Below are 53681 nucleotides of genomic sequence, written 5' to 3' on the forward strand. Positions count from 1 at the left end.
GGTCCTTGGCCTTCTTGACCCTCCGCCACAGCTCGTTCAGGGTCAGGTGGTCGGCCACGGTCATGGACGAAGAATACAACAAGAAAGGGTATCACGCGGCATAGAGCACCCGGCCTTCCCTCAGGACCTTGGGGTAAAGGGAGGTCCAGGCGTCCCGGTACTTTTCCAGGTCCTCTTCGGTGGCCAGAAGGAGGTCCGGGCTGAAGCCCCGTTTGGCCTTGCTCACCGCCAGGTGGAGGTCCTTCCCCACCCGCATGGTCTTGTACTCGGGAGGCACCACCACGAGGAGGTCGTGGTCGCTTTCTGGGGGGCTTCCCCCCGCGCCCGGCTGCCGAAGAGGATGACCTTTTGCGCCGGGACGGTCTTGAGGATGGCCTCGAGGACCGGGGCAAGCTCCGGGTACTCCACTCCCTCAGTCTACAAAGAGGAGCCGGAAATCGTTGAGGTTGGTCCCCGTGGGGCCGGTCCTAAGAAGGGTTCCCGCCTCTTGGAAGAAGCCGAGGCTGTCGTTTTCCTCCAGGAAGGGCCTGGGGTCCAGCCCCTTTTCCCACACCGCCGGGGTGAGGAGGGCCCCGGCGGCGCCGCTAGGGCCGTCCAGGCCGTCGGAGTCGGCGGCGAGGGCGTGGAGGGGGGTTTTGAGGTGGGCGTAGAGGGCGAGGAGAAACTCCAGGTTCCGCCCGCCCCTTCCCCTCCCCACCACCCGCACCTGGGCCTCTCCCCCGGAGAGGAGGAAGAGGGGCTTCCTGAAGGGCACCCCGTGGGCGCGGATGGTCTCCACGAGCTCGGCGTGGAAGCGGGCGAGGGCCCTCGCCTCCCCCCCGAAGCGGTCGGAAAGGATCGCCGCCCGGAAGCCCCGGGCCCGCAAGAACCTCTGCGCCGCCCGGAGGAGGTGGAGGTTCGTCCCCACGAGGCGCCAGGTGAGGCGCCTCAGGGCGGGGTCTTGGGGCTTTAGGGTCTCGGGGAGGCGCCCTTCCGCCCCCTGACGGAGGACGGCCCGGGCCCCGGGGAAGGCGAGGCCGTAGCGGTCCAAGAGGGCCAGGGCCTCGGCGTAGGTGGTGGGGTCCGGGTGGAAGGGCCCGGAGGCGATGACCGAGGGGTCGTCCCCGGGCACGTCGGAGAGGAGGAGGGCGTGGACCTTGGCCCTGGTGGCGAGGAGGGCCCTTCCCCCTTTGATGCGGGAGAGGTGCTTGCGAAGGGCGTTTATCTCGTGGATGCTCGCCCCGCTTTTGAGGAGGGCCTCGGTGAGGGCCCGCTTCTCCTCCAAGGGGATCCCCAGGGGGGCGCACCACAGGGCGCTTCCCCCGCCCGAGAGGAGGGCTAGGACCCGCGCCCTCGAGGAAAGCCCCTGGAGGAGGCCGAGGACCTCCTCGGCCGCCCGGACGCTCTCCTCGTCGGGGACGGGGTGGCGGGCGAAGACCGCCTTGAGCCCGGGGGCCTCTTGCCCCTTGGGCAGGGTGAGGTGGTAGGGGACCTCCCCGTAGCGGTCCAGGGCGGCCCGGAGCATGGGGGCCGCCGCCTTCCCCACCGCCAGGACGAGGTCCGGCCGCCAAGGGGGGAGGTGCCTCGCCGTGAGGCGGTAGGGGTCCGTGGCCTTCAGGGCCTCGAGGAAGGCTTCCTTCAGGAGGGCTTCCACGCCAGGTCCGTCCGGTCAAAGTCCTGGCCCTTGTAGAGGAGGGGTTCCCCTTCGGCTCGGGCCAGGGCGTAGCTTAAGCAGTCCCCGAGGTTTAGGCGGGCGGGGTGGCGGCCTTTTCCATAACGGGCGTAGGCCCTCACGGCTTCCCGGTAGTGGGCCTCGGTGAAGGGGACTACCTCTAGGCCGAGTTCTTTGACGAGGGCCTCCACCATGTGGACCTTGTCGAAACCCAGGTGTCGTCCCAGGGCCACCGCCGTTTCTACCAGGGTGGGAGCGCCCACCTTGGCCCTAGAGGCTTGGCGGATGGCTTTCAGGTAGAGCCTGTGGTCGGGCTCCCGTAGAAGAAGGGCCAGGAGGGCCGAGGAATCCACCACCATCTACTCCTCCCAGAGGGCGTCCATCTCTTCCTTGGGGATCCCCTTCCCCAGAAGCTCCGGGGGGATCTGGGGCCAGACCTCCTCTTCTAGGAAGCAGATCACCCGGTCAAAGTTCCGCTCCCTTTGGAGCTCCCTAAGGCGCATCTCCAGGGCCTTCCTCACGGCCTCCGTCTTGGTCTCCCCGGCGAGGCGGGCCACCTCCTCCGCCAGGCGCTCCACCTCCTTGTTGCGGATGGTGAGGGCCATGCTTTAAGCATGGCTGCAAGAGAGTATGCGGGTCAAGCCAGAGGGTCCTTCCCCTCGTAGAGGAGGGCCAAAAGCTCGGCGGTGTGGAGCACGGGGAGGTCCAGGTAGGCCTGGATCTGGGTGAGGCAGCCGATGTTCCCCGTGGCCACGAGGTCCGCCCCCGTGGCCTTGAGGTTTTCCGCCTTCCTCCTCCCCAGGGCCTCGGCGATCTCCGGCTGGAAGAGGTTGTAGGTGCCCGCGCTCCCGCAGCAGAGCTCCCACTCCTTGGGCTCCAGCACCTCGAGGCCCGCCGCCTTGAGAAGCCTTCTCGGGGCCTCCCTGATCCCTTGGGCGTGGGCCAGGTGGCAGGCGTCGTGGTAGGCCACCCGCAAGGGGCGGCTGGGGGGTGGGGGCGGGATGAAGCCCAGCTCGTCCAGGAGGACGCTCAGGTCCTTCACCTTGGCGGCGAGGGCCCGGGCCTCCTCCTCCTCGGGCTCCCCCAGGAAGAGGAGGGGGTATTCCTTCATCCCCGAGCCGCACCCCGCGGCGTTGGTGACCACGTAGTCCACGTCCCGGAAGGCCTTCAGGTTCTTCCGGGCGAGGGCCCTCGCCCCCTCCTTGTCCCCGGCGTGGAGGTTTAGGGCGCCGCAGCAGGCCTGCTCCGGCACCGCCACCACCTCCACCCCGTTTTCCTGGAGGACCCGGATGGTGGCCTGGTTGATGGAGGGCCTCAAGACCCTCTGGGCGCACCCCAAAAGGATCCCCACCCGGGCCTTCCTCTCCCCCTTGGCGGGGTAGACCTCCCGGTAAGGGGCCTCCTCGGGAAGGCGGTCCGGGAGGAGGGCGAGGGGGGCCTTCAGGGGCTTGGGGAGGGGGAGGGGCTTGAGGAGGGGTTTCAGGCGGGCGCCGAGCTTCGCCAGGGGCCGGAAGCGCTCCGGGTAGGGGAGGGTGCGGAGGAGGCCCAGGCGGAAGGTCCTCTCCAAGGGGAAGCGGTGCCGCTTTTCCTCGCTCCACAGGCGGAAGGTGGCGATGAGCTCGCCGTAGGGGACGCCGCTTGGGCAGGCGGTGACGCAGGCCTGGCAGGCGAGGCAGCGGTCCAGGTAGGGGAGGGCTTCTTCCAGCTTGAGGTTCCCCTCCAGGACCTCCTTCATGAGGAAGATGCGCCCCCTGGGGGAGTCCATCTCCTCCTGGAGCACCACGTAGGTGGGGCAGGTGGGGAGGCAGAAGCCGCAGTGCACGCAGGCCTCAATGGCGTGGGCCATCACCTCCCCCTCCTTGCCCAGCTTTTGTATGGGGATTTGGTGCTGCATGCTCTCACCCTAAGGGAAAGCGGCCCTTGGGGTCCAGGGCCTTCTTGACCCCGGCGAAGAAGGCCCCTTGGGGCTCGGGGAAGAGGGGCGTTTCCGCCCCCCTTAGCACCAGGTGGGGAAGCCCCGCCTCCTTTAGCGCTTTTAGGCCCTCCTCCGTGGCCCCGGCGTAGAGCACCTCCCCGCCGTCCAGGTAGCGCCTTGGGCCCAAGGGGAGGGCCTCGAGGCGGGGGATGAGGTGGGGCTTGGCGGGCACCTTGACCCAGATGGGGCTTGCCTCCAGGAAGCCGAGGTCCCGCACCCCTTCCCAGTGGGCCCCGTCCTCCGCCAGGACCTCTCCCTCCCCGAGGAGGTCTTGGAGGCGCTTGAGGCGGGCCTCCACGCTCCTTTCAAACCCCCCCAGGCGAAGCTCCAAGGTGGCCGGGGGGACGAGGTCCAGGGCGAGGAGGTCTAGGGGGAGAAGCCTGAGCCTTTCTAGATCGGCGAGGGCCTCCTCCAAGTTTTCCCGCCGCACCCTGAGGGTGCGGGTGGTCCGGGGCCTGGGGAAGACCTTGAAGGAAAGCTCCACCATGACCCCGAAGGCCCCCAGGGAGCCCACCATGAGGCGGTGGAAGGGGAAGCCCGCGGCGTTTTTCACCACCTTGCCCCCGCCCCGCACCATCCTCCCCTCCCCGTCCACGAAGCGCACCCCGAGGAGGAAGTCCCTCAGGCCCCCAAAGCGGTGGCGCAAGGGGCCGGATAGCCCCGCGGCCACCGTCCCCCCCAGGGTGGCCCCCTTCCCCGCGAGGGGCGGGTGGAAGGGCAGGTACTGGCCGTGGGCCCTTAGGGCCTCCTCCACCTCGGCGACGGGCGTCCCGGCGAAGGCGGTGAAGACGAACTCCTCGGGCTCGTACGCCAAAAGGCCCCGGAGGCGGGAGAGGTCCAAAAGGGCCTCCCCCTCCCTTGGGGTGGAGAGGGCGGGCTTCGTCCCCCCGCCCCGCGCCCGGAGCCGGGGGTAGGCCCGCACCGCCTCCTGGACCTCTTCCGGGCTTTCCGGCCTAAGCGCCGGCACGGACCACCTCCGGCAGGACCTTGCCCCGGTTGGCGAGGCCCTGGGAGTCCAGGGCCCGCTTCACCTCCTCCATGGCCAGGAGGTCTTCCGGGGCGAACATCTCCGGCATGTAGCCCTTCTTCTCCACCCCGATGCCGTGCTCCCCCGTGAGGGACCCTCCTAAGCGCACGCAAAGCCTCAGGATCTCCCCGGCCAAGGCCTCGGCCCGTTCCAGCTCCCCGGGCTTCTTCCCGTCGTAGAGGACCAGGGGGTGGAGGTTCCCGTCCCCGGCGTGGAAGACGTTGGCCACCCTTAGGCCGTACTCCCGGGAGAGGCGCTGGATCTCCCTCAAGGCCTCCCCGAGCCGGGAGCGGGGCACCACCCCGTCTTGGACCAGGTAGTCGGGGGAGAGCCTTCCCACGGCGCTGAAGGCCGCCTTGCGCCCTTTCCAGATGGCCTGGCGCTCGGCCTCGTCCCGCGCCACCCTTAGCTCCAAGGCGCCGCTTTCCCTTAAGACCCCTTCCAGGACCAGGGCCTCCTCGGCCACCTCCTCCTTAGGGCCCTCAAGCTCCACGATGAGGAGGCCCTCCACCGGGGGGTAGCCTGCTCTCACCGCCTTCTCCGCCGCCTCTATGCTCAGGCGGTCCATGATTTCCATGGCCCCGGGGAGAAGCCCTGCCCGGATCACCCGGCTCACCGCCTCCCCTGCCGCCTCGAGGCTCGGGTAGGCGGCGAGGACGGTGTGGTAGGCCTCGGGCTTAGGGAGAAGCCTTAGGGTGATCTCCACCGCCACCCCCAAAAGCCCTTCCGTCCCCACGAAGAAGCCGTGGAGGTCCGGGCCCACGCCCTCTAGGCTTTCCCCCCCAAGGCGCACCACCTCCCCCGTGGGGGTGACGACCTCGAGGCCCAGGACGTGGTTCGCCGTCATCCCGTACTTCAGGCAGTGGGCCCCCCCGGAGTTGAAGGCCACGTTCCCCCCGAGGGTGCTTATGGGCTGGCTGGAGGGGTCCGGGGCGTAGTAGAGGCCGAAGGGAGCGGCCTCCTGGGAGACCTTGAGGTTCACCACCCCGGGCTCCACCACGGCGATCCGGGCCTTGGGGTCCAGCCTCAGGATCCGGTTCATCCGGTTCAGGGCGATCACCACCCCGCCCTCCACGGGGAGGGAGCCCCCGGAGAGGCTCGTGCCGCTTCCCCGGGCCACGAAGGGGACGCCGTATTGGTGGCAAAGCCGCACCGCCCCGAGGACCTCCTCCTTCCTCTCCGGCAGGGCCACCGCCAAGGGCCTTTTGCGGTAGGCGGTGAGGGCGTCCGACTCGTAAGGGGCAAGCTCCGCCTCCCCCGTGAGGACCCGACCGGGAAGCAGGGCCTTGAGTTCCTCCAAGAAGCCCACCCTTGACCTCCTTTCCCCTCCACTTTAGGGCAAAAGGGAGGAGTTCTCCCCCTCCCTTTGGGGCCCCCATGCTGGCGCAAGCCAGCATGGGGTTAGTCAATGTACTCGTAGGCCACCAGGGTCAGGAACTCCACGAACTCCTCCGAGAGGACGAGCTTGTCCAGGATCTCCTCGGCCTCCCGGTAGCGCTCCTTGTCCCGGCCCCCGAGCTTGGCGAGCTCCTCCTCCTTAATCTTCTGGTAAAGCTCCGGGGTAACGGTGCGGCCGTCTTCCAGCTGGGCCTCCCGGTGCACCCACTGCCAAAGCTGGGCCCGGCTGATCTCGGCGGTGGCGGCGTCCTCCATGAGGTTGAAGATGGCCGCGGCCCCGTTGCCCAAAAGCCACTGGTTCAGGTACTGGAGGGCCACGGAGACGTTGTTGCGAAGCCCCGCCTCCGTCACCTTCCCCTCGGGGACGTGGAAGTTCAGGAGGTCCGCCGCGGTCACCCGGACGTCCTCCCGCTTCACGTGCTTCTGGTGGGGCTTCTCCCCCAGATAGCGGTCAAAGACCTCCATGGCCACGGGCACCAGGTCGGGGTGGGCCACCCAGGTGCCGTCAAAGCCCTGGGAAGCCTCCCGCTCCTTGTCGGCCCGCACCTGCTGGAAGGCGCGCTCGTTCACCTGGGGGTCCTTGCGGCTCGGGATGAAGGCCGCCATCCCGCCGATGGCGTGGGCCTCGTGGATGTGGCAGGACTTGACCAAAAGCTCGGTGTAGGCCTTCATGAAGGGCACGGTCATGGTCACCTGGGCCCGGTCGGGGAAGATGGGGGCGGTGGCGGCGAACTTCTTGATGCAGCTGAAGATGTAGTCCCACCTCCCGGCGTTGAGCCCGGCGGCGTGCTCCTTGAGCTCGTAGAGGATCTCCTCCATCTCAAAGGCCGCCAGGATGGTCTCAATGAGGACCGTGGCCCGGATGGTGCCCCGGGGGAGGCCCAGGTAGTCCTGGGCGAAGTTAAAGACCTCGTTCCAGAGGCGGGCCTCGAGGTGGCTTTCCAGCTTGGGCAGGTAGAAGTAGGGCCCGCTTCCCCGCCTTAGGAGCTCGTGGGCGTTGTGGAAGAAGTAGAGGCCGAAGTCAAAGAGGCTCGCCGAGATGGGCTCCCCGTCCACGTGGACGTGCTTTTCCACGAGGTGCCAGCCCCTGGGGCGCACCAGGAGGGTGGCCGTCTTCTCCTTGAGCTTATACTCCTTGCCCTCAGGGGAGACGAAGTCAATCTGGCGGCGGACGGCGTCATAGAGGTTCTTCTGGCCCCGGATGACGTTGTCCCAGGTGGGGGAGAGGGCGTCCTCAAAGTCCGCCATGAAGACCTTGGCCCCCGAGTTCAGGGCGTTCACGATCATCTTCCGGTCCACGGGGCCGGTGATCTCCACCCGGCGGTCCTGGAGGTCAGGGGGGGCCTCGGCCACCTGCCAGGGCCCGCCCCGGACGAAGGCGGTCTCCTGGAGGAAGTCCGGCTTCTCCCCGGCCTTGTACCGCTCCCAAAGCGCTTGACGCCGCTCCAGGAGGGCCTTGCGCACCGGGTTGAACTCTCGGTGCAGCGCCACCACGAACCCCAGGGCCTCCTCCGTCAGGACCTCCTTCAGGAGGGGGTGGTCTTTCCGGATCTCCACGCCCTTCATGGTGGTCCGAGCTTACGGGAGGCGGGGCGGGATTGTCAAGAAGCAAAAAGATTTTTTGCATCTTGAAAAACAAGGCCGCCCCCGTTACCCTAAGCGGCATGGCGCGTCCGCGGGAGAAGCCGCCCCAGGCGGTGAAGACCCTGGAGAGGGGGCTTCGGGTCCTCGAGGCCCTGGCGGCCTTGGAGGCGGCGGGCTTGGGGGAGCTCGCCGGGCGCACGGGGCTTTCCAAGAGCACCCTCTACCGCCTCCTCAGGGCCCTGGCCCAGGCGGGCTTCGTGGAGGAGGAGGGCGGGGTCTACCGGGTGGGGCCCAAGGCCTTCGCCGTGGGCCAGGCCTACCCCAAGCGTTCGCTTTCCCAGGCGGTCCGCCCCGAGATGGAGGCCCTGGCGAGGGAGACGGGGGAGAGCGTGAACCTGGCGGTGCCCCTGGGGCGGGAGGCGTTGTACCTGGACCAGGTGGAGGGGACGAAGCTCGTCCGCCTCTTCACCGCCCCCGGCTCCCGGGCCCCCCTCCACGCCACCGGGGTGGGGAAGGTCTTCCTGGCCTATCTGGGGGTGCCCGAGGGGCTTAGCCTCACGCCCTACACCCCCCACACCCTCACCCGGCTTCCCGACCTCCTTCGGGAGCTTGAGGCGGTGCGCGGGCGGGGCTACGCCCTGGACAACGAGGAGAAGGAGCTCGGGGTGCGGTGCGTGGCCGCCCCTGTCTTCGGGCCTAAGGGCGAGGTGGTGGCGGCCCTCTCCCTCTCCGCCCCCGCAAGCCGCCTCTCCCTGGAGGAGGCCCACCGCCTCGCCCCCCGGGTGGTGGAGGCGGCCCAAAGAGCTTCCCTGCGCCTCGGGTACACAGGCGAGGTATAATGTTTGGGGATAGAGGGGCTTAGCGGGAGGAGCTAAGGGCTTATGGACAAGGTGGTGGACAAGGACCGCCCCGTGTACGTGATCTCGGTGGCGGCGGAGCTTGTGGAGATGCACCCGCAGACGCTTCGGCTTTACGAGCGGAAGGGTTTGATCAAGCCGAAGCGGTCCAGCGGGAAGACGCGGCTTTACTCGGAGCGGGACATTGAGAAGCTTCGGGAGATCCGCCGCCTGACGCAGGAGCTGGGGGTGAACCTGGCGGGGGTGGAGGAGATCATGCGGCTTCGGGCGGAGCTCGAGGCCCTGCAGGCCCGGTTTGAGGCCGAGGTGGCCAGGCTCAAGGCGGAGATCGGCCACCGCTTCCAAGAGTTGGAGCGCCCCGCCCTCCCCGCCCCCGGGGAGACGGAGAAGCCCTCCCCCAAGGACCGCCCCGTGTACGTGATCTCGGTGGCGGCGGAGCTTGTGGAGATGCACCCGCAGACGCTAAGGCTTTACGAGCGGAAGGGTTTGATCAAGCCGAAGCGGTCCAGCGGGAAGACGCGGCTTTACTCGGAGCGGGACATTGAGAAGCTTCGGGAGATCCGCCGCCTGACGCAGGAGCTGGGGGTGAACCTGGCGGGGGTGGAGGAGATCATGCGGCTTCGGGCGGAGCTCGAGGCCCTGCAGGCCCGGTTTGAGGCCGAGGTGGCCAGGCTCAAGCTCCTCCTCCTGGAGGAGGGCAGGGGGCTTCTCCAAGAAGGTAACATGGGCGCGTGAAGGACCTAGCGCCCCTTTTGGAGTTCCTCTCCATCCCCTCCGTCTCCACCGACCCGGCCCGCAAGGAGGACGTGCGTAGGGCGGCCCTTTGGCTTGCGGAGCGGCTTAAGGCCCTGGGCTTCCGCGCCGAGCTCCACGAGACCCCCCTCCACCCCATCCTCTACGCCGAGCGCCTCGTGGACGAGAAGGCCCCCACGGTCCTGGTCTACGGCCACTACGACGTCCAGCCCCCCGACCCCCTGGAGCTTTGGGAAAGCCCCCCCTTCTCCCCCGTGGTGCGGGAGGGCCGGATCTACGCCCGGGGGGCCTCCGACGACAAGGGGCAGCTCTTCGCCCACGTCCTCGCCGCGGAGGAGGCCCCGGTCAACCTGAAGTTCCTGGTGGAGGGGGAGGAGGAGATCGGAAGCCCCCACCTCCCCCCTTTCGTGCGGGCGAACCGGGAGAAGCTCCGGGCGGACGCCGTCCTCATCTCCGACGGGGCCATGTTCGCCCCCCACACCCCGACCCTCACCTACGGCCTCCGGGGGCTTTGCTACCTGGAGGTGCGCCTTAGGGGGGCGAGGCGGGACCTCCACTCGGGGGCCTTCGGGGGCGTGGCCCCGAACCCCATCCAGGCCCTGGGGTGGCTCCTCGCCCGGCTGAAGGACGAGAGGACGGGGAGGGTCCTGATCCCGGGCTTCTACGAGAGGGTGCGCCCCGTCCCCGAGGAGGAAAAGGCCCTCTGGCCCGCCCTGGACGAGGAGGCCCTGAAGCGGGAGCTCGGGGTGGAGGTCCTCCCGGGGGAGGAGGGCTACGCCCCCCTGGAAAGGCTTTGGGCCCGGCCCACCCTGGACCCGAACGGCATCTGGGGCGGCTACCAGGGGGAGGGCTCCAAGACGGTGATCCCCGCCGAGGCGGGAATGAAGCTCTCCATGCGCCTGGTGCCCGACCAGGACCCGGAGGAGGTGGCGGAGCGGGCCGAGGCCCACCTGAAGGCGGTCTGCCCCCCGGGCTACGCCCTGGAGGTGCGGAGGCTCCACGGGGGCAGGCCCGTCCTCACCGACCCCTTTAGCCCCCCCATGCGCCTCATGGCCCGGGCCCTGGAGGAGGTCTGGGGCCGCCCACCCGTCTACGCCCGGGAAGGGGGGACGATCCCCGTGGTGGCCGAGCTCCAGGAGGCCCTGGGGGCGCCCATCGTCCTTTTGGGCCTCGGGCTTCCCGACGACAACCTCCACGCCCCCAACGAGAAGCTGGACCTCGTGAACCTGGAAAAGGGCGTGGCCGCCCTCCGCCGCTTCCACCGCCTCCTGGCGGAGGAGGGGCTTAGCCCTGGCCCGGCAAGCTCCCCTTGAAGATGAGGGCCTCCCCCACCCGCCCGGAGAGGACGGGGACCAGGGGGCTTTTGGCCACCTGGGCGGCGAAGGGGACGTCGGCCTCGAGGCCCACCCCCTTGAGGGCCTGGGCCGCGGCGGAGAGGCTTAGGGCCTCCAGGGGGTCCTGGTAGGCCCGCCTGAGGGCCAAGGCGATGCGGGCCCCGTCCTCGGGCTCCATCTCCCCCAAAAGCCCCAGGTACTCCGCCAAGACTCCCGCGGTATAGAGGTCGTCCAGCCCCACCCGCCCCTCCTTCCCGGCGCAGAGGATGGCCACCTCCTCCGTGGCCAGCTCCAGGGCCTTGCGGGCGGCGGCGTGGGCGTTGTAGAGGGAGGCCAGGAGGACGTGCTTGGCCGTTTTCGCGGCGGCGTGGGCGGCCTTGGTGCCGTTGGTGGTGCTCATCACCACCACCTTTCCCCCCACCGGGGCCTCCAGGGCCTCCCTGGGGGAGTTCCCCAGGTCAAAGCCCGGGGGCTTCACCCCCCCCGCCTCCCCCGCCAGGAGGACGTCCGCGTCCTTGAAGGCCTTGGCGGCCTCGAGGCCCGCCACCCAGTAAAGGGCCTCGGCCCCCGCCTCCAGGAGGGCCACCGCGGTGGTGGTGGAGCGGATCACGTCCACCACCAGGACCACGTCGGGGTACACCAGGGTTTCCGTGGGCAAAGGGTCCACCCGTAGGCGCATGCTTCCTCCCTACACCAGCCCGAAGGCCAGCTCCTCCAGAAGGCCCGGGCTCACCACCTCCACCACCCCGGGGGCCAGGCGCACCGCCCCCTGCTCCTGGAGGGCGTGGAGGACCCGGGTGACCGTCTCCCGGCTCGCCCCCGCCAGGTGGGCCAGGTCCTGGTGGCGCAGGTGAAGCGTTGGGCCGTAGCCCTGCCTCAGGAGCTTCAAAAGGGCGTAGGCCACCCGGCTTCCCGCCTCCTCAAAGGCCAAAAGGTCCAGCTCCAGGTCCGCCTCCCGCAGGCGGTGGGCCAGGAGGCGGGCCAGGTTGTGGCCGAAGAGGGGGAGGCGGCGGAGGAGGCCGAAGTAGGCCTCCCGGTGGAGGACGAGCAGGGAGGCCTCCTCCTCCACCACGGCGCTCGCGCTCCGCTCGCCCCCGTCCAGGAGGCTCATCTCCCCGAAAACCCCCCCCGGCCCCACCACCCCCAGGGTCTTCTCCTGCCCCCCCAGGTGGGTGCGGAAGAGCCGCACCCGCCCCGCCTCCACCAGGTAGAGGCTCTGGCCCAGGTCCCCCTGGTGGAAGAGGACCTTCCCCTTGGGGTAGGCCAGGCGGACGAAGTAGCTCAGGGCCAGGGCCACCTCCTCCGGGCCGAGGTCCTGGAAAAGGGGGCTAGGGCTCATCGGCCCCACTCTAACCGAAGCTTCATCCTTTGCCTAGAGGATGAGAGGGTGCGCCCGGTGCTGGAGGTGCGGGAGCTGGGCTTCGCCTATGGGAACGGGGCCCTCTTCCGGGGGGTGTCCTTCGCCTTGGCCCCGGGGGAGGCTTTGGCCGTGCTCGGCCCCTCGGGAAGCGGCAAGACCACCCTTTTGCACCTCCTGGCCGGGCTTCTTCCCCTGCAGGAAGGCGAGGTCCTCTGGGAGGGGGAGGCCATCCGCCACCTTCCCGAGGCCCGCCTCGCCCCCAGGCGGCTTCGCTTCCTGGGCCTCGTCTTCCAGCACCACTTCCTCTTCCCCGAGCTCACGGCCCTGGAAAACGTCCTGGCCCCGGGCTATTTGGCGGGCCGGGTGGACCGGGCCTGGGCTTGGGAGCTTCTGGCGAGGCTTGGCCTCGAGGGGCGGGCCCACTTCTTCCCCCAGCGGCTCTCCGGGGGGGAGAGGCAGCGGGTGGCCGTGGCCCGGGCCCTTTACCTGAGGCCGCGCCTCCTCCTTGCGGACGAGCCCACGGCGAGCCTGGACCGCCGCCAGGCCCGGGAGGTCCTTAAGCTCATGCGGGGGCTCGCCTCGGAGGTGGGGGCGGCCTTGGTCCTGGCCACCCACGACGAGGCCCTGGTGGAGGGCCTTCCCGCCTTGCGCCTGGTGTATCCTTAGGCGGTATGAGCCCCATCCACGTGCGGGGTGAGCGGGGACAGGTGGCGGAAAGGGTGCTCCTCCCGGGGGACCCGGGCCGGGCGGAGTGGATCGCCAAGACCTTCCTGGAAGACCCCGTGCTCTACACCTCCTACCGGGGGCTTCTCGGCTTCACCGGGCGCTACAAGGGCCGGCCCGTCTCCGTGCAGACCACGGGGATGGGGGCCCCTTCCGCCAGCATCGTGGCCGAGGAGCTGATCCAGCTCGGGGCCAGGGTCCTCCTGCGGGTGGGCACCTGCGGGGCGGTGGACGGGGCCCTGGCCCCCGGGGACCTGGTGGTGGCCCAGGGGGCGGTGCCCCTGGACGGGGCCACCCGCCAGTACCTGGAGGGCCGCCCCTACGCCCCCGTGCCCAATCCCGCCCTCTTCCGGGCCCTTTGGGCCCAGGCGGAGGCCAAGGGGTACCCCCACCACGTGGGGTTGGTGGCCACGGAGGACGCCTTCTACGCCACCACCCCCGAGGCCGCCCGGGCCTGGGCCAGGTACGGGGTCCTCGCCTTTGAGATGGAGGCCAGCGCCCTCTTCCTCCTGGGGAGGATGCGGGGGGTGCGGGCGGGGGCCCTCCTCGTGGTCTCCAACCGCATCGGCGACCCCGAGCTCGCCCCGCCGGAGGTTTTGCAGGAGGGGGTGCGGCGGATGGTGGAGGTGGCCCTCGAGGCCCTTTTGGAGGTGTGAAGATGGCCCACGAGCACGAACACGAGCACGAGTTCATCCTGGAGATCCCCGAGTTTGACCACCTCGCCTACGAGGTGGAGGAGGGCATCGCCCTGGTGACCCTGAAGCGGCCTGAGGCCCTGAACGCCCTTTCCCAGGACCTCCTGCGGGAGCTGGCGGAGGTGGCGGAGGTCATCGCCCAGGACCCCGAGGCCCGGGCCGTCATCTTCACCGGGGAGGGGAAGGCTTTCGCCGCGGGGGCGGACCTCAAGGAGATCGCCGGCCTCAAGGACCCCTTCATGGCCCGGGAGTACGCCCTTTTGGGCCAGCAGGTCTTCGCCGAGATCGCCGCCTTGCCCGTGCCCACCATCGCCGCCATCAACGGCTACGCCCTTGGGGGCGGCCTGGAGCTTGCCCTGGCCTGCGACCTCAGGGTGGCCGCGAAGGGCGCCAAGCTCGGCCTTCCCGAGGTGGGCCTGGGCCTCATCCCGGGCTTCGGCGGCACCCAGCGGCTTCCCCGGCTCATCGGGCGGGGCCGGGCCTTGGACCTCATCTTCACCGGGCGGCACGTGGACGCGGAAGAGGCCCTCTTTTTGGGGCTCGTGAACCGGGTGGGGGAAGACGCCTTGGAGGAGGCCAAGAAGCTCGCCCAAAAGATTCTGAAAAACGCCCCCGTGGCCCTGGCCCTGGCCAAGGAGAGCGTGGTGCGGGGGGAGGGGCTGGACCTGGCCGAGGCCCTGGAGATTGAGGCCGACCTCTTCGGCTACGCCGCCGCCACCGAGGACATGAAGGAGGGGGTGCGGGCCTTTTTGGAGAAGCGCCCCCCCAACTTCAAGGGGGAGTGAGGCCGGTCCTGGGCCTCTTGGGCCCAGCCGGTGTAGGGTGAGGGGTGCCCATGACGGAAGGACGCATCGTCCACGTGGCCAGCCCCAAGGCCAAGCTCTACGCGGAGGCCGACCAGGCCATAAGGGAGCGGCTAAAGCCCTTCCCCAAGGCCCTTAAGGCCTACGAGCTCCTCATCCAAGACCCCGAGGCCCGCGCCGGGTGGAACATGGCCAACTACCTCACCATGCGCAAGCTGGGCTACAACGACCACGGCCGGGTCCACGCCCTCCTCACCGGGGCGGCGGGCGTGGCCATCCTGGGCCTTTTGGCCGAGGCCGGGGTGCGTTTGGACACCGTGGAGTCGGGGGCGGGGGAGCTGGAGGACGCCTACGTGGTGGTCCTCCTCGCCACCATGCTCCACGACCTGGGCAACCAGGTGCACCGCCACCACCACGAGGCCTTCGGCGTCACCCTGGCCCTCCCCATCCTCAACCGTATTCTGGAGAAGATCTACCCCGACCCCGAGCAGCGCACCGCCCTAAGAGCCCTCATGCTTCACAGCATCTACAGCCACGACCTCGCCCCCGAGCCCCTCACCATAGAGGCCGGCATCACCGCCGTGGCCGACGGCACCGACATCACCAAGGGCCGGGGGCGGAAGGCCTTCGCCCTGGGGAGCATTGACATCCACTCCATCAGCGCCCTGGCCGTGGACGAGGTGCGCATCCTCAAGGGGGAGAAGTACCCGGTGGAGATCCAGGTGCTCATGAACAACTCCGCGGGGATCTTCCAGGTGGAGGAGACCCTCACCAAGAAGGTCCTAAGGAGCCCCTTGCGCCCCTACGTGACCGTGGTGGCCATGACGGACGGCCAAAGCGGCCAGGACCAGCGCATCGTCCACCGCGTGCGCCTGCACGAAAGCGAGGACCGCTTCGTGTTGGATTAGGCCTGGGGCCAGAGCTCCCGGACCTCCTTGGGCAGCAAGCCCCGGATGTCCTCTAGCTCCCCCTCGGAGATCTTCTGAGCCAGCGCCTTAAACACCGCCTGGGCGGCGGCCTCGGGGTCCACGGCGGGGCCCGAGGGGGTCTTCAGCTCCTGGGCCACGTGGGCCAAAAACGTTTAATCCTCCAAGCGGAACCCCACCTCCAGGACCACCTGGAAGCTCTGCACCCCGTCTGGCCCCACGCTTCCCCGGATCTCCTTGACCTCAAACCACTCCACGTGGCGAAGGGTCTTCTGGGCCCGGGCGATGGCCGCCTGGATGGCGGCCTCGAGGCCCCCCTCGCTGCTCCCCACCAGGGTCACCTTCTTGTACACCTTTTCCATGCCCCCAGTTTACCGCCTGGGCCCCACCTCCTTGGCAAGCTCCCGCTTGAGGATCTTGCCCACGCCAGACTTAGGGAGGCTTTCCTTGAAGACAACGATCCTGGGCACCTTATAGGCGGCGAGGTTTTGGCGGCAGAAGGCCTCTATGTCCTTTTCCGTGACCTTGCCCCGGTACTCGGGCTTGAGGACGAGGAAGGCGGCCACGGTCTCCCCGCGGTAGGGGTCTGGGACGCCCACCACGGCGGCTTCCTGGACGGCGGGGTGCTGGTAGAGGACTTCTTCCACCTCGCGGGGGTAGATGTTGTAGCCTCCGGCGATGATCATGTCCTTTTTGCGGTCCACGATGTAGAAGTAGCCGTCTTGGTCCATTTTGGCGAGGTCGCCGGTGAAGAGCCAGCCGTCCCTGAGGGCCTTTTGCGTCTCCTCGGGGCGGTTCCAGTAGCCTTTCATGACGTTGGGGCCTTTTATGGCGAGCTCGCCCACCTCGCCCGGGGGGAGTTCCTTGCCCTCCTCGTCCACCACCTTGGCCTCCACGCCGGGGAAGGGGAGGCCCACGCTCCCCAGGCGCCGTTCGCCGTAGAGGGGGTTGCAGTGGGTCACAGGGCTCGCCTCCGTGAGGCCATAGCCCTCCACCAGCTTGGCCCCGGTGAGCTTTTCAAAGCGCTCCGCCACCTCCAAAGGCAAAGGGGCGGAGCCGGAGATGCAGGCCCGGACGCTCTTGAGGTTCCGCCCCTCTATGCCGGGGAAGTTGTTGAAGGCCACGTAGAGGGTGGGGACGCCGGGGAAGAGGGTGACCCGATGCTTTTCAATGGCCTCCACGATGGCCTTGATCTCGGGCCTGGGGAGGAGGACGAGCTTCGCCCCGCCCAGGAGGGCCAGATTCATGGCCACGGTCATCCCGTAGACGTGGAAGAAGGGAATGGCCCCCAGGACCACCTCCTCCCCTTCCCGGAAGTCGGGGATCCAGGCCCTCACCTGCAGGGCGTTGCTGGCGAGGTTTTTGTGGGTGAGCATGGCCCCTTTGGCCAGCCCCGTGGTCCCCCCGGTGTACTGCAAGAGGGCCACGTCGTCCAGGTCTAAGGGCACGGGCTCGGGCTTGCCTCCCTTGAGGAAGGAGCGCCAGGGGAGGCCTTCCATCTCCCGGGGCCACTGCCCCTTCCGCTTGAGCGCCCAGGGGTAGAGGAGGTTTTTGGGGAAGGGCAGGTAGTCCTGGATGCCCGTGCGCACCACCAGGGCCACCGCACTCTCCCCCTTCACCTCCTGGTAGCGGGGAAGGAGCTGGTCCAGGATCACCAGGACCTTGGCCCCGGCGTCCAAAAGCTGGTGGCGGAGCTCCCTCGGGGTGTACATGGGGTTCACGTTCACCCCCACGCCCCCGGCGAGGAGGGTGCCGTAAAAGGCGATGACGAACTGGGGCGTGTTGGGGAGCATGAGGGCCACCCGCTCCCCCGGCTTCACCCCCGCCGCCTGGAGCCCTTTGGCGAAGGCCTGCACCTCCCGCCAAAGCTCCTTGTAGGTGAGACTTCGCCCCAGGAACTCCAAGGCCACCCGGTTGGGGAAGCGGGTGGCGGTTTCCTCCAGGGCCTGGGGCAAGGGCTTGGGCCTGGGGGCCTCTTGGGGGACCCCGGGATCGTAGTGGGCGTACCAGGGCTTCATGCCACCTCCTTGAACCGCGTCAAAGTTTATTCCCCCCTCGGGGCGGCCCGCAAGGGGCTTTAGGCCCGCAGGTAGCGGAAAGGAGGGCCTTCCCGCAGGAGGAGGCCTTCCTGGCGCAGGTACTCCAGGTGGGCCAGGGTCTCGGCGAAGGCGAAGCGGCGGCCCGCGGGGTCCAGCTCCTGGGGGAAGAGCTTGAGGGAGAGGGACCAGGCGTCCTGGGGGTGGTCCAGGAGGGCGAGGAGGGCCTTAAGGCGGGCCTCGTGGTGGGCCTTGAGCTCCTCCGCCCTTTGGCGCACGTCCCCGATGGGCCCGAAGTGCCCGGCGTGGGCCACCCGGATCGGGAGCTCCGCCAGGCGCTTCAAGGAGGCGAGGAAGTCCTTCAAGGGGTTCTCCCGGGTATAGGCCCAAAGGCCCACGTTGGGGGAGACCCGCTCCAAAAGGGCGTCCCCCGCGAGCAGCACCTCCTCTTCCTCCAGGTAGAAGGCCACGTGCCCGTCGGCGTGGCCCGGGGTCCAGAGGGCCCTTAGCCGCCTTCCCGCCACTTCCAGCACCTCCCCGTCCTTCAGGGGAACGGGGCGTCGCGGCGGGTGGACCCGCTCCCGGGTCTTGGCCATGGTCTCCCGGATCCCCAAAAGGGCCTCCTCCGGGGTGCCGTGGTCCAGGAAGAGCCGCCAGCTCGCCTCCTCAAAGGCCTCGGGCTCCAGCCAGAAGCGGTGCCCCCGAGCGAACTCCTCCTCGTGGAGGTAGACCCTGGCCCCCAGGCCCTCAAAAACCCCACCCAGGCCGTAGTGGTCCGGGTGGTGGTGGGTGAGGAGGAGAACGTTCACGTCGGCGAAGCAGAGGCCTAGCTCCGCCAAATAAAGCTCCAGGGTGCCCCGGGCGGTGCGGGTGGCCAGGGCGCTGTCCACCAGGGCCACCTCCCCCTTTCCCTTCAGGAGGTAGAGGTTCACCGTCTTCAGGGGGTAGGGGATGGGGACAGGAAGGAGGTAGAGGCCGGGGAGGAGCTCCTTCACAGCAGGACCCCAAGGAGGAGAAGGGCCGCCAGGTAGGGGTCCTTCTCCGGGAGGTGCCCGGGGAAGAGGAAGCCCCCCTCCCCGTCCCCCTGGACCTCGCCCCTAGCCTTCCGGAGGGCCTCGAGGACCTCCTCCTCCCTCACGGGCTCCCCTCCCGCCCGGTAGACGGCGAGCCGGTCGGCGTCCCCGTCCAGGGCGAGGCCCAGGGTCGGGGGCTCCTGGGCCTTGAGGAGGGCGAGGAGGGTCTTGAGGTTTTCCGGCCTGGGGTCCGGGTCCACCCCGTAGAAGAGGGGGTGGGGAAGGGGGTGGAGCTCGCGAAGCTCCGCCTTCAGCCCCAGGGCCTGGAGGGCCTTGCCCAAAACCCCCCCGCCGGCCCCCCCCATGGCGTCCAGGTAGACCACCCCGGGCCGGTCCTTTAGCTCCCCGGCGCTTTCCACCAGGTGGGCGAGGTACGCCTTCCTCAGGTCCAGGAGGGCGTAGCCGCCCCGGGCCTCGGGGGGGGCTTCGGGCAGGGCCAGGGCCTCCCCGGGGAGGGGCCTTCCCGCCTCGAGGCGGAGCTTCACCCCCTGGAAGCGGGGGGGCTTGCGGCTTGCCGTGAGGTAGAGCCCCGCGGCCTTCTTGGTCCAAAGGGCGTAGCCGAAGAGGGGAAAGGGGGCGGGGCCCTGAAGGAGGTGGGCCTTCAGGCCCATCCCCGAGAGCACCCCCGCGGCCTCCTCGGCCATCTCCCGGGCGAGGAAGCGGGCATCGTAGCCCACCACCACCTCGCCCTTCCCCTCTTCCAGAAGCTTCTGGCCGAAGCCCGCGGCGATGCGGGCCACCTCCAGGAAGGTGAAGCCCTTGGCCAGCTCGCCCAGAAACCCTTCTCGGGTGGGGTAGAGCTCCATGCCTTAGAGTCTACCCCGTGGTAGACTCACCCCCGTGGACGAGCCCCTCCTATCCTCCTTGAACGAGGCCCAGCGCCAGGCGGTGCTCCACTTTGAGGGGCCCGCCTTGGTGGTGGCGGGGGCGGGGAGCGGCAAGACCCGCACCGTGGTCCACCGGGTGGCCTACCTCATGGCCCGGCGCGGGGTCTTCCCCTCGGAGATCCTGGCGGTGACCTTCACCAACAAGGCCGCCGAGGAGATGCGGGAAAGGCTCAAGGCCATGGTGAAGGGGGCGGGGGAGGTCTGGGTCTCCACCTTCCACGCGGCCGCCCTGAGGATCCTCCGGGTCTACGGGGAAGGGGTGGGCCTGAAGCCCGGCTTCGTGGTCTACGACGAGGACGACCAGACGGCCCTCCTCAAGGAGGTCCTCAAGGAGCTCGGCCTTTCCGCCAAGCCCGGGCCCATCAAGGCCCTTTTGGACCGGGCCAAGAACCAGGGGGTGGCCCCGGAGGGCCTCCTCGCGGAGCTTCCCGAGTTCTACGCGGGCCTCTCCCGGGGGAAGCTTTTGGACGTCCTCCGCCGCTACCAGGAGGCCCTTTTGGCCCAGGGGGCCTTGGACTTTGGGGACATCCTCCTTTACGCCCTAAAGCTCCTGGAGCAGGACCCCGAGGTCCTGAGGCGGGTCAGGAAGCGGGCCCGCTTCATCCACGTGGACGAGTACCAGGACACGAACCCCGTGCAGTACCGCTTCACCCGCCTCCTGGCCGGGGAGGAGGCCAACCTCATGGCCGTGGGGGACCCGGACCAGGGCATCTACTCCTTCCGGGCGGCGGACATAAGGAACATCCTGGACTTCACCCGGGACTACCCCGAGGCCCGGGTCTACCGCCTCGAGGAAAACTACCGCTCCACCGAGGCCATCCTGCGCTTCGCCAACGCGGTCATCGTGAGGAACAACCTCCGCCTGGAGAAGACCCTGCGCCCGGTGAAGCGGGGCGGGGAGCCGGTGCGCCTCTTCCGGGCGGGGGACGCCCGGGAGGAGGCCCGCTTCGTGGCCGAGGAGATCGCCCGGCTCGGTCCTCCCTGGGACCGGTACGCCGTCCTCTACCGCACCAACGCCCAAAGCCGCCTCTTGGAGCAGGCCTTGGCGGGGCGGGGTCTCCCGGCGCGGGTGGTGGGAGGGGTGGGGTTCTTTGAAAGGGCCGAGGTGAAGGACCTTTTGGCCTACGCCCGCCTCGCCCTCAACCCCCTGGACGCCGTGAGCCTGAAGCGGGTCCTGAACACGCCTCCCCGGGGCATCGGCCCGGCCACGGTGGCCAGGGTGGAGGCCCTGGCCCGGGAAAGGGGCCTGCCCCTCCTGGAGGCCTTGCGGGAGGCCCTTCCCCTCCTTCCCCGGCCCGAGCCCGTGCGCCACTTCCTGGCCCTCCTGGAGGAGCTTCGCGACCTGGCCCTGGACTCGGCGGAGGCCTTTTTCCGCCACCTCCTGGAGGCCACGGACTACCTCGCCTACCTCAAGGAGGCCTACCCCGAGGACGCCGAGGACCGCCTGGAGAACGTGGAGGAGCTCCTCCGGGCCGCCAAGGAGGCGGAGGGCCTCCAGGACTTCCTGGACAGGGTGGCCCTCACCGCCAAGGCGGAGGAGCCGGGGGAAGCGGGGGGAAAGGTGGCCCTCATGACCCTGCACAACGCCAAGGGGCTGGAGTTCCCCGTGGTCTTCCTGGTGGGGGTGGAGGAGGGGCTTCTGCCCCACCGCTCCTCCTTGAACATCTTGGAGGGCCTGGAGGAGGAGCGCCGCCTCTTCTACGTGGGGGTGACCCGGGCCCAGGAGCGGCTCTACCTCGCCTATGCCCGGGAGCGGGAGGTCTATGGCCGCCTCGAGGCCACCCGGCCGAGCCGCTTCCTGGAGGAGGTGGAGGAGGGCCTTTACGAGCTCTATGACCCCTACCGCAAGCCCGTCCCTCCCCCCCACCGGGCCCTGCCCGGGGCCTTCAAGGGGGGGGAAAGGGTGGTCCACCCCCGCTTCGGCCCCGGCACCGTGGTGGCGGCGGCGGGGGACGAGGTCACGGTGCACTTTGAGGGGGTGGGCTTGAAGCGCCTCTCCCTCAAGTACGCCGACCTCCGCCCGGCCTGAGGGGGAAGCCTTGGGCCTGCCTCCTTACGCCAAAGCCCGGCCCCTGGCGGTCCTCCACCGGGGGGCCTCCCCCCTCTTCCACCACCTGGTGGAGGAGGTGGCCGCCCTGCGCCTGCCCCTCTTCCCCTACCCCGTGGAGGTGCCCCCAGGGGGGGACCCTTGGGCGGCGCTTTCCTGCCTCGCCCCCCTGGACTTCGCCGGGCTCGCCCTGGAGGAGGCCCTGCCCCCGCCCAAAGGGGTGCGCCTCGAGGCCGAGGCGGAGGCGGGGGGCCTGGTGGACCTGGTGGTGCCGGGCCTTTCGGGGCTTTACAGCCACTACACCGAGGGGCTCGCCCTGGAGCGTTTCCTCTCCGCCCACTTCCCCGGGGCCAGGGCCCTTTGGCTTGGCCCCTTGCGCCCCTCCTTGGCCCCCTTCCTCCGGGCCTTGGGCCAGGTCTCCGTGGTGGCCCCGAGCTTCGCCGAGGGGGATGGCTTCCTCGCCCGCCTGCCCCCAAAGGCCAGGGGGCACGTGGCCTTGAGGCGGGAGGAGGCCACCGCCTTAGCCCTGAAGGCCGACCTCCTCCTCCACGCGGGAGGCGGCCTTCCCCTGGAGTGGCTCCAGCCCTTCCACGCTCTCCTCACCCTCACGCCCCCAATGCCCGGCCTCGCCGACCGGGTCCAGCAGGTCCACGGCCCCGAGGCGCTTCTCGCCTTCCGGGTGCGGGCCCTCCTGGAGGCCCTGGCCCTTTAGGCTTGGGCCTCAGGGTTCCCAGATACTCGCCGGGGCGAGCTCCACCAGGTTGCCCGCGGGGTCTTGGGTGTAGAGGCTTTTCCCCTTGGGCCACTCGGCCCACCACACCGGGTAGCCCGCCGCCTTGAGGCGCGCTTCCCAGGCGGGAAGCTCCTCCTCCTCCACCCGGAAGGCCACGTGGACGCTTCCTTTGGCCCCGTGGGGAGGGAGGTGGGTTTCCTTTTCCGTGAGCTTGGGGTTGAAGACCAAAAACACCCCCCGCCCAGCGCGGAAGAAGGCGTGCCGGGGCGGTTTGAACTGGAAGCAGGGAAGGCCCAAGACCCCTTCGTAGAAGGCCCGGGCCTTCTCCAGGTCCTCGGCGTAGACGGAAGTTTCCAGAACCTCCACTACTTGAGCCGGGCGATGAGCTCGGCCACGGGGATGGCCTCCAGGGTCATCGTCTTCACGCTTCCCCTCGAGGCCAGGTGGAGCATGGCCCGGGCCACGCTGGCGGCGTCCTCCGCCTCCACGATGTTCACGAAGTCGTAAGGCCCGAGCACGGCGTACTGGGCCACCACCTTCACCCCGAAGTCCCGCTCCAACTCCCCGTTCACCTCCTTGATGCGCTCGGGGTTCTTCACCAGGGTCTCGGCGCCATCGTCCGTGAGGGTGCTGAGGACGATAAAGGTGGGCATCCTTCCTCCTTTCCTCCTAAGTCTACCCCGGGCGGGCCTCCAGCTCCACCCCGGCGTAGACCGCTTCCAAGGGGAGGGCACCCCCCAGACAGGGCAAGGGCACCTCCCCCCCGACGAAAGCCTCGTAGAGAACCTCCCCGGACTCCTTCCGGTAAAGCTCGGCCCGGCGGGCGGTCGTGTCCACCAGGAGGTATCCCTCCAGGGAAGGAAGGGCCAGGTAGCGCCCAAGCTTTTCCCGGCGGTCTATGCCCTCGGTGGAGGGGGAAAGGACTTCCACTACAAGGCAAGGGGCCTCCTCGTAAAAGGGGTTTTCCGGAGGGGGGGCACAAACCACCATGAGGTCGGGGTAGTAGAAGGTGGCCTCCCCCACCCTAAGCTTCATGTCCGCCACGTAGAGACGGCAGCCCTTTCGCCGGGCCAGGGGGTAAAGCAGGTAGTGGAGGTTCCCCACCAAGAGGTTGTGGGCCCGGCTCGCCCCGGCCATGGCGTAAGGGACCCCCTCCACGAGCTCCCGCTTCATGGGAGAGCGGGCCTCCTCCTCCAAGTATGCCTCGGGGGAAAGCCGCCTAAGCCGGGCGGGTTCTCCCATCACTCCCATTCTATGGTGGCCGGGGGCTTGGAGGTGAGGTCGTAGACCACCCGGCCCACCTCGGGCACCCGGCGGGTGATGCGCCGGGCCACCTCGTCTAGGAACTCCAGGGGGAGCCTGGCCCAGTCGGCGGTCATGAAGTCCTCGGTGGTGACCGCCCGGAGGGCCAGCACGTAGCCGTACTTGCGCTCGTCCCCCGCCACCCCCACGCTCCTTAGGGGGGTGAGGACCGCCAGGGCCTGGGCCACCTTCTCGTAAAGCCTCCACTCCCTCAGGAGGCTGATGAAGATGTCGTCCGCCTGGCGCAGGATGGAAAGCCTTTCCTCCGTGACCTCCCCCAGGACCCGCACCGCCAGCCCCGGCCCCGGGAAGGGGTGGCGCAGGCGGATGGGGTCGGGGAGGCCGAGGAGAAGGGCCTGCTCCCGCACCTCGTCCTTGAAGAGGAGGCGGAAGGGCTCCAAGAGTTCAAACCCGAGGTCTTCGGGAAGCCCCCCCACATTGTGGTGGCTCTTGATCTTGGCTGCCCCCTTCTCTCCGGCGGACTCAATCACATCGGGGTAGAGGGTGCCCTGGGCCAGGAAGCGGAAAGGCCCCTCCTTTTGGGCCACCTCGGAGAAGACCGCCACGAACTCCCGCCCGATGATCTTGCGCTTTTCCTCGGGGTCCTCCACGCCTTTTAAGGCCTTCAGGAAGCGTTCCTTGGCGTCCACCACCCGGAGGTTCACCCCAAGGGCCTTCAGGGCTCCTTCCACCTCCTCCCTTTCCCCCAGGCGCAAAAGCCCGTGGTCCACGAAGACCGCCAGGTGGTCCACCCCCGCCCGGGCCAAAAGGAGGGCCAGGGTGGAGGAGTCCACCCCCCCCGAGACCGCCAGGAGCACCCGGTCCTTCCCCACCCGATCCCGCACCTCCTTCAGGAGGCTTTCCAGGATGTGCTCCGGGGTCCAGTCCCGGGGAACCTGGGCGATCTCCAGAAAGTTTTCCAGGATCTGGATCCCCTTGGGGGTGTGGGCCACCTCGGGGTGGAACTGGACCCCGAAGGCCTTGCCGTCTTCGGCCTCCATGGCCGCCACGGGGTTTTCCTCGGTGGAGGCCGAGACCCGCCAGCCCGGGGGAAGCTCGGTCACGGCGTCGGCGTGGCTCATCCAGACCTGGACCTCCCCCTCCAATCCCCGGAAGAGGGAGCCCTCGTGGCGGGTGAGGAGGGCCTTGCCGTACTCGGCCCTACCGGAGCGCTCCACCCTCCCCCCAAGCTCCTGGGCGAGGAGCTGCATCCCGTAGCAGATCCCCAGGATGGGAAGCCCCAAGGAGAAAAGCCTGGGGTCGGGGCGGGGGGCATCGGGCTCAAAGACGCTTCTTGGCCCCCCGGAGAGGATCAGGGCCTTGGGGTTATGCCTCAGAACCTCCTCCAGGGGGGCGTCGCCGGGGAGGATAAGGGAGAAGGCCCTTAGCTCCCGAAGCCTCCTTGCGATGAGCCGCGTGTACTGGGAGCCGAAATCCAGGACCAGGACCACGCCAAGAGTCTACTACGCCTCCAGGTGGAGCCTGAGCTGGTGCAGGAGGTCGGCGGGGCTGCGTACCGGGTACTCCAGGCGCTCCAGGAGGGCCTCGGCGGGCTGGTCCAAAAGGCGCAAGCCCTTGAGCCTGGCCAGAAGGGCCTCCTTGTCCGCGGGGAAGTCTAGGCCCTTCACCGCCTTGAGGACCAGGACGGCCCAGGGGATGCCCATCATCTCCACAAAGCGCTCCAAGAAGTAGCCCAGGACCCGGGGCTCCTCCTGCCCTTGGCGGATGGCCCGGTAGGCCGCCTTGGCGAGCCCCCCGGCCACGTGCGTCCTGAGCCTTTCCCCTTCCTCAAGCTCCTGGATTCGCTTCAAGGCCGCCTCGGGGTCGGCCCGGAGGATCTGGCGCACGGCGGCGCTGGAAAGGCCGAGCTCCTTGGCGATGGCCTCCTCCCCCTTCATCCCCTCCTGGGCGAGGACCACGGCGTAGGCGGCGGTCATCAGGCTTCCCGCCCAGGTGAGGCGCTTCTTCTCCGCCAGGGCCTTGGGCCCGCCCACCAGGTCAATCACCTTGAGGAAGACGCGGAGGACGGTGGCCTCGAGGTCCCGCTCCTCCAAGGGCCTAGGGGTTAGCACCATACGCTCACCTCCCTAGGCCTATATTAGCATGAAATTTGCCTTCCTAATGCTCACCCAAGGGCGGGCCCACCTCTAAAAGCCCCTCGGGCCGGATGTAGAGGAGGTGGGTGCGGGTGTCGTGCCCGGAGAGGCGGCAGCCGTCTATGCGGAGGAGGCGGACCAATTCCCCCAGGCCCACCCGGTAGAGCTTGGCCAGGGCGGGGCTCATCACCAGGACCTTGGCGAGGACTAAGGTGGCGTCCAGGATGTGGCTCACGGCGTAGCCGCCCGCCGCCTCGGCGGAGAGCTCCTCGTGGCCGGAGCGCTTCTGGCTCACCATGAGGGCAGTGAGGCCGAAGCGCTTGCTGAAGGCGTAGACCTGGCGCACCACCTGGCGGGCGGCGATCTCCTTGGCCTCGTAGAGGCCCGTGAGGGAGTCCACCACCAGGTGCCGGGCCCCGCTTTGGAGCCCCTCCTCGAGGGTGGCGAAGAGGGTGGGGAGGTCCTCCCGAAGCACGGCGTGGGTGGCGGCGTCTGCGATGAGGATCCGTTCCAGCACCCTCTCCTTAAGGCCCATGGCCCGGGCCCGAAGCTTCAGCCCCTGGACCAGGAGGGGGGCCGGGGCCTCGGTGGTGACGAAGAGCACCCCTTCGCCCCGCTCTGCCTGCTTTAGGGCAAACTGCTCGGCGAGGAGGCTTTTCCCCGTGTCCGACACCCCGGTCACGTGGACGGCCGCCCCCCGGGGGAAGCCTCCCAGGGGTTTGGGCTTCAGGGTCTTGGGGTCCAGGGTGAAGAAGAGCTCGTCCAGGCCCTTCACCCCCGTGGGCACCCCTTCCAGGGGCGGGGCCTTGGCGGAAAGCTCCATGGCGCTTTGCAGCCTAGGCTGGTCCATACTCCTATTTTGCCCCGGGGCTTTGGTGTAATAGGGGCATGGCCGAGGTGGAGAGCTTCAGCCTGGACCACACCAAGGTAAGGGCTCCCTACGTGCGCCTGGCGGGGAGGAAGACCCTCGCGGGGGGCGTGGTGGAGAAGTACGACCTGAGGCTCGCCCAACCCAACCGGGAAGCCCTGCCCACCGCCGCCCTGCATACCCTGGAACACCTCCTGGCAGGCTACCTGCGGGACCACCTGGAAGGGGTTATTGACCTCTCCCCCATGGGCTGCCGCACGGGCTTTTACCTGGTGGTGGAAGGCCCCGTGGGGGAGGAAAAGGTCCTCGAGGCCTTCGCCAAGTCCTTGAAGGACGTCCTCGCTCACGAGGGGGAGGTCCCCGGGGCAAGCTTCAAGGAGTGCGGCAACTACCGGGACCACGACCTCCCTGGGGCCAAGGCCTGGGCGGAGCGGGTCCTGCGCCAAGGGCTTAGGGTGCAGGCCACGGTGCCCCTGGAGGGGGCATGACCGCCTTCTTCGCCGCCGAGCCCGAGGAGGCCTCCGCCCTCCGGGAGGCCCTGGGGGCGGGGGAGGCCCTCCTGGCCCCCTTTCCCCTCCACCGGGGCGAGGGGGTCTTGGTGGCGGAGACGGGCGTGGGGAAGGTGGCGGCCGCCATGGCCGTGGCCCACGTCCTTACCCGCTTCCGCCCCTCGGAGAGCTTCTTCCTGGGGGTGGCGGGGGCCTTAGACCCTACCCTTCGCGCCTTGGACCTCCTCCTGGCGGAGAAGGCGGTGCAGTGGGACGTGGACCTCACCCCCTTCGGCCGCAAGCCCGGGGAGACCGCCTTTGGGGTGGGCTTCTTCCCTTCTGACCCCGCCCTCCTCGCCCGGGCGGAGAAGGCTGCCCTGGCCTTGGGCCTCCCCTTCAGGCGGGGGGTGGTGGCCACGGGGGACCGCTTTCTGGCCCGAAGGGAGGAGGCGGAAAGGCTTCGCGCCCTCCACGGGGCGGACGCCGTGGAGATGGAGGGGGCCGCGGCCCTCATGGTGGCCTGGCGCTTCCGCCATCCCATGGCCCTCCTCCGGGCGGTGACGGACGGGGCCGGGGAGGGCGCGGCCCTGGACTTCCAGGCCTTTTTGCGGGAGGCCGCAAGGCGCCTTGGGCTCCTCGCCCGGGCCCTGGTAGAGTGAGGAGGGGGTCCGGCATGGAAATCCGGCTCTTCTCGGGGAGCGCCCACCCCGACCTGGCCCGGCGGGTGGCGGAGGCCCTGGGGGTGCCCTTGGGGAAGGCCCTAGTGGACCGCTTTCCCGACGGGGAGGTGCGGGTCAGGCTCCTAGAGAGCGTCCGCGGGGAGGACGTCTACCTCATCCAGCCCACCTCGCCCCCGGTGAACGACCACCTGATGGAGCTCCTCCTCTTGGCGGACGCCGCCAGGCGGAGCTCGGCGGGGCGCATCAACGCCGTCATCCCCTACTTCGGCTACGCCCGCCAGGACAAGCAGACGGAGGGCCGGGAGCCCATCAGCGCCAAGCTGGTGGCGGGGCTTTTGGAGAAGGTGGGGGTGGAGCGGGTCATCGCCATTGACCTCCACGCCCCCCAGATCCAGGGCTTCTTTGACATCCCCGTGGACCACCTCTCCGCCGTGCGCCTCTTCGCCCGCTACCTCCAGGAAAGGGGGTTCGGGGAAAACGCCGTGGTGGTCTCCCCGGACGCGGGCCGGGCCGAGGAGGCGAGGAGGCTTGCGGAAAGGCTCGGCCTTCCCTTCGCCATGCTGGCCAAAAGGCGCCACGGGCCCCGGGAGACCTCCGTGACCTACGTCATCGGGGACGTGGAGGGGAAAAGACCCATCCTGGTGGACGACATCGTCTCCACCGGGGGGACGATTAGACGGGGGGTGGAGGCCCTCCTAAAGGCCGGGGCCCTTCCCCAGGTGGTGGTCATGGCCACCCACGCCGTCCTGGTGGGGGAGGCCCGAGAGAACCTCTCCCACCCGGCCATCCAGGAAGTGGTCTTCACCGACACCATCCCCTTAAAAGGCGGGGGCTACACGGTGCTTTCCACCGCCGAGCTTCTCGCCCAGGCCATCCGCCACGTGCACACCAACCAGTCGGTGAGCGCCCTCATCTAGGGGGATGTGGTAAGCTTTTCTTTGTGTGCCCCTAAGGGGCCGAGGTTTGCGCTTTGGGAGGAGCCATGGAGTATCGCCTGAAGGCCTACTACCGGGAGGGGGAGAAGCCCAGCGCCCTTAGGCGGGCGGGCAGGCTCCCCGGGGTGATGTACAACAAGCACCTGAACCGCAAGGTCTACGTGGAGCTCGGGGAGTTTGACAAGGTCTTCCGCCAGGCTTCCATCCACCACGTGATCGTCCTGGAGCTTCCCGACGGGGAGTTCCCCACCTTGGTGCGCCAGGTGAACCTGGACAAGCGCCGCCGCCGCCCCGAGCACGTGGACTTCTACGTGCTCTCCGACGAGCCCGTGGAGATGTACGTCCCCTTGCGCTTCGTGGGCACCCCCGTGGGGGTGCGGGAGGGCGGGGTGCTCCAGGAGGTGCACCGGGACATCCTGGTGCGGGTGTCTCCTCGGAACATCCCCGAGTACATTGAGGTGGACGTCTCCGGCCTCGGCATCGGGGACAGCCTCCACGCCTCGGAGCTCAAGCTTCCCGAGGGGGTGAAGCTCGCCATGCCCCCGGAGGAGACCATCGCCGCCGTGGTGCCCCCTGAGGACGTGGAGCGCCTGGCGGCGGAGGCCGCCGAGGCCCCGGCCGAGCCCGAGGTCATCAAGAAGGGCAAGAAGGAAGAGGAGGCCTGATTTCCCAAGGCCCCTGGTGGCGGGGGCGGTCGCCCCCGCCTTTTGCCAGGAGGAGGCATGTTCTTGGTGGTGGGCCAAGGAAACCCGGGGGAGGCCTACGCCCGCACCCGGCACAACGTGGGCTTCATGGTCCTGGACCGCCTGGGGCTTCCCTTCCGGCGGAAGGGGGAGGCCCTTGTGGCCGAGGTGGAGATGGGGGGCGAGCGGGGGTTTTTCCTCAAGCCCCTCACCTACTACAACCTCACGGGGAAGGCGGTGGCCCCCCTGGTCCGCTTCTACCGCATCCCCCCGGAGCGCCTCCTGGTGGTCCACGACGAGATGGACCTGCCCCTGGGCCGGTTGCGCTTTAAGGCCGGGGGAAGCCCCGCGGGCAACCGGGGGGTGGCCTCCATCGCCCTGGCCCTGGGCACCCTGGCCTTCCACCGCCTGAGGATCGGCATCGGTAAGCCCCCAAGCCGGGAAGAGGGGGCGGCCTACGTCCTCTCCCCCTTCGCCGAGGAGGAGTGGCCGGTGGTGGAGCGGGTTCTGGAGGTGGCCAAGGAGGCGGTGCGCTGCTGGGTGGCGGAGGGGCTTCTGCCCTGCGCGGGGCGCTACAACGGCCTGGACCTCCGGGAAAGGGGCTAAGCTTTAGCCATGGTGGCGCCCAGGGTGCTTCTCATCGCCGGGGGGAGGAGCCTCGAGCACGAGGTCTCCTTCCTTTCCGCCCAGGGGGTCTTGGAGCACATGCCCTTCCCCACGGACCTCGCCGTCATCGCCAAGGATGGGCGTTGGCTCCTCGGGGAGGGGGCCTTGGAGGCCCTGAGGGAGGGGGTGGCCCCTTCTGGGGCGCACCCCTTCCCCCCGCCTTTGGACTGGGGGGCCTACGACGTGGTCTTCCCCCTTCTCCACGGCCGCTTTGGGGAGGACGGCACCCTCCAGGGGTTTTTGGAGCTTCTGGGCAAGCCCTACGTGGGGGCGGGGGTGGCGGCGAGCGCCCTCTGTATGGACAAGGACCTCACCAAGCGGGTCCTGGCCCAGGCGGGCATCCCGGTGGTCCCTTGGGTGGCCCTCTACCGGGGCGAGGCCCCTTGGGTCCCCTTTGAACCCCCCTTCTTCGTCAAGCCCGCCAACACCGGCTCCAGCATCGGCATCTCCCGGGTGGAGGGCTACGCCCAGCTGGAGGAGGCCCTGGCCGAGGCCTTCCGCCACGATGTTAAGGCGGTGGTGGAGAAGGCCCTTCCTGGGGTGCGGGAGCTGGAGGTGGGGGTGCTGGGGAACGTCTTCGGGGAGGTGAGCCCCGTGGGGGAGGTGCGCTACCAGGCCCCCTTCTACGACTACGAGACCAAGTACACCCCGGGCCGGGCCGAGCTCCTCATCCCCGCGCCCCTAGACCCCGGCACCCAGGAGACCGTCCAGGAGCTGGCCCTGAAGGCCTACAAGCTCCTCGGCCTCCGGGGCATGGCCCGGGTGGACTTCTTCCTGGCGGAAGGAGAGCTTTACCTGAACGAGGTGAACACCATCCCGGGCTTCACCCCCACCAGCATGTTCCCCAGGCTCTTTGCGGCCGGGGGGCTGCCCTACCCCGAGCTTTTGAGGCGGTTGGTGGAACTGGCCCTGGAATAGTGCCTTTCCCACCTGTGAAGTCCCCTCGAGGCCCTTCCCGCCTGGCGGGGGAGGCTTGGGCTCCTGGTAGGCTTGGGCCATGGACCCGGTAGCCTGGGAGCGCTTAAGCCGCTTCCTCGTCCAGCGGGGTTTCCCCCGCTTCTACGTGGCCCGGCCCGAGAACTTCGCCTGGCTGGTGGGCGGGGAGAACACCCTGGGGATGGGGGAGGGCGTGGCCTACCTGGAGGTGGGGGAGGAGGTGGTCCTGCACACGAGCGCCATAGAGCACCCGAGGATGGTGGAGGAGGAAGCCCCGGGGCTTCCCGTGCGGGTCCACCCCTGGTACGCCTTCCCCCCGCCCCCAAGCCCCAATGACCTGGAGCACGACCTCACGCCCCTTCGCCTTGTCCTCTCCCGGGGGGCCCAGGAGGCCTTTGCCCACCTCGGGCGGGAGGCGGCCATGGCGGTGGGGGAGGTGGTGCGCTCGGCCCGGCCGGAATGGACGGAGTACGCCCTCGCCGGGGCCTTGGCGGAGGCGTTGTGGGGGAGGGGGATCCGGCCCTTGCTCCTTTTGGTGGCGGGGGAGGGGAGGCTTTTCCGGCACCGCCACCCCCTGCCCAAGGGGAAGCCCCTGGGGCGGGCCTTCATGGCGGTGGCGTGCGCGGAGCGGGGGGGCTTGGTGGCGAACCTCACCCGGATGGCGAGCTTCGGCCACGAGGAGGTGGAGGCCCGGTACCGGAAGGTCTTGGAGGTGGAGGCGGCGGCCCTTTCGGCTTCCCGGCCTGGGGCCACCTTGGGGGAGGTGTTCGCGGCGCTCCAGGGGGCTTACGCGCGGGTGGGGTTTCCCCTGGCCTGGGAGGAGCACCACCAGGGGGGCGTGGGGGGTTATCGGTCCCGGGAGGCCATCGCCACGCCGGGGCATCCTTTGGTGCTGGAGGCGGGGATGGTCCTGGCGTGGAACCCGAGCCTTTCGGGGGCCAAGGTGGAGGACACCTTTCTCCTCAGGGAGGGGGGCCTCCTGAACCTCACGGAGGACCCCTTCTGGCCCACGGTGGAGGTGGAGGGGAGGAAAAGGCCTGACCTCTTTCGGAACGCCTAGGCGAGCTCCACCCGGAGCCCCGCCTCTTCCAGAGCCCTTAGGGCCTCGGGGTGGGCCTTTTTGTCGGTGATGAGGCGCGTGGCGGCGGAGAGGGGGGCGATCTTGGCCGCCGCCACCTGGAGGAGCTTGGAGTGGTCCGCCAGGAAGTAGACCTCCCGGGCCGCCCGGACCATGGCCTTCTTGATCTCCGCCTCCTCGAGGTTGGTGTTGGTGAAGCCCCGCTCGGGGTGGACCCCGTTGCACCCCAAGAAGGCCTTGTCGGCGTTCAGCTCCTCCAGGAGGAGGGTGCCGAAGGGGTTCACCAGGGAGTGCTGCAGGGGCCTGAGCCTTCCCCCGGTGACGATCACCGTGATGCCGGGATGGTTTTCCAGAAGGAGAGCGATGTTGAGGGCGCTGGTGATGACCACCACGTCCTTAAGGGTAGGGGAGAGGGCCTTGGCCATCTCGGTGGTGGTGCTCCCCACGTCCAGGATCACCACGTCCCCGTCCTTGACGAGCCCCGCCGCCCGCTTGCCGATGGCCTCCTTTTCCTTGGCGTGGAGGGTGCGGGTGACCTCGAGGGGGAGCTCAAACCGCCGGGCCTCCCAGAGCACAGCCCCACCCCTTAGGCGCCGGAGCCTTCCCTCCCGCTCCAGGGCATCGAGGTCGGCCCGCACCGTCACCTGGGAGACGCCGAGGGCCTTGGCCAGGTCGGCCACCCGCACCTGGCCGTCCTGCTTGAGGAGCCTAAGGATCCTTTCCCGCCGGGCCTGGGCCTCGAGGGTGGGCATGGAACCCATTATGCCAGCCCGGGAAGCCTACCAATCTCTTGCGATATCTGTACTTAACCTGTACTTATAGAGCCTATTGACAAAAGAGAGAAAGCTAAGATAACCTTTCCTTGGAGGCCGGAATGTAGTGGGCGGTTTCCCTTGGGGAGGCTCTAGGGCTCTACTGGGCGATCTTTGCGCTGGTTATGCTGGGTTTGGCGGCTGCTAACGGAAGAGTGAGGGGCGTGGACATCTCCACCTTGGCCTTGGTGGAGTGCGGAGGAGGGACTTTCCGTTTTCAGGGACAGGTGGTGGATCCTCTGGTGTGGCTGAAAGACCGCGGCCTCAACACCGCCCGTCTAAGGCTTTGGGTGGACCCGGTGGCGGATGGTGATGGCCGCTACGGCTTGGGCTACACCTTAGCCTTAGCGGAGCGCGCGCACCAGGCAGGGCTTGGGGTGTTTTTGAACTTCCACTACTCGGCTTTCTGGGCGGACCCGGAGCACCAAGAGAAGCCCCCTGCTTGGCAGGGCCTGGGTTACGAGGCCTTGGTGGAGCAGGTCTACGGTTACACCCGGACGGTCCTGCTCCGCTTCGGGGAACGGGGGGTCGCTCCCACCCTGGTCCAGATTGGTAACGAGATCGAGGCGGGCCTCCTTTGGCCTGAAGGGAAAACCTGGGGGGAGGGTTCTGGAGGCTTTGCCCGCCTCATTCCTCTGCTCCAGGCGGGAATCCGCGCGGTGCGGGAAGTCTTTGGCAAAAGGGTGGGTGTCGTCCTCCACCTGAGCCGCGGGGGGGATGGGTCCCTTTACCGCTGGTGGTTGGACAGCGCTCTCGTGGCCGGGCTTCGCCTCGAGGACTTTGACGCCGTGGGGGTTTCCTATTACCCCTACTGGCACGGGAGTCTTCGGGACTTGGAGGCCAACCTTCGGCAGATCGTGGACCGTTACCGCAAGCCGGTCCTTGTGGCGGAGACCGCCTATCCCTTTACCTTAGAGGATGCTGACGGCTACCCTAACATCGCTAGCGAGGAGTTGGCACGCCGAGCGGGGTTTCCTCCTACGCCCGAAGGGCAGGTAGCCTTCCTTCGGGCCCTTAAAGGGGTTGTCTGCGCCCTCCCCGAAGGCTACGGGTGGGGTTGGATCTACTGGGAGCCCTTGTGGTTGGCCGTGCCCGGGGCGGGGTGGAGGCGCGGGGAAGGCAACCCTTGGGAAAACCAGGCCTTGGTGGACTTCACAGGGGAACTGCGGGAAGCGCCCTGGCAGGTCTTGGGAACCCCCTGTGAGGCCGAGGAGGGAAGGTGAGGCGGATGTGGCTAAGGGGACTGGAAAAGGTATTTTTGGGTATGGTTGTGGCCTTAGGGCTGGGGTGGGCTCAGAACCGGATAGAGGTCTGGACGCACTTTCAGGGGGCTGAGCTGGAGTGGTTGAAGCAGCAGGCCAGCGCCTACCAGAAGGCCAAGGGGGTTCAGGTCCTCATCAGCGAGATGCCCCTGGGGGATATGCACAACAAGATCTTGCTTTCGGCACCCCAGGGGCACGCGGGAGATCTCTTTCTCACCGTGCCCCACGATTGGATAGGGGAGTTCGCCCAGGCCGGGGTCTTGGAGCCCCTGGATCGCTACGTGGACTCCGCCTACCGTGCGGATGTGGAACCGGTGGCCCTCGAAGCCTTTTCCTTTAGGGGGCGTCTCTTCGGGTTTCCTGCGTACGCCGAAAGCGTAGCTCTGATCTACAACAAGAAGTTTGTTAAGGGGGCTCCAAAGAGCTGGGCGGAGTTCCTTGCCTTGGCCCAACGCTACACGACCAAGGAAACCTTCGGCTTTCTCTACAACGTCAACGAAGGGTACTTCAACTTCGGCTTTTACCGTGCCTACGGCGTGGAAAACGTTTTTGCCAAGGACGCCAGCGGTAGCTACGATCCCCGAAGGATCCTCTTGGGCGGGGCTGTGGGCGAGCGAGTCCTGCAGCTCCTCAAGGACCTCCGTTTCCGGTACAGGTTGATTCCCGAGGGGACCAACTACGAGGTGGCCGATGGCGCCTTCAAAAGCGGTTCTTTAGCCATGATTCTAAACGGCCCGTGGGCTTTGGGCGATTACAAGAAGGCCGGCATTGATTTCGGCATCGCGCCCCTGCCTTCGCCCCCGGGGGCCGTGCGTCCTTGGGGACCCTTCTTGGGTGTACATGGGATCGGGGTCAATGCCTTTTCCCCCCGAAAGGCGTTGGCTTTGGACTTCGCCCGTTTCCTGGTGTCGCAGGATAACCTTGTTGCCTTCAACCAAGCAGGGGGACGCACACCGGTGTCCAAGAGTGCGGTGAAGCGCTTGGAGAAAGACCCTGTGGTGGCGGGGTTCGCCAAGATTTTCCCCCTGGGGGTGCCCATGCCCAACATTCCCGAGATGGGCAAGGTTTGGGCTCCCTGGAACAATGCCATCCAGCTTGCCATTCAGCGCCCCGACTCGGATGTGAAGGGCATCGTTAACAATCTGATGGTTGAGCTGCAGAAGGCTTTGGGTCGTTAGTGTTTCTAGCTTAGGGTTTCCCGAAGCCGGGTACCCTGGGGTCTATTTTTTGGACTATGCTTGGAGTCTGCTACTACCCCGAACACTGGCCCAAGGCGCGCTGGAAGGAGGACGCCCGGCGCATGCGGGAGGCGGGGCTTTCCTACGTGCGCGTGGGGGAGTTCGCCTGGGCCCTTTTGGAACCTGAACCTGGGAGATTGGAGTGGGGTTGGCTGGACGAAGCCCTCGCCACCCTGGCCGCCGAGGGGCTTAAGGTGGTCCTGGGCACGCCCACGGCCACCCCACCCAAGTGGCTCGTGGACCGCTACCCGGAGGTCCTCCCCGTGGACCGGGAAGGGCGGAGGCGGCGGTTTGGGGGGCGGCGGCACTACTGCTTTTCCAGCCCCGTTTACCGGGAGGAGGCCCGGCGCATCGTGACCCTCCTTGCCGAGCGCTACGGGGGCCTCGAGGCCGTGGCGGGCTTCCAGACCGACAACGAGTACGGCTGCCACGGCACCGTGCGCTGCTACTGCCCCCGCTGCCAGGAGGCCTTCCGGGGCTGGCTTAAGGCCCGGTACGGCACCGTTGAAGCCCTGAACGAGGCCTGGGGCACGGCCTTCTGGAGCCAGCGTTATCGGAACTTTGCCGAGGTGGAGCTCCCCCACCTCACCGTGGCCGAGCCCAACCCGAGCCACCTCCTGGACTACTACCGCTTCGCCTCGGACCAGGTGAGGGCCTTTAACCGCCTCCAGGTGGAGATCCTAAGGGCCCATGCCCCGGGAAAGTTCATCACCCACAACTTCATGGGCTTCTTCACCGACTTGGACGCCTTCGCCTTGGCCCAGGACCTGGACTTCGCGAGCTGGGACAGCTATCCCCTGGGCTTCACCGACCTCATGCCCCTACCCCCGGAGGAGAAGCTCCGCTACGCCCGCACCGGCCACCCCGACGTGGCCGCCTTCCACCACGACCTCTACCGGGGGGTGGGGCGGGGGCGGTTCTGGGTGATGGAGCAGCAGCCGGGCCCGGTGAACTGGGCCCCCCACAACCCGAGCCCCGCCCCCGGGATGGTGCGGCTTTGGACCTGGGAGGCCCTGGCCCACGGGGCGGAGGTGGTCTCCTACTTCCGCTGGCGCCAGGTGCCCTTCGCCCAGGAGCAGATGCACGCCGGGCTTCACCGGCCCGATGACGCCCCGGACCAGGGCCTCTTTGAGGCGAAGCGGGTGGCCGAGGAGCTCGCCGCCCTCGCCCTGCCCCCCGTGGCCCAGGCCCCCGTGGCCCTGGTCTTTGACTACGAGGCCGCCTGGGTCTACGAGGTCCAGCCCCAGGGGGCGGAGTGGAGCTACCTGGGCCTCGTCTACCTCTTTTACAGCGCCCTCCGGCGGCTTGGGCTGGACGTGGACGTGGTGCCCCCGGGGGCTTCCTTAAGGGGCTACGCCCTAACCGTGGTCCCAAGCCTCCCCATCGTCCGGGGGGAGGCCCTAAAGGCCTTCCAGGAGGCCGAGGGAATCGTCCTCTTCGGTCCCCGCTCGGGAAGCAAGACGGAGACCTTCCAGATCCCCAGAGAGCTCCCCCCTGGCCCCCTACAGGCCCTCCTTCCTCTTAAAGTGGTGCGGGTGGAAAGCCTTCCCCCGGGCCTCCTGGAGGTGGCGGAGGGGCCTATGGGCCGCTTCTCCCTGGGGCTTTGGCGGGAGTGGGTGGAAAGCCCCCTTAGGCCCTGGTTGGCCTTTGCCGACGGGGGCGGGGCCCTTTACCGGGAGGGGCGGTACCTGTACCTCGCCGCCTGGCCTTCCCCGGAGCTTTTGGGGGTCCTCCTGGTTGGCTTGGCCCAGGAGGCCGGGTTGCGTCCCGTTTTTCTGCCGGAGGGCCTAAGGCTCAGGCGCCGGGGGCCCTGGGTCTTCGCCTTCAACTACGGCCCGGAGGCGGTGGAGGCCCCTGCCCCGGAAGGGGCCCGGTTCCTCCTGGGGGGTAAGCGGGTAGGCCCTTATGACCTCGCCGTCTGGGAGGAGGCATGAGGCTAAGCCTAGGGGAACTGGAGGTGTTCCTCACGGCGGAGGGCCTGGAGGAGGCCCCGGGGGGAGTGCGCCTTTGGGGCAGGGAGGTGCGGGTCTTTCCCCCTTTTCCCGCCAAGGGGTTCTTCCGCCACGGCTGGCAGAGCTGGAGCCTCGCCGCCTGGGTGGACCCCGCTCGGGCCCCCACGCCCCTCCTCCCCGAGGCGCGCCGCCCCCAGGCGGACGACCCCTTCCTGCTGGAGGCCGGGGCGTGGTGGGGAAGCGGCCTGGGGGCCCTTAGGGGGCCCGATGGGAGGGTGCTCCTCCTCGGCGCCCTGGACGTGGGGGCGCGGGTCCTGGGCCGGGGGGACCTCCTCCTTGGCCGCTACGCCGGGGAAGGCGGGGCCTGGTTCCTGGCCTACGGCGAGGAAGAGGAGGTCTTTTCCGCCTACGCCCGGCTTCTCCCCAGGCGCCTTTCCGGGAGGCCCCCCAGGGTGTGGTGCTCCTGGTACAGCTTCTACACGGGGATTAGCGAGGACCTCCTTCTTCGGGTTCTGGACGAGGTGGCGGCCTTTCCTTTTGAGGTCTTCCAGATAGACGACGGCTGGCAGTGGGCCCTGGGGGACTGGGAGCCCAACGAGCGCTTTCCCCGGGGCATGGCCTACCTGGCCCAGCGGGTCCGGGAAAGGGGCTTGAGGGCTGGGCTTTGGCTCGCCCCCTTCCTGGTCACGGCGGATAGCCCCCTCTTCCAAAGGCGGCCTGACTGGGTTCTTCGGGACGAGGAGGGGAGGCCCGTGCGGGCGGGCTTCAACTGGGGGAAGCCCCTCTACGCCCTGGACGCGGGGAAGGAGGAGGTGGTGGAGTGGGCTGCGGGCCTCGTGCGCAAGGCCCTCGCCTGGGGCTACGACTACTTAAAGCTGGACTTCCTCTACGCCGCCGCCCTCCCGGGGGCCGAGGGGGAGGCCCGCTACCGGAGGGCCATGGCCCGCCTGCGGGAGGCGGCGAAAGAGGCCTACCTCCTCTTCTGCGGGGCCCCCGTCCTCGCCTCCCTGGGCCTCGCCGATGGCCTCCGGGTAGGCCCGGACGTGGCCCCCTACTGGGACAACGAGGACCGCTCCATATGGCTTTCCGACCCCACGGGGCCCGGCCTCAAGAACGCCCTCCGCTCCACCCTCCACCGCCTCTGGCTCATGGAGAACGTCCACGTGGACCCCGACGTGGCCTACTTCCGCACGCGCTTCAACTTGCTTAAGCCCGAGGAGATGCGCCTCCAGGAGGCTTTGGCCCACATCACGGGCTTCAAGGCCACTTCCGATCCGCCCTCGTGGCTTCTTGCGGAGGAGATGGCGCGCCTTCAGGCCTTCCTCGCCCGGGAGGTCCCGGCGCGGCGCCTCGGTCCCTACCGCTTTAGGGTAGGGGAGGAGGAGGTAGACTATGCCGCCCTTCTATAAGCGCCTCCACAGGAAGGCCGACGGGAGGGAACTCCTCCTCTACAGCCTGAACCCCCTCGAGGACCCCCCTCTCCCCGAACACGCCGAGCCCTTCCGCCCCGCCCCCCACCTCCGCTACCACCCCTTGAGAGGGGAGTGGGTGGTCTATGCCGCCCACCGCCAGGAGCGCACCTTCCTCCCTCCCAAGGAGCACTGCCCCTTGTGCCCGAGCCGGGAGGGGGGCTTCCCCACGGAGATCCCCTTCCCCTCTTTCCAGGTGGCCGTCTTTGAGAACCGCTTCCCCTCCTTCGTGGGGGAGGCCCCTCCCCCTCCCGAGGGGCTTCCCGTGCCTGTGGGGGAGGCTATGGGGCGGTGCGAGGTGGTGGTCTACACCCCGGCCCACGTGGGAAGCCTCGCCACCCTTGGGGAGGAAGAGCGGCTCCTCCTCGCCTGGGCCTGGCGAGACCGCTACCAGGCCCTCTACGCCCTTCCCGGGGTGCGCTTCGTCATGCCCTTTGAGAACCGGGGGGAGGCGGTGGGGGTGACCCTCCACCACCCCCACGGCCAGATCTACGCCTACCCCTTCGTGCCCCCCGTCCTGGAGCGGGAGGGCCAGGCCTTCCGGGAAAGGCCCGTGCTCCTTGAGCTTTTCCCCAAGCTTGGGCCCTACCTGGTGGACGAGGAAGGGGGCTTCCTCGCCTTCGTCCCCCCCTTCGCCCGCTACCCCTTTGAGGTCTGGGTGGCCCCCGTGGAGAGGCACCCCGGCCCCTGGACCTTCTCCGAGGGGGAGATGGCGGCCTTCGCCAGGCTTTTGGGCCGGGTGGTGGCCCGGTACGACGCCCTCTATGGGGAGCCTTTCCCTTACGTTATGGTCTTCCACGCCGCGCCCTTGGGGGAGGAGCGCACCTTCCACTTCCACGTGGAGTTCTACCCCCCAAGGCGCACCCGGGACAAGCTCAAGTTCCTGGCGGGGACGGAGCTTGGGGCGGGGACCTTCGTGGTGGACGCCCTGCCCGAGGAGACGGCCAAAAAGCTTAGGGAGGTTCTATGAGGTATCTTCTGGCCCTGGACCAAGGCACCACCAGCAGCCGGGCCCTCCTCTTCACCCTGGAGGGGAGGCCTGTGGCGGTGGCCCAGCGGGAGTTCCGGCAGCTTTACCCGAGGCCGGGCTGGGTGGAGCACGACCCCCTGGAGCTCTGGGAGACCACGCTCCTTGCGGCGCGGGAGGCCCTTGGGAAGGCCGGGGTAGGGGCGGGGGAGGTGTTGGCCCTGGGGATCACCAACCAGCGGGAAACCACCCTCGTCTGGGACCGGAGTACGGGGAAGCCCCTCCATAACGCCATCGTCTGGCAGGACCGGAGGACGGCCCCCCTGTGCGAGGCCTTGAGGGCGCGGGGCCTGGAACCCCTTTTCCGGGAGCGCACCAGGCTCCTCTTTGACCCCTACTTCTCGGGAACGAAGCTTTTGTGGCTCTTGGAGAACGTGCCCGGTCTGAGGGCGCGGGCGGAAAGGGGAGAGGTCTGCTTCGGCACCGTGGACACCTGGCTCATCTGGAACCTCACGGGGGGAAAGGTCTTCGCCACCGACCCCACCAACGCGAGCCGCACCTTGTTCTTCAACCTCCACACCCTCGCCTGGGACCCGGAGCTCCTCGAGGCCCTCGGGATCCCCGCCGCCCTCCTCCCGGAGGTGCGGCCCTCGGACGGGGACTTCGGGGAAACCCTCCCCGAGCTCCTGGGGGCGCCCGTCCCCATACGGGGGGTCTTGGGGGACCAGCAGGCGGCCCTCTTCGGCCAGGCGGCCCTAGGGGAGGGGGAGGGGAAGTGCACCTACGGCACCGGGGCCTTCCTCCTCTTGAACACGGGGGGAAGGCCCCTCCTCTCCGAAAAGGGCCTCCTTACCACGGTGGCCTGGAGCCTTGGGGGGAGGGCCACCTACGCCCTGGAAGGAAGCCTCTTCGTGGCGGGGGCCGCGGTGGGGTGGCTCAAGGAGGTGGGCCTCATCCGGGAAAGCGCCGAGGTGGAAGCCCTGGCGGAGGGCGTGGAGGACGCGGGGGACGTCTACTTCGTCCCCGCCTTCACCGGGCTTGGCGCTCCCTACTGGGACCCCTACGCCCGGGGAACCCTCCTCGGCCTCACCCGGGGGACCACGCGGGCCCACCTGGCCCGGGCGGCCCTGGAGGGGGTGGCCTTCCAGGTGCGGGACGTGGTCCTGGCCATGGAGGAGGAGGCCGGGGTCCGGCTCAAGGTCCTCAAGGCGGACGGGGGCATGGCGCAAAACCGCCTCTTCCTCAAGCTCCAGGCGGACTTCCTCGGGGTGCCGGTGGCGGTGCCGGAGGTGACGGAGACCACCGCCTTGGGGGCGGCCCTCATGGCCGGGGTGGGGGCGGGGGCCCTTTCCCCGGAGGAGGTGGCGGGGCGCTACCGCGAGGCGGAAAGGTTTTTCCCCACGATGCCCGAGGGGAGGCGGGAAGCCCTCTACCGGAGGTGGCGGGAGGCGGTGGAACGGGCCCGGGGCTGGGCAAAGGAGGAGGGATGACGGACCGGGAGGCCCTTTGGGAGCGGCTAAGGGAGCCCTTTGACCTCCTCATTTTGGGGGGCGGGGCCACGGGGGCCGGGGTCCTGTGGGAGGCCACACTTAGGGGCCTGAAGGCCGCCCTGGTGGAGGCGAGGGACTTCGCCTCGGGGACGAGCTCCCGCTCCACCAAGCTCCTCCACGGGGGGGTGCGGTACCTGGAGCTCGCCTTCAAGCGCTTAGACCGCCGCCAGCTCAAGCTGGTGGTGGACGCCCTCCACGAGCGCAAGGTGGTGATGGACCTCGCCCCCCACCTGGCGAAGCCCTTAACCCTCGTCACCCCCCTCTTCCGCCCTCTGGAGATCCCCTACTACACCCTGGGCCTGAAGCTCTACGACCTCCTCGCCGGGAAAAGGCGCCTCGCCCCAAGCCGCTACCTTCCCCCTGAGGAGGTGGCGCGGCTCTTCCCGGACCTGCCAAAGACCCTGGGGGGCGTGGCCTACCAGGACGGGCAGTTCGCCGACTTCCGCCTAAACCTCGCCCTCATTCTCTCCGCCCTGGAGCGGGGGGCGGTGGCCCTGAACTACGCCGAGGCCAAGGCCCTCCTCCTGGAGAGGGGCAGGGTGCGGGGGGCGGTGGTGCGGGACGGGCTTTCGGGGAAGGAGGTGGAGGTCCGGGCCAAGGCGGTGGTGAACGCCACCGGGCCCCTCGCCGACCGGGTGCGCCGCCTCCTGGACCCAGGGCTTCCCCCCCTCCTCACCGCCTCCAGCGGGGTCCACCTCGTCCTGGACTACCCCCTCGAGGCGGGCCTCCTCGTCCCCAAGACCAGGGACGGCCGCGTCCTCTTCCTCCTCCCCTACCGGGGCATGGCCCTCCTCGGCACCACGGACCTCCCCGCCGAGCCCGCCTCCTGCCCCCTTCCCCGGGAGGAGGAGGTGGCCTACCTCCTGGAGGAGATAAGGCCCTACCTGGGGGACGTCTCGGGCCGGGTGCGGGCGGTCTGGTCGGGCCTGAGGCCCCTCGTGGGGAAGGGGGAGACGAAGCTTCTGGTCCGGGACCACTACATAGAGGAAAGGCGGGGCCTCTACACGTTGGTAGGGGGAAAGTGGACCACCTTCCGCCTCATGGCCTTGGACCTCGTGGAGCGCCTCGCCAAGGACCTGGGCCTCGCCCTTCCGCCCTCCAAAAGCCACGTCACGCCCCTCCTCGGGGCGGGGCCGAGGCCCGAGCTTCCCTTGCCCGAGGAGACGGCGCGGCGGCTCTGGGAGACCTACGGCACCCTGGCCCTCGAGGTCCTGGCCCTGGGGGATAGGCCCCTCCTCCCCGGGCTTCCCTACCTGGAGGGGGAGGTGGTCTATGCGGTGCGGCGGGAGCTTGCCAGGAAGCCCCTGGACGTCCTGGCGCGGCGGATGGGCCTCGCCTTTTTGGACCAAGCGAAGGCCCGGGAGGCCCTGCCAAAGGTGGTGGAGCTCATGGGAGGGCTTCTCGGCTGGGACGAGAGGGAGCGGGCCCTGCGCCTCGCCGAGGCCGAGGATGGTCTTCCGGGGCTTTGCTGAGGCCCGGGATAATGGGCCCATGAAGGTCCTCATCCTCACCGTGGGCACCACCCGGGAACCCCTGGAGGTGGCCCTGGCGGAGCATCCCCCCCAAGGGGTGGTCTTCCTGGCGAGCCAGGCCTCCCACCCGGTGGCGGCGGAGCTCGTTCGGGACTACGGCGGGTCTTTCCGGCACCACACCCTTCTCCTCGAGGACGCCGAAAGCCTCATGGAGGCCTACCAGAAGGCCCTCCTGGCCCTGAGGAAGGCCCTGGAGTGGGAGGCCACGGCCATCGTCGCCGACCTCACCGGGGGCACCAAGCCCATGGCCGCGGGCCTCGTCCTCGCCCTCACGGGGCGGGGCGTGGTCTTCAGCTACGTGGGCGGGGAGGCCCGCGACCCCGGCACGGGCCGGGTCCTTGCCGGGAAGGAGCGGCTCAGGCTCCTGGAGGACCCCACGGCCCGGCTCGGCCTTAAGGAGTGGGCGGGCTTCACCCGGGCCTGGAACGCCCTGAACCTGGGCATGGCCCTGGCCGAGCTGGAAAGCCTCTTGAGGCGGGACCTCTCCCCCTCGGAGGCCCGCTTCTACGGGGCGATGAAGGGGGTGGTGGAGGGGCTCATGGAGTGGGACCGCTTCCGGCACCGGGAGGCCTGGGCGCGCCTCTCCGTCCACCTTCCCCTGGCCCTGGCGGTGGCCGAGGCCTGGGGGCACGGGGCCAAGGTGCGGGTCCTGAAGGGGCTGGAAGCCTTCCTTCCCCACCTGAAGGGCATCGTGGAGGCCGGGCTAAAGCCCACCTTCCTCCTCCTCCAGGACCTTTTGGCCAACGCCGAGCGCCGCGCCGCCTTGGGCCGCTTTGACGACGCCCTGGCGAGGCTCTACCGCGCCCTGGAGCTCGCCGTGGAGGCGGACGTCCACGAGAGGCTGGGCTTCTTCCTGAAGGACCCCAGGACCTGGCCCGAGGGCTTTCCGGAGGGCCTGAGGGAGCGCATTCTCAAGCCCCGGGGCCTCATGGACCTTTTGGACGCCGCCTTTGACCTGGACCTGGCCTTTGGGGAGCAGGGCACCCTGGCCCAGCGCCTCTACGGGGCGAAAAACCGCCTCCAGGCCCTCCTCCAAAGGCGGCACGAAAGCATCCTGGCCCACGGCACGAGGCCCGTGGGGGAAGAGGACTACGCTGCCCTGCGGGACTTCCTCATGAGGCTGGACGAGCGTCTGAGGCCCCTTCCCCCCTGGCCCAGGTTCTAGGCCATGACCCTGCACCTCACCCGCCAAGGGGCCACCTTGCGCCTCCGCCAGGGAAGGCTCCTTTTGGAGGAGGAGGGGCGGGAGGTGGCGGGCTTCCCCGCCCGGCAGGTGCGCTCCGTGGCCCTTTGGGGGAACGTGCGGCTTTCCACCCCCGCCCTCGTCTTCCTCCTGCGGCAGGGGGTCCCGGTGTTCTTTTACTCCCTGGAGGGGTTTCTCCACGGGGTGGCGGGGGCCTACCCCGACCCCCACCCGGACCACCTCCGGGCCCAGTTCGCCGCGGAAGGCCTTCCCCTGGCCCGCGCCTTCGTGGTGGGGAAGCTTCGCTCGGCTCTGGCCCTTCTGGAGCGCCACCGCCTGCCCGAGGCGGGAGGCGTGGCGGAGGCCCTGGCCCGGGCCGAGGGGGCTTTGGAGCTTGAGCGCCTCAGGGGGGCGGAAGGGGAGGGGAGCCGGGCCTACTTCCAGGGCCTTGCCCGACTCCTCGGCCCCTACGGCTTCGGGGGCCGCACCCGGAGGCCCCCAAGGGACCCGGTGAACGCCGCCCTCTCCTACGGGTACGCCCTCCTCCTGGGGAGGGTTCTTGTGGCGGTGCGGCTCGCCGGGCTCCACCCTGAGGTGGGCTTTCTCCACGCCGAGGGGCGGCGAAGCCCCGCCCTCGCTTTGGACCTCATGGAGGAGTTCCGGGTGCCCGCCGTGGACCAGGTGGTCCTCTCCGCCTTCCGGCGGGGCCTCCTCACCCCATCCCACGCTGAGGCGCGGGAGGGGGGCGTGTACCTGAACGAGGAGGGGCGGAGGCGGCTCATCCAGCTCTTTGAGGAGCGCTTGTTGGAGGAGGTGAGCCACCCTTTGGGCTTCCGCAAGCCCCTGGGGGAGACGATTGAGGTGCAGGCTCAGCGGCTGAAGGCGGCCCTTTTGGGGCGGGGGGAGTACACGCCCTTTTACCTTCGGGGCTAGGGGGTACTTGACACGACGGAACGGGCGTTTTTTACGCTTTCACAAAGCGAAGTAAGGTGGAAAAGGGGCTTTTTGGGGCAATTTTGGACGGGGTACACCGTTTCAGCGAGATGCTATAATGCCTTTGTCCGGACCTCCGGACGGGGATCTTGAAAGCCGGTTTTTCCCTTGCGGAAGGCGAATATGCGCTTTTTCTTTTCATCGCCCCTTCCTCTTGTGGCTTTCTATCGGTGTAAACCCTCAAAAACCCCCGTTATTCGCCGTGTGCATATTCCAAGCTTCATCTTTCTCACAAACCCCCCCTCTGGCGGCGCCGTCCAGGACGGGGTTCTGAGGGGGGTAGAGTGTTGCAAGAGCTTGAGCCCCGTAAGGGGATTGCGACTCCATTAGATTGGGTGCGGCCTGAGGCGGAGCCAGGTCGCTTGTTGCAAGAGCTTGAGCCCCGTAAGGGGATTGCGACTCAAACTCCGGGTCTGCCCCAAGCCTGCGAACCAACATGGTTGCAAGAGCTTGAGCCCCGTAAGGGGATTGCGACTCGGGATAGACAATCTCCCCCTCAACGACTTCTATATCGTGTTGCAAGAGCTTGAGCCCCGTAAGGGGATTGCGACCACCCTGGACCTGGTGCGCGCCCCCGAGCCCGTCTCCCTCTAGTTGCAAGAGCTTGAGCCCCGTAAGGGGATTGCGACTCAAACTCCGGGTCTGCCCCAAGCCTGCGAACCAACATGGTTGCAAGAGCTTGAGCCCCGTAAGGGGATTGATACTGTCTTGCCTGTCAAGCCACCCCTTGGGCTGGCTGACCGGCGTAGTACTCCCTGAGCCGCCCCATCATCCGCCTGAGGAGCTTGTGGGCCACGGCCAAGAGCGCCTGCTTTTTTGTCTTCCCTCGGGAAAGCAAACGGTGGTAGAAGGCCCGCATCTCTGGGTCATGCCGCACCGCCACCAAAGCCCCCATGTAGAGCTTCCGCCGCAAAAGGGGAGGCCCCTTCCTGGAAAGCCGACCCCTCTCCACGCTCTTCCCCGACTCCTCCCGCTCGGGGATGAGCCCCGCGTAGGAGGCCGCCGCCTTCGCCCGGCCCCAAAGCTCTGGCGGCAGGAGGGCCAGCACCGCCGCCGCCACCTGGGGCCCCACCCCGGGCAGGGCCATCAGGACTTCCGCCTCGGGGAGGGCGGCGAGGAGGGCTTGACGGCCTTCGGGGGTGTTGGGGAAGCGGAGGCGGGTGGGTTTGGGGGAGTTGGAGACCAGGGCCAGGTCCAGGTGGGGTTTGCTGACGTCAATACCGGCGAAGGTCATGGGCTCTCTCCTTTTTGGTAAGCTGAGGGAGGTGGCCACCCGACCCCGTGGGCCTTCCATGTGGATGCGGTCTTGCACGACCGGGATACTGTGCGGCGGGGAGGCCGGGGCGGGTGGCTACCCATCAATCCCGCGGGCGTGGGTGCCCGGCAACCAGGGCGGTAGGGCCTCCCTCAGGGGGCAAGATACATGCGACCCCGGTAGCCGCCCATGCCGGGCAGGGCCTAGGTTTAGGGTTGCAAGAGCTTGAGCCCCGTAAGGGGATTGCGACGGCGCGTCCGAGGAGAGGCGGATGAGGTCCCTTAGGTGGAAGTTGCAAGAGGTTGAGCCCCGTAAGGAGATTGCCTCGGGCGGGGGCTTGTATCTTTTCCCTAGGAGGCGTCCATGCAGGCCCCGGTGTACCTGTGCCTTCTGGGCAACGACCCGGCCCCCGCCTACCTCGGCCTGAAGCTGGTGGAGCGGAAGGCGGGGAGGGTGGCGAAGGCCGTCTTTTACTCCTTCCCGGAGTGGAACGAGGAGTACAGGAAAAAGCGCCAGGCCCTTTTCCGCCTCCTTTCCGAAAAGGGCGTCCCCCACGAGGAGAGGCCCCTGGAAGAGGGGCTGGGAGAGGCGGAGGCCCGGGAGGTCTGGGTGAACCTCACGGGAGGGGCCAAGCTCTGGGCGGTCAGATTCTTCGGGCGCTGGCGGCGGCCCGGCGCCCGGGTCTTCCTCGTGGAGGGCCACCGCGTCCTCGAGGCGCCCAGGGCCCTTTTCCTCTGGCCCCGGGAGGAGGAGCTTTCCCTAGAGGGGGAAGCCCTCACCCTGGAGGAGTACGCCAAGCTCTACCTGGAGCCCCTGGGGGAAGCCTGGGAGCGGGTTCCCCCGCCCGGGGCCTTCCCCCCTAGAGCCCAGGCGGCCCGCCTTCCCAGCCGAGAGGGCGGGGTGTTCGTGGTCCACCGGGGCCTTCCCTACTGGGTGCGGCCCCACCTGGGGGACGAGGCCAAGGACATGTCCCGGAAGGCTCTTTCCGCCTTCTCCGGTGAGGCCAAGCGTCTTGGGGGCCAGCTCTGCCTGCCCGTGGTGCCCTACCACAGGGCGCACCTCCGCTCCCGCCACCCTAGGGAGCGGGAGAAGGTCCTCGCCCGCTGGAAAGCCTGGGCCAGGGAGTACGGGGTGTTCCTGGTGGACCCGGGCAGGCCTTTGGAGGAGGTGATGGCCTCCCAAACCAAAGGGAAGGCCTCCAAGAAGGCCTTGCCCCTTCCCCAGGAGGGGCCCCTTCTCCTGGCCCTGGTTTCCGAGCAGGCCGTTCCCCTCTACGCGGCCCACCTCCACGCCCGGCCCCGGGAGGTCTACCTCCTCACCACCCCCGAGATGGAAAGCCGCCTCCGCTGGGCGGAGGCCTTCTTCCGGGGCAAGGGGGTGCGGGTGCATAGGAGCTTCGTCCCCGGGCCCTGGGCCCTGAAGGAGGTGCGGGACCTCCTGGCCCCCGTGGTGAGGGAGGCCCTGAGCAAGGGCTTCCCCATGCACGCCAACCTGAACGGCGGGACCACGGCCATGGCCTTGGGCCTCTACCTGGCCCTGGAGGAGGGGGCCCAGGCCCACTACCTGGACGGGGATCGCCTCTTCCTTCTGGACGGAGGGGAGGCTGAGGTGCCCTGGGAGGAGGGGGCCCCGGAGGACCTTCTCGCCCTGAGGGGGTACCGCCTCGAGGAGAACCACCCCGGGGCCCGGCCCAACCCCGGGCTCCTCGCCCTGGCCGAGGAGATCCTGGAGCGATGGGACGAGGTGCAGGCCTCCTGGGAGGCCTCGCCCTTGGTGGGGAGGTTCTTCGGCCTCTGGAGGAAGCGCTTCGGCCAGGCCTTTCCCCCGGAACGCCTTTCCGGGCTCAAGGGGCTTCCCCTGGAGTACGCGGTCTACAGCCACCTGAACGCCCACCTGGCCCCAAGAGGAGGCCGGGCCCGCATGGGCGGGCACCTGGTGCCCCTGGGGGGCAACGAGGCCCTGGCCCCCCAGTCCACGGAGGTGGACGGGGTCTTCTTCTACCGGGGCGCCCTCTGGCTCGTGGAGTGCAAGCCTAGGGACGAGGGCCTACGGGAGCGGGCCCTCCTCATGGGCGAGCTGGTGCGCTCCGTGGGTGGGGTGGGGGCCAGGGGGCTCATGGTGGCCCGGCGTTGGCGGGAAGCCCCGCCTCCGGCGAGCCCCAACCTGGTCTACATGGCCTTAGAGGGAGGCGAAGGCGTCCCCGGGGTCTACCGCTTCCCCCAGGATCTGGGCGAGGTCCTCTCACGGGATCCGGCGCCGCGGAGGGGCTAGGGTCCTTTTCGCCAGGGGCCTCCGGGGGAAGGGAAGGGTTTTCCAGGCCCCCGGGGGGCGCTCCTCGGCCTCCGGGGCCTTGGCCTTTTCCGGGGGAATGACCTCGGGGAAGGCCAGGGGGGTGGGGGGAGGAGGGGCTTCCAGAAAGGTCATCCTGGCCTTCCACTCCTCCCGGCTGTAGAACCCTTGGCGCTCCACGGCGGCGAGGAGCCGGGCCACGAGGGCCCTTCCCTCGGCGAAGGCCCAGGAGGGCACCTCGGCCCTATCGTGCAACACGGCGTTCCTCAGCTCCACGAGCCGCCAAAGCCTCTCCCGGAGGGCTGGGCCGTCGGAGTGGCTCTGGAAGAAGGCCTCCGCCGCCCCCGAACGGAGTTTGGCCCCTAGGGTGTCCTCCTTGGGGGCCCCCAGGCGCTCCAAAAGCTCCTCCAGAAGGAGGACGAGACGGATGAAGTCCCCCAAGGGGTCTCCGGTGCGCTGCCAGAGGGCTTCCATGGCGCTAGAGGAAGGGGCAGACCCGGGGGGTGGTGCCGTACCCCACCAGCCTGCCCCTTGAGGCCTGAATCAGCTCCTCCCAGAAGGTCTTGATGGAGGTGGTGAGCCGGGCGTTGGCGTTGTTGTCGTCCCCCGCCGTGATCCCGGCGATGCAGACCTCCTGGTCCTCGAGGTTGGGCAGGCCCAGGCGGGCCTTCACCCGCTGGAGAAGGCCTTGCCGCACCTCCCGCTTCTCCAGCTTGAGGCGGTAGTCGTAGAGGTTCATGAGCTCGGACTGCTCAAACCCGTGGGCCAGGACGAGGATGCGGCCGGGCTTCCGGGCCCGCTCCCCCGCCGCCTTCAGGGCCCCGATGATCTCCGTCCCCCGGCTGCACTCGGCGGCGGTCCGCTTGCGAAGCTCGTCAAAGGCCTTCAGCACCTCCTTCTGGAAGGCCTTCTTGGCTTCCTCCAGCTGAAAGCGCGGGGTGGAGAGAGGGTTGGGCGTCTCCAAGACCCGGGCGGGGGCGGTGTAGCTCCTCCCGCTGATGGGGGCAAGGGTGAGGCGGACCTGGGTGGTGACCACCTTCTCCATGAGCCGGGGGAGGACCTCGTGGGCCAGCATCTCCCGGTAGCCGTTTTGCACGTGCCGGGGGGCGCTGCACCCCAGGGCCACCAGGACCTGGTACTCCTCGGCCCCTCCCAGGAAGGGCAGGCTAAGGGCGAGGCTCAGGAGCCATGCGGTCATGGGCGCTTTCCTGGGTGAGGGGGTCGCTGGGGGCCTCGAGGTCCAGGGGCGGGAGGGCAGGCCGGTTCAGGGGCGGGATGTGGCCCACGAACTCGGGGGCCGGGTCCCACTGGGGCCAGGCGCGGGCGAAGCCCCGCCAGTAGGCGGCCACGTTCTCCCGGTAGTGGGCGAGGAGGTGGTCCAGGGCGCGCTCCGCGTTGCGGTTTAGGGCCAAGAGGCGCTGCCAGACCCGCCTTTCCTTCTGGGCCGCGAGGAAGAGCCTGCGGAGGAGCACCTCTCGTTCGTGGGGGCTGCGGTAGCCCAGGTAGAAGGTGAGGCCCACCAGCAACAGGCCGACGGCCATCAAGGCCAGGAGGCCGTAGATGGAATGGGCGGGGTTCCCGTGGATGGCCGCCATACGCTGGGTCCAGGAGAAGCGCAAGGCGGCGAAGAGGATCACCACGAGAAGGGGCAGGATACCCAGGATAAGGCTCAGGGGCAGGTTGCCCTTGCGGTACTCGTTCCCAGCGGCGTGCCCTAGCCAGAACAGGCCGACGGTGGCCACGGCGCCGATGATGAAGGCTTCCAACTGGTTCATCTCCAGGGTGTCCATGGCCATCTTGTTGTAGTAGGCCTCCCCTAGGAAGACCAACCCTAGGAACCCGTAGCGCGCGGCGTACCCCCCGAACACCTCGGGGGTGGGCTCGTCCTGCCCCACCACCTTCTCCAGGGCCTTGCGCTGGTGGCGGAAGAGGGCGAGCCGCTCCTCCAGCTTGGCCCGCCTGGCCAGATAGCGGCGCGCCACGCCCTCCATCCAGCGGCGGAACCATTCCTTGAGCTGCTCGGGGTAGGGGTTGGGGGTGAGGTAGGCGAGGCTGGCGTGCTTCCGGGAAAGGGCCTTTCCGTCCCGGCGTCCCACCCAGTAGGAACGCAGCACCCTGAAGCCATTAAGCATGGGCCTCCTCCTTGATCTCGGGCAGGGGGAAGAAGCGGTCCAAGGCCTCCTCCATCTGGGCCAAGGCGGCGAGCCGGGCGGCCTTGAGGCGGACCTGGCTCACGAGCTGGGCCACGGCCTGCCGGTGGGCCTCCTCGAGGCGGGCGATCTCCCCCTCCACATAGCGGATGCGAAGCTCCTCCCGGGCCAGGGCGGGGCGGAGGACGGCCTCGGGGTAGCGGCCCTCCCCCTCCAGGCGCCTCAGGTGCTCAAGCGCCCCCCGGTACTCCTGGAGGGCCTTTTCCAGGGGCGCTTTCTTCTTGGCGAGCTGGGCCTCGAGGGCCCTCACCTTCTTCCCCACCCCTTCCCTCAGCAGAGCAAGCCGCGCCCGGGCCTCCTCAGGGTTCACGCGCCGCCAAAGCATGGCTAGGCCCCATTTTCTTCCGGCCTGGCCGTTTCCGTGTGAGGTTTGCACGGGCCCCTGTATACAGACTTTCCCCTTGCCCCGGGCCGTCCGCCCCTTATAATCCCCCTCAAAGAGGGGGCACTATGGAACACCTTCTCGCTATCGCCCTAGGCCCGGTCCAGGACTTCATCGCCACCGCCCGCAGGACCCGGGACCTCTACGCGGGAAGCCGCCTCCTCTCGGAGGCGGCAGCGGAGGCCGCAAGGGCCCTGCTCTCCGAGGTGGGGGCGGAGGGCCTCATCTTCCCCGCGCCCCAAGACCCAGAGGAGCTGGAAAAGCTCGCCGGGGCAGGCATCCCCAACGTCCTCCTGGTGCGGGTTCCGGAGGGCAAAGACCCCAAGGCCCTGGGGGAGAAGGCCCTAGAGGCCGCCCGGGCCTACCTCCGGGGGAAGGCGGAAGAGGTCTTCGCCCGCCGAAGGGAACACCTCCTCTGGGACGAGGCCCTGGCCCAGGTGGAGGACCTCCTGGAGGGCTACTACGCCTACCTTCCCTTGGAGGGCGGCTATCCCCGGGCCCGGGAACGGCTCATGGCCCTCCTGGCCGCCCGCAAGAACACCCGGGACTTCGCCCCCGTCCCCTGGGGGAGTGAGGCCTACAAGAGTTCCCTGGACGGGGCTCGGGAGAGCGTCCTCCGCCTGCCCCAAGGGGAAGCGGACCGCCTCCGGGTGCGGCTCGGCCTGCGCCCGGGGGAGTACCTCTCCGGCCCGGACCTCCTCAAGCGGTGGTGGGAGACCCCCCACGGCTTCCCCAGCACCACCCACATGGCGGCCCGGCCCTTCTGGGAAGGGGTCAGGCGGGCGGGCCTGGAGGCGGTCCTGAGGGAGGCCCTGGAGGAACTTGGGGGCCTCGTGGGGGAGGAGGCGCGGGCGGAGGTCCACCACCCCGCCCTGCGGGACACCCCCTTTGCGGAGTGGGACGTGCGCCTCCTCTACGAGAGCCGCCTCGAGGAGTTCCCCTCCCTCGCCGAGGACCCCGGGCTTCTGGAAGAGGCGCGGGACCGCCTGAGGGCGCTTTGGCGGAGGCTTTCCCCCAAGGTGAAGGTGCCCCCGGGGGCCTACTACGCCCTCCTCCACGCCGACGGGGACCGGATGGGGGAGACCCTGGACGGCCTTCCGTCCCCCGAGGCCCGCCGCCGCTTCTCCAACGCCCTGGCCCTGGGGTTCGCCGCCCGGGTCAAGGACATCGTGGAGGCCCACGGGGGCGGGCTGGTCTACTCCGGGGGGGACGACGTCTTGGCCCTGCTTCCCCTCCACAGGGCCCTCGAGGCCGCAAAGGCCCTGGCGGAGCGCTTCCGGGAGACCATGGCCCCCTTCGGCCGGGAGGGCCGGGCGCCGAGCCTCTCCGTGGGCCTCGCGGTGGTCCACCACCTGGAGCCTCTGCAGGACGCCCTGGACCTGGCCCGCCGGGCGGAGAAGCGGGCCAAGGAGGGTGAGCCCAAGCGCAACGCCCTCTGCGTGGCCTATAGCCCCCGCTCGGGGGCGGAGCGGATGGTGCGGGGCCGGTGGGACGAGGACCCCCCCCTCACCCGCCGCCTCCTCCGCTACGCCGACCTCCTGCGGGCGGGGGAGGTGCCCTCCAGGGCCGCCTACGAGCTTCTGGCCCTGGTCCGGGAAGTGGGGGAGGCCCTTCCCGGGGAGGCCCTGGCGGCCGAGGCCCTGCGGATCCTGGGGAGGAAGGAGATGAAGGGGGCCTACCGGGAGGAGCTCGAGGCCTGGCTCCGGACCGGGGAGAACGTGCGCCGCCTGGCGGAGGAGCTCCTCCTTGCCCGGCCCTTCGCCGAGGCCCTGGACCAGGCGGGCGTGCCCGTGGAGAGCCGGGAGGTGTGGGATGCTCATTGAGCCCAGAGACCCTTTGATTGCCCGGGACGGCAGGCCCTTCACCAATAGCCCCGGGGCCCGGGCGAGAAGCCTTCCCTTCCCCTTTCCCCAGACCCTGGCCGGGGCCTACCGCACCCGCCGCGCCCTCCAGGAGGGCCTCCCCCTCCCCGAGAAGGCGGAGGAGGTCCTCCGGTGGGGCCTCCGGGGGCCCCTCCTCGCCGAGGAGGGGGAAGGGCGGTGGCGGCTTATGGCGCCCCGGCCTCTGGACGCCCTGAAGCTCGGGGAGGCCGTCTACCCCCTCCGGCCCCTGGAGCTTCCCCAAGGGGCCGGGACCAACCTGCCGGAGGGGCTTTCCCCCGTGGGCCTTCCCAGCCCCGCCCTCAAGGAGAAGCCCGCCCCCCTGCCCGCCTTCTGGTACTGGGAGAGCTTCCTGGGATGGCTCCTTCAGGACGCCCCGGCGGATTTCGCCCCCGAGGGGCACGAGGGGCCCACCCCGGAGACGCGCACCCACGTGGCCCTGGACCCCAAGGCCCAGACGGCCCGGGAGGGGTTCCTCTTCCAGACCTCGGGGCTGGAGTTCGCCCGCGGGAGGCGCCGCCTCGCCTTGGTCCTCTGGGCCGAGGAGCCGGAGCTTGAGGGGGTCTTCCCCCTAGGGGGGGAGAGGCGCCTCGCCTTCTGGCGGAAGGGCGGGCCCGGGGTTCCCCCCCTGCCCGAAGAGGTGGTGGCGGGGCTTCTCCGCCACCGGGCGGCCCGCCTCGTCTTCCTCACCCCCGCTTTCTTGGGGGAGGCTTACCTCCCCAAGGGGAGGGCTTTCCTGGGGGCTTCCGTGGAGGCCGCGGTGGTGGGGAGGCCGCTTCCGGTCTCGGGCTGGAACCTCAAGGAGGGGAAGCCCAAGCCGAGCCGCCGGGCCGTGCCCGCGGGGAGCGTCTACTTCCTCCGGTTCCCGGAGGGCTGGGGAGAAAGGGAAATCGGGGATTGGGCGAAGAAGGTCTGGTTCCAGAACCTCTCCGAGGAGGAGCAGGACCGGCGGGACGGGTTCGGCCTGGCCGCCTTAGGCCTTTGGGACGGGAAGCCCAGGCGTTGGGAGGAGGCATGAGAAGGGCGTTTCAGGAGGCGTTTTCGCCGAGGCGGAAGGAGGAGGGAGGGGCCCTGGTGCGCCGGGACGGGGCGCGGGTCCTCACCTGGGAGCGC

54 protein-coding genes, 2 pseudogenes and 1 CRISPR repeat array (1 of these 57 running past the window's edge) are annotated in these 53681 nt (G+C 69.1%); of the genes and pseudogenes, 29 read left to right on the plus strand and 27 right to left on the minus strand.

The features are described from left to right. Positions 1 to 91: 91 nt before the first annotated feature. From BLP62_RS14495 to aceB, 8 genes and pseudogenes are all read right to left on the minus strand, one after another. Positions 92 to 408 (minus strand): annotated as a pseudogene (locus BLP62_RS14495) (nucleotidyltransferase domain-containing protein). Between the two features lie 4 nt (positions 409 to 412). Further along, on the minus strand, positions 413 to 1633 hold the full coding sequence (locus BLP62_RS05965; RefSeq protein ID WP_093006853.1) for a glycerate kinase type-2 family protein: 1221 nt from the start codon (positions 1631 to 1633) through the stop codon (positions 413 to 415). After that, on the minus strand, positions 1618 to 2010 hold the full coding sequence (locus BLP62_RS05970) for a type II toxin-antitoxin system VapC family toxin (RefSeq protein WP_093006855.1): 393 nt from the start codon (positions 2008 to 2010) through the stop codon (positions 1618 to 1620). The genes BLP62_RS05965 and BLP62_RS05970 overlap by 16 nt, the downstream gene beginning before the upstream one ends. Continuing rightward, positions 2011 to 2256 carry a type II toxin-antitoxin system VapB family antitoxin gene (locus tag BLP62_RS05975; protein ID WP_093006857.1) on the minus strand — a complete coding sequence of 82 codons (246 nt, stop codon included), beginning with the start codon at positions 2254 to 2256 and terminating at the stop codon, positions 2011 to 2013. Positions 2257 to 2288: 32 nt separating this feature from the next. Then, positions 2289 to 3545, minus strand: a complete 1257-nt coding sequence (glcF, locus tag BLP62_RS05980; RefSeq protein ID WP_093006859.1) for a glycolate oxidase subunit GlcF — start codon at positions 3543 to 3545, stop codon at positions 2289 to 2291. Between the two features lie 4 nt (positions 3546 to 3549). Further along, on the minus strand, positions 3550 to 4593 hold the full coding sequence (locus BLP62_RS05985; RefSeq protein ID WP_093006861.1) for an FAD-binding protein: 1044 nt from the start codon (positions 4591 to 4593) through the stop codon (positions 3550 to 3552). Further along, positions 4580 to 5962 carry an FAD-linked oxidase C-terminal domain-containing protein gene (locus BLP62_RS05990; RefSeq protein WP_093006863.1) on the minus strand — a complete coding sequence of 461 codons (1383 nt, stop codon included), beginning with the start codon at positions 5960 to 5962 and terminating at the stop codon, positions 4580 to 4582. The genes BLP62_RS05985 and BLP62_RS05990 overlap by 14 nt, the downstream gene beginning before the upstream one ends. Positions 5963 to 6054: 92 nt before the next feature. Beyond that, a complete protein-coding gene (aceB, locus tag BLP62_RS05995) occupies positions 6055 to 7617 on the minus strand; it encodes a malate synthase A (protein ID WP_093006865.1) in 1563 nt (520 codons plus the stop codon). A 98-nt stretch (positions 7618 to 7715) separates the two neighbouring features. Between aceB and BLP62_RS06000 the strand changes: the two genes are divergently transcribed. From BLP62_RS06000 to BLP62_RS06010, 3 genes are read left to right on the plus strand one after another with little or no spacing between them, the layout of a single operon-like run. Continuing rightward, entirely contained in the window at positions 7716 to 8474 is a 759-nt protein-coding gene (locus BLP62_RS06000; protein ID WP_176758155.1) for an IclR family transcriptional regulator, read from the plus strand. Between the two features lie 42 nt (positions 8475 to 8516). Then, positions 8517 to 9227, plus strand: coding sequence for a heat shock protein transcriptional repressor HspR, fused homodimer type (gene hspR, locus BLP62_RS06005; protein WP_093006869.1), 711 nt, complete (start codon positions 8517 to 8519; stop codon positions 9225 to 9227). Beyond that, complete coding sequence (locus BLP62_RS06010; RefSeq protein WP_093006871.1) at positions 9224 to 10558, plus strand: dipeptidase; 1335 nt, start codon at positions 9224 to 9226, stop codon at positions 10556 to 10558. Before hspR ends, BLP62_RS06010 begins: the two co-directional genes overlap by 4 nt. Here BLP62_RS06010 and BLP62_RS06015 read toward each other — a convergent pair. After that, the gene (locus tag BLP62_RS06015) at positions 10530 to 11258 is read right to left on the minus strand and encodes a 2-phosphosulfolactate phosphatase (RefSeq protein ID WP_093006873.1); all 729 of its coding nucleotides are present in this window, start codon (positions 11256 to 11258) and stop codon (positions 10530 to 10532) included. The two genes, BLP62_RS06010 and BLP62_RS06015, sit on opposite strands and share 29 nt — an antisense overlap. Before the next feature lie 9 nt (positions 11259 to 11267). Next, positions 11268 to 11918, minus strand: coding sequence for a Crp/Fnr family transcriptional regulator (locus BLP62_RS06020; protein WP_093006875.1), 651 nt, complete (start codon positions 11916 to 11918; stop codon positions 11268 to 11270). 48 nt (positions 11919 to 11966) lie between these two features. On the opposite strand from BLP62_RS06020, the gene BLP62_RS06025 reads away from it, so the two are divergent. Genes BLP62_RS06025 through BLP62_RS06040 form a run of 4 tightly spaced genes read left to right on the plus strand, consistent with a single transcriptional unit; the run spans position 11967 to position 15068 of the window. Then, positions 11967 to 12605, plus strand: coding sequence for an ABC transporter ATP-binding protein (locus BLP62_RS06025; RefSeq protein WP_093006877.1), 639 nt, complete (start codon positions 11967 to 11969; stop codon positions 12603 to 12605). Between the two features lie 5 nt (positions 12606 to 12610). Then, entirely contained in the window at positions 12611 to 13318 is a 708-nt protein-coding gene (locus BLP62_RS06030; protein ID WP_093006880.1) for a phosphorylase family protein, read from the plus strand. Positions 13319 to 13320: 2 nt separating this feature from the next. Further along, a complete protein-coding gene (locus BLP62_RS06035; protein ID WP_093006882.1) occupies positions 13321 to 14142 on the plus strand; it encodes an enoyl-CoA hydratase/isomerase family protein in 822 nt (273 codons plus the stop codon). A 50-nt stretch (positions 14143 to 14192) separates the two neighbouring features. After that, positions 14193 to 15068: an HD domain-containing protein gene (locus tag BLP62_RS06040; protein WP_093006884.1), complete on the plus strand. Its 876-nt coding sequence runs from the start codon at positions 14193 to 14195 to the stop codon at positions 15066 to 15068. On the opposite strand, the pseudogene BLP62_RS06045 reads toward BLP62_RS06040, so the two are convergent. From BLP62_RS06045 to BLP62_RS06065, 5 genes and pseudogenes are all read right to left on the minus strand, one after another. Next, positions 15065 to 15238 (minus strand): annotated as a pseudogene (locus tag BLP62_RS06045) (DUF2267 domain-containing protein); the annotation flags it as partial. The gene BLP62_RS06040 and the pseudogene BLP62_RS06045 overlap by 4 nt on opposite strands. Positions 15239 to 15241: 3 nt before the next feature. After that, entirely contained in the window at positions 15242 to 15448 is a 207-nt protein-coding gene (locus BLP62_RS06050; protein WP_093006886.1) for a dodecin, read from the minus strand. Between the two features lie 9 nt (positions 15449 to 15457). Continuing rightward, the gene (locus BLP62_RS06055) at positions 15458 to 17104 is read right to left on the minus strand and encodes a long-chain-fatty-acid--CoA ligase (protein WP_093006888.1); all 1647 of its coding nucleotides are present in this window, start codon (positions 17102 to 17104) and stop codon (positions 15458 to 15460) included. Between the two features lie 59 nt (positions 17105 to 17163). Beyond that, the gene (locus BLP62_RS06060; RefSeq protein ID WP_093006890.1) at positions 17164 to 18117 is read right to left on the minus strand and encodes an MBL fold metallo-hydrolase; all 954 of its coding nucleotides are present in this window, start codon (positions 18115 to 18117) and stop codon (positions 17164 to 17166) included. Then, positions 18114 to 19001, minus strand: a complete 888-nt coding sequence (locus BLP62_RS06065) for a phosphohexomutase domain-containing protein (protein ID WP_093006892.1) — start codon at positions 18999 to 19001, stop codon at positions 18114 to 18116. Before BLP62_RS06065 ends, BLP62_RS06060 begins: the two co-directional genes overlap by 4 nt. 34 nt (positions 19002 to 19035) lie before the next feature. On the opposite strand from BLP62_RS06065, the gene BLP62_RS06070 reads away from it, so the two are divergent. Both BLP62_RS06070 and BLP62_RS06075 read left to right on the plus strand, forming a co-directional pair. Continuing rightward, on the plus strand, positions 19036 to 21111 hold the full coding sequence (locus BLP62_RS06070) for an ATP-dependent helicase (RefSeq protein ID WP_093006894.1): 2076 nt from the start codon (positions 19036 to 19038) through the stop codon (positions 21109 to 21111). Positions 21112 to 21121: 10 nt separating this feature from the next. Then, positions 21122 to 21841 (plus strand): hypothetical protein, encoded by a 720-nt coding sequence (locus tag BLP62_RS06075; RefSeq protein WP_241374211.1) that lies wholly within the window; start codon positions 21122 to 21124, stop codon positions 21839 to 21841. A 9-nt stretch (positions 21842 to 21850) separates the two neighbouring features. Here the strand turns inward: BLP62_RS06075 and BLP62_RS06080 are convergent, their stop codons facing one another. Genes BLP62_RS06080 through BLP62_RS06105 form a run of 6 tightly spaced genes read right to left on the minus strand, consistent with a single transcriptional unit; the run spans position 21851 to position 26110 of the window. Further along, positions 21851 to 22228 carry a VOC family protein gene (locus tag BLP62_RS06080; RefSeq protein ID WP_093006896.1) on the minus strand — a complete coding sequence of 126 codons (378 nt, stop codon included), beginning with the start codon at positions 22226 to 22228 and terminating at the stop codon, positions 21851 to 21853. Then, positions 22228 to 22515, minus strand: a complete 288-nt coding sequence (locus BLP62_RS06085) for a glutamine synthetase/cystathionine beta-lyase binding protein (RefSeq protein ID WP_093006898.1) — start codon at positions 22513 to 22515, stop codon at positions 22228 to 22230. The genes BLP62_RS06080 and BLP62_RS06085 overlap by 1 nt, the downstream gene beginning before the upstream one ends. Before the next feature lie 22 nt (positions 22516 to 22537). Continuing rightward, positions 22538 to 23104 carry a Uma2 family endonuclease gene (locus BLP62_RS06090; RefSeq protein ID WP_176758156.1) on the minus strand — a complete coding sequence of 189 codons (567 nt, stop codon included), beginning with the start codon at positions 23102 to 23104 and terminating at the stop codon, positions 22538 to 22540. Continuing rightward, a complete protein-coding gene (gene guaA, locus BLP62_RS06095) occupies positions 23104 to 24615 on the minus strand; it encodes a glutamine-hydrolyzing GMP synthase (RefSeq protein ID WP_093006902.1) in 1512 nt (503 codons plus the stop codon). Before guaA ends, BLP62_RS06090 begins: the two co-directional genes overlap by 1 nt. A 12-nt stretch (positions 24616 to 24627) precedes the next feature. Then, positions 24628 to 25239 (minus strand): circadian clock protein KaiC, encoded by a 612-nt coding sequence (locus BLP62_RS06100; RefSeq protein ID WP_008633168.1) that lies wholly within the window; start codon positions 25237 to 25239, stop codon positions 24628 to 24630. Between the two features lie 43 nt (positions 25240 to 25282). Beyond that, a complete protein-coding gene (locus BLP62_RS06105; RefSeq protein WP_093006904.1) occupies positions 25283 to 26110 on the minus strand; it encodes a KaiC domain-containing protein in 828 nt (275 codons plus the stop codon). Positions 26111 to 26148: 38 nt separating this feature from the next. Here BLP62_RS06105 and BLP62_RS06110 point away from each other — a divergent pair, with 38 nt between their 5' ends. The 7 genes from BLP62_RS06110 to BLP62_RS06140 all read left to right on the plus strand — a co-directional run bounded on the left by BLP62_RS06110 (position 26149) and on the right by BLP62_RS06140 (position 31576). Then, entirely contained in the window at positions 26149 to 26616 is a 468-nt protein-coding gene (locus tag BLP62_RS06110; RefSeq protein WP_093006906.1) for an S-ribosylhomocysteine lyase, read from the plus strand. Beyond that, entirely contained in the window at positions 26613 to 27275 is a 663-nt protein-coding gene (gene mtnN, locus BLP62_RS06115; RefSeq protein ID WP_093006908.1) for a 5'-methylthioadenosine/S-adenosylhomocysteine nucleosidase, read from the plus strand. The genes BLP62_RS06110 and mtnN overlap by 4 nt, the downstream gene beginning before the upstream one ends. A 14-nt stretch (positions 27276 to 27289) precedes the next feature. After that, the gene (locus BLP62_RS06120; RefSeq protein WP_093006910.1) at positions 27290 to 28213 is read left to right on the plus strand and encodes a ribose-phosphate diphosphokinase; all 924 of its coding nucleotides are present in this window, start codon (positions 27290 to 27292) and stop codon (positions 28211 to 28213) included. Positions 28214 to 28278: 65 nt separating this feature from the next. Next, on the plus strand, positions 28279 to 28896 hold the full coding sequence (locus BLP62_RS06125; protein ID WP_093006912.1) for a 50S ribosomal protein L25: 618 nt from the start codon (positions 28279 to 28281) through the stop codon (positions 28894 to 28896). Between the two features lie 57 nt (positions 28897 to 28953). Beyond that, a complete protein-coding gene (gene pth, locus BLP62_RS06130; RefSeq protein WP_093006913.1) occupies positions 28954 to 29520 on the plus strand; it encodes an aminoacyl-tRNA hydrolase in 567 nt (188 codons plus the stop codon). Between the two features lie 9 nt (positions 29521 to 29529). Next, entirely contained in the window at positions 29530 to 30498 is a 969-nt protein-coding gene (gene ddl, locus BLP62_RS06135; RefSeq protein WP_093006914.1) for a D-alanine--D-alanine ligase, read from the plus strand. 79 nt (positions 30499 to 30577) lie between these two features. After that, positions 30578 to 31576, plus strand: a complete 999-nt coding sequence (locus tag BLP62_RS06140) for a M24 family metallopeptidase (protein WP_093006916.1) — start codon at positions 30578 to 30580, stop codon at positions 31574 to 31576. Here BLP62_RS06140 and BLP62_RS06145 read toward each other — a convergent pair. Continuing rightward, positions 31573 to 32346 carry a DeoR/GlpR family DNA-binding transcription regulator gene (locus tag BLP62_RS06145; protein WP_093006917.1) on the minus strand — a complete coding sequence of 258 codons (774 nt, stop codon included), beginning with the start codon at positions 32344 to 32346 and terminating at the stop codon, positions 31573 to 31575. The genes BLP62_RS06140 and BLP62_RS06145 overlap by 4 nt on opposite strands. A gap of 185 nt (positions 32347 to 32531) precedes the next feature. Between BLP62_RS06145 and BLP62_RS06150 the strand changes: the two genes are divergently transcribed. From BLP62_RS06150 to cas1, 9 genes are read left to right on the plus strand one after another with little or no spacing between them, the layout of a single operon-like run. Then, entirely contained in the window at positions 32532 to 33629 is a 1098-nt protein-coding gene (locus tag BLP62_RS06150) for a glycoside hydrolase family 53 protein (protein WP_093006919.1), read from the plus strand. Between the two features lie 20 nt (positions 33630 to 33649). Beyond that, complete coding sequence (locus BLP62_RS06155) at positions 33650 to 34846, plus strand: sugar ABC transporter substrate-binding protein (protein WP_420918353.1); 1197 nt, start codon at positions 33650 to 33652, stop codon at positions 34844 to 34846. 56 nt (positions 34847 to 34902) lie between these two features. After that, the gene (locus BLP62_RS06160) at positions 34903 to 36840 is read left to right on the plus strand and encodes a beta-galactosidase (RefSeq protein WP_093006923.1); all 1938 of its coding nucleotides are present in this window, start codon (positions 34903 to 34905) and stop codon (positions 36838 to 36840) included. Further along, entirely contained in the window at positions 36837 to 38267 is a 1431-nt protein-coding gene (locus tag BLP62_RS06165) for a glycoside hydrolase family 36 protein (protein WP_093006925.1), read from the plus strand. Before BLP62_RS06160 ends, BLP62_RS06165 begins: the two co-directional genes overlap by 4 nt. Then, positions 38251 to 39297 carry a galactose-1-phosphate uridylyltransferase gene (galT, locus tag BLP62_RS06170; protein ID WP_093006927.1) on the plus strand — a complete coding sequence of 349 codons (1047 nt, stop codon included), beginning with the start codon at positions 38251 to 38253 and terminating at the stop codon, positions 39295 to 39297. The genes BLP62_RS06165 and galT overlap by 17 nt, the downstream gene beginning before the upstream one ends. Beyond that, positions 39294 to 40784 (plus strand): glycerol kinase GlpK, encoded by a 1491-nt coding sequence (gene glpK / locus BLP62_RS06175; RefSeq protein WP_093006929.1) that lies wholly within the window; start codon positions 39294 to 39296, stop codon positions 40782 to 40784. The genes galT and glpK overlap by 4 nt, the downstream gene beginning before the upstream one ends. Then, a complete protein-coding gene (locus BLP62_RS06180; protein WP_093006931.1) occupies positions 40781 to 42316 on the plus strand; it encodes a glycerol-3-phosphate dehydrogenase/oxidase in 1536 nt (511 codons plus the stop codon). Before glpK ends, BLP62_RS06180 begins: the two co-directional genes overlap by 4 nt. 19 nt (positions 42317 to 42335) lie before the next feature. After that, positions 42336 to 43541, plus strand: coding sequence for a TIGR02710 family CRISPR-associated CARF protein (locus tag BLP62_RS06185; RefSeq protein ID WP_093006933.1), 1206 nt, complete (start codon positions 42336 to 42338; stop codon positions 43539 to 43541). Positions 43542 to 43544: 3 nt separating this feature from the next. After that, positions 43545 to 44492, plus strand: a complete 948-nt coding sequence (gene cas1, locus BLP62_RS06190) for a CRISPR-associated endonuclease Cas1 (protein ID WP_093006935.1) — start codon at positions 43545 to 43547, stop codon at positions 44490 to 44492. Positions 44493 to 44838: 346 nt separating this feature from the next. After that, positions 44839 to 45256: direct repeats of the CRISPR family, unit length 36 nt; unit sequence GTTGCAAGAGCTTGAGCCCCGTAAGGGGATTGCGAC. A gap of 11 nt (positions 45257 to 45267) precedes the next feature. Here cas1 and BLP62_RS06200 read toward each other — a convergent pair. Continuing rightward, on the minus strand, positions 45268 to 45786 hold the full coding sequence (locus BLP62_RS06200; protein ID WP_093006937.1) for a transposase: 519 nt from the start codon (positions 45784 to 45786) through the stop codon (positions 45268 to 45270). A 384-nt stretch (positions 45787 to 46170) separates the two neighbouring features. On the opposite strand from BLP62_RS06200, the gene BLP62_RS06205 reads away from it, so the two are divergent. Next, a complete protein-coding gene (locus tag BLP62_RS06205; RefSeq protein ID WP_093006939.1) occupies positions 46171 to 48078 on the plus strand; it encodes a PDDEXK family nuclease in 1908 nt (635 codons plus the stop codon). Here the strand turns inward: BLP62_RS06205 and BLP62_RS06210 are convergent. Genes BLP62_RS06210 through BLP62_RS06225 form a run of 4 tightly spaced genes read right to left on the minus strand, consistent with a single transcriptional unit; the run spans position 48049 to position 50631 of the window. After that, the gene (locus tag BLP62_RS06210) at positions 48049 to 48570 is read right to left on the minus strand and encodes a hypothetical protein (RefSeq protein WP_093006941.1); all 522 of its coding nucleotides are present in this window, start codon (positions 48568 to 48570) and stop codon (positions 48049 to 48051) included. The genes BLP62_RS06205 and BLP62_RS06210 overlap by 30 nt on opposite strands. Positions 48571 to 48574: 4 nt before the next feature. Next, positions 48575 to 49294 (minus strand): hypothetical protein, encoded by a 720-nt coding sequence (locus BLP62_RS06215; protein ID WP_093006943.1) that lies wholly within the window; start codon positions 49292 to 49294, stop codon positions 48575 to 48577. Next, the gene (locus BLP62_RS06220) at positions 49263 to 50228 is read right to left on the minus strand and encodes a hypothetical protein (RefSeq protein ID WP_093006945.1); all 966 of its coding nucleotides are present in this window, start codon (positions 50226 to 50228) and stop codon (positions 49263 to 49265) included. The genes BLP62_RS06215 and BLP62_RS06220 overlap by 32 nt, the downstream gene beginning before the upstream one ends. Next, positions 50221 to 50631, minus strand: a complete 411-nt coding sequence (locus BLP62_RS06225) for a hypothetical protein (RefSeq protein ID WP_093006947.1) — start codon at positions 50629 to 50631, stop codon at positions 50221 to 50223. Before BLP62_RS06225 ends, BLP62_RS06220 begins: the two co-directional genes overlap by 8 nt. Positions 50632 to 50756: 125 nt before the next feature. Here BLP62_RS06225 and cas10 point away from each other — a divergent pair, with 125 nt between their 5' ends. The 3 genes in view from cas10 to cmr1 are tightly spaced (each overlapping or abutting the next) and all read left to right on the plus strand, a layout consistent with a single transcriptional unit that may run on beyond the window. Then, complete coding sequence (gene cas10, locus BLP62_RS06230; protein ID WP_093006949.1) at positions 50757 to 52511, plus strand: type III-B CRISPR-associated protein Cas10/Cmr2; 1755 nt, start codon at positions 50757 to 50759, stop codon at positions 52509 to 52511. Then, entirely contained in the window at positions 52501 to 53586 is a 1086-nt protein-coding gene (locus BLP62_RS06235; RefSeq protein WP_093006951.1) for a type III-B CRISPR module-associated protein Cmr3, read from the plus strand. Before cas10 ends, BLP62_RS06235 begins: the two co-directional genes overlap by 11 nt. Then, positions 53583 to 53681, plus strand: the start of a protein-coding gene (cmr1, locus tag BLP62_RS06240; RefSeq protein WP_093006953.1) for a type III-B CRISPR module RAMP protein Cmr1. 1131 nt of this gene lie beyond the right edge of the window; 99 of the gene's 1230 nt are visible here — the first part of the coding sequence; the start codon lies at positions 53583 to 53585; the stop codon falls past the right edge of the window. Before BLP62_RS06235 ends, cmr1 begins: the two co-directional genes overlap by 4 nt.

The sequence above is a fragment of the Thermus arciformis genome, from assembly GCF_900102145.1.
GTDB lineage: Bacteria > Deinococcota > Deinococci > Deinococcales > Thermaceae > Thermus > Thermus arciformis.

What these genes read in the sequence shown, in the direction of transcription:
- BLP62_RS05970 (WP_093006855.1), bottom strand. Translation starts at nt 2,010, where the DNA reads ATGGTGGTGGATTCCTCGGCCCTCCTGGCCCTTCTTCTACGGGAGCCC.
- BLP62_RS05975 (WP_093006857.1), bottom strand. Translation starts at nt 2,256, where the DNA reads ATGGCCCTCACCATCCGCAACAAGGAGGTGGAGCGCCTGGCGGAGGAG.
- glcF (WP_093006859.1), bottom strand. Translation starts at nt 3,545, where the DNA reads ATGCAGCACCAAATCCCCATACAAAAGCTGGGCAAGGAGGGGGAGGTG.
- aceB (WP_093006865.1), bottom strand. Translation starts at nt 7,617, where the DNA reads ATGAAGGGCGTGGAGATCCGGAAAGACCACCCCCTCCTGAAGGAGGTC.
- BLP62_RS06000 (WP_176758155.1), top strand. Translation starts at nt 7,716, where the DNA reads ATGGCGCGTCCGCGGGAGAAGCCGCCCCAGGCGGTGAAGACCCTGGAG.
- hspR (WP_093006869.1), top strand. Translation starts at nt 8,517, where the DNA reads ATGGACAAGGTGGTGGACAAGGACCGCCCCGTGTACGTGATCTCGGTG.
- BLP62_RS06015 (WP_093006873.1), bottom strand. Translation starts at nt 11,258, where the DNA reads ATGCGCCTACGGGTGGACCCTTTGCCCACGGAAACCCTGGTGTACCCC.
- BLP62_RS06020 (WP_093006875.1), bottom strand. Translation starts at nt 11,918, where the DNA reads ATGAGCCCTAGCCCCCTTTTCCAGGACCTCGGCCCGGAGGAGGTGGCC.
- BLP62_RS06030 (WP_093006880.1), top strand. Translation starts at nt 12,611, where the DNA reads ATGAGCCCCATCCACGTGCGGGGTGAGCGGGGACAGGTGGCGGAAAGG.
- BLP62_RS06035 (WP_093006882.1), top strand. Translation starts at nt 13,321, where the DNA reads ATGGCCCACGAGCACGAACACGAGCACGAGTTCATCCTGGAGATCCCC.
- BLP62_RS06040 (WP_093006884.1), top strand. Translation starts at nt 14,193, where the DNA reads ATGACGGAAGGACGCATCGTCCACGTGGCCAGCCCCAAGGCCAAGCTC.
- BLP62_RS06050 (WP_093006886.1), bottom strand. Translation starts at nt 15,448, where the DNA reads ATGGAAAAGGTGTACAAGAAGGTGACCCTGGTGGGGAGCAGCGAGGGG.
- BLP62_RS06055 (WP_093006888.1), bottom strand. Translation starts at nt 17,104, where the DNA reads ATGAAGCCCTGGTACGCCCACTACGATCCCGGGGTCCCCCAAGAGGCC.
- BLP62_RS06065 (WP_093006892.1), bottom strand. Translation starts at nt 19,001, where the DNA reads ATGGAGCTCTACCCCACCCGAGAAGGGTTTCTGGGCGAGCTGGCCAAG.
- BLP62_RS06085 (WP_093006898.1), bottom strand. Translation starts at nt 22,515, where the DNA reads ATGCCCACCTTTATCGTCCTCAGCACCCTCACGGACGATGGCGCCGAG.
- BLP62_RS06090 (WP_176758156.1), bottom strand. Translation starts at nt 23,104, where the DNA reads ATGGGAGAACCCGCCCGGCTTAGGCGGCTTTCCCCCGAGGCATACTTG.
- BLP62_RS06100 (WP_008633168.1), bottom strand. Translation starts at nt 25,239, where the DNA reads ATGGTGCTAACCCCTAGGCCCTTGGAGGAGCGGGACCTCGAGGCCACC.
- BLP62_RS06105 (WP_093006904.1), bottom strand. Translation starts at nt 26,110, where the DNA reads ATGGACCAGCCTAGGCTGCAAAGCGCCATGGAGCTTTCCGCCAAGGCC.
- BLP62_RS06110 (WP_093006906.1), top strand. Translation starts at nt 26,149, where the DNA reads ATGGCCGAGGTGGAGAGCTTCAGCCTGGACCACACCAAGGTAAGGGCT.
- mtnN (WP_093006908.1), top strand. Translation starts at nt 26,613, where the DNA reads ATGACCGCCTTCTTCGCCGCCGAGCCCGAGGAGGCCTCCGCCCTCCGG.
- BLP62_RS06120 (WP_093006910.1), top strand. Translation starts at nt 27,290, where the DNA reads ATGGAAATCCGGCTCTTCTCGGGGAGCGCCCACCCCGACCTGGCCCGG.
- BLP62_RS06125 (WP_093006912.1), top strand. Translation starts at nt 28,279, where the DNA reads ATGGAGTATCGCCTGAAGGCCTACTACCGGGAGGGGGAGAAGCCCAGC.
- pth (WP_093006913.1), top strand. Translation starts at nt 28,954, where the DNA reads ATGTTCTTGGTGGTGGGCCAAGGAAACCCGGGGGAGGCCTACGCCCGC.
- ddl (WP_093006914.1), top strand. Translation starts at nt 29,530, where the DNA reads ATGGTGGCGCCCAGGGTGCTTCTCATCGCCGGGGGGAGGAGCCTCGAG.
- BLP62_RS06140 (WP_093006916.1), top strand. Translation starts at nt 30,578, where the DNA reads ATGGACCCGGTAGCCTGGGAGCGCTTAAGCCGCTTCCTCGTCCAGCGG.
- BLP62_RS06145 (WP_093006917.1), bottom strand. Translation starts at nt 32,346, where the DNA reads ATGCCCACCCTCGAGGCCCAGGCCCGGCGGGAAAGGATCCTTAGGCTC.
- BLP62_RS06150 (WP_093006919.1), top strand. Translation starts at nt 32,532, where the DNA reads ATGCTGGGTTTGGCGGCTGCTAACGGAAGAGTGAGGGGCGTGGACATC.
- BLP62_RS06160 (WP_093006923.1), top strand. Translation starts at nt 34,903, where the DNA reads ATGCTTGGAGTCTGCTACTACCCCGAACACTGGCCCAAGGCGCGCTGG.
- BLP62_RS06165 (WP_093006925.1), top strand. Translation starts at nt 36,837, where the DNA reads ATGAGGCTAAGCCTAGGGGAACTGGAGGTGTTCCTCACGGCGGAGGGC.
- galT (WP_093006927.1), top strand. Translation starts at nt 38,251, where the DNA reads ATGCCGCCCTTCTATAAGCGCCTCCACAGGAAGGCCGACGGGAGGGAA.
- glpK (WP_093006929.1), top strand. Translation starts at nt 39,294, where the DNA reads ATGAGGTATCTTCTGGCCCTGGACCAAGGCACCACCAGCAGCCGGGCC.
- BLP62_RS06180 (WP_093006931.1), top strand. Translation starts at nt 40,781, where the DNA reads ATGACGGACCGGGAGGCCCTTTGGGAGCGGCTAAGGGAGCCCTTTGAC.
- BLP62_RS06185 (WP_093006933.1), top strand. Translation starts at nt 42,336, where the DNA reads ATGAAGGTCCTCATCCTCACCGTGGGCACCACCCGGGAACCCCTGGAG.
- cas1 (WP_093006935.1), top strand. Translation starts at nt 43,545, where the DNA reads ATGACCCTGCACCTCACCCGCCAAGGGGCCACCTTGCGCCTCCGCCAG.
- BLP62_RS06200 (WP_093006937.1), bottom strand. Translation starts at nt 45,786, where the DNA reads ATGACCTTCGCCGGTATTGACGTCAGCAAACCCCACCTGGACCTGGCC.
- BLP62_RS06205 (WP_093006939.1), top strand. Translation starts at nt 46,171, where the DNA reads ATGCAGGCCCCGGTGTACCTGTGCCTTCTGGGCAACGACCCGGCCCCC.
- BLP62_RS06210 (WP_093006941.1), bottom strand. Translation starts at nt 48,570, where the DNA reads ATGGAAGCCCTCTGGCAGCGCACCGGAGACCCCTTGGGGGACTTCATC.
- BLP62_RS06215 (WP_093006943.1), bottom strand. Translation starts at nt 49,294, where the DNA reads ATGACCGCATGGCTCCTGAGCCTCGCCCTTAGCCTGCCCTTCCTGGGA.
- BLP62_RS06220 (WP_093006945.1), bottom strand. Translation starts at nt 50,228, where the DNA reads ATGCTTAATGGCTTCAGGGTGCTGCGTTCCTACTGGGTGGGACGCCGG.
- BLP62_RS06225 (WP_093006947.1), bottom strand. Translation starts at nt 50,631, where the DNA reads ATGCTTTGGCGGCGCGTGAACCCTGAGGAGGCCCGGGCGCGGCTTGCT.
- cas10 (WP_093006949.1), top strand. Translation starts at nt 50,757, where the DNA reads ATGGAACACCTTCTCGCTATCGCCCTAGGCCCGGTCCAGGACTTCATC.
- BLP62_RS06235 (WP_093006951.1), top strand. Translation starts at nt 52,501, where the DNA reads ATGCTCATTGAGCCCAGAGACCCTTTGATTGCCCGGGACGGCAGGCCC.